Genomic DNA, 57,268 nt, shown 5'->3' with positions numbered 1-57,268 from the left:
AATTGGTGAGATGAGCATAGTTGTACCCTAGCAAAGCCTAAAAATATATTTAAGCTTAACTAGAGTACGAATGTGTTTTTATGTATGGTCTAGCCTCGGATCGAGTCGGAGCCTGCTTCACATGCTATATCGTCGGTGTTGTTGTCTCAACACGCTTAAAACACTCTTAAAATCCACCCTAAGAGTATTGTTTTAAGCTACCAGTCTAAATCAGACCTGGATTACCGCCCCCACCAGTTCAAATCGGTCGTGGTCACCATTCAGAACAATAGAGGATATAGCGACCCTATTTGATTGTTCCTAGCATTCCTTATTGCAGCGGCGTATGCTTAACCTGTCTACTTAAATGCTGTCACGCACACAGCTTGGCTTCCTGTGTTGGTAAAAAAGCCAATTGCCATTTGTCCAGGTGCTTGGTATAATGACAATACATAAATCAGAATAATTTGTTGTCCTACGAACGCCAATTCGTGGGGCTTTTTTTTTATTTAATTTTAGTGTTATATCGAGCCTAACGCACTTAAAATGTGAAGTAAATGCTTTTTTCTATTAACAAACTATACAACAGTATACTAGTATACTGTATGAAAATAACGTTAGTATACCAGTATACTAACGCGTAGTTTGTGTAGCGGTTTTTACATGCTAAAAAAAAAATATACAACGGTATACTGGTATACTAACGTATAGTTTTCATTAGGTATAAACGAAAACAATTTATAGGGAACTGTTACTATGTCAGTGATTTAAATGAATTATAAGGATAACGCACAAGTACTCTGGTATACTTATACGTTGGTATACCAGTATACTTGTGCGTAGTATACTGGTATACTAGTATACTTTTTAACTTAAGCATAAGTATACTGGTATACTTATGCTTATATTTCATTTTTGTTACATCTACACATAAGTAACTTTCGCAGTAGTATACCGTTGCATATTATGTTTTTAAATGTTAAAATTTATACATAAGTATACTTATGTATAAATTAGGAGGTAAACAAATGAACGGAAAAGTTTATGTTGTTGGAAACTTTAAGGGCGGGGTTGGCAAAACAAAAACCGTAACTATGCTGGCATATGAAGCAGCTACATATTTAAAGGAACGTATCTTAGTTATTGATATGGACCCTCAAGGCAATGCTACTAGAGTGCTTGCTAAAACTGGAAATCTTGATAACATATCAAAATCAATTACTGATGGTTTTCGAAACGGAAACCTTACCGATGAAATCGTTCATGTCATGGATAATTTAGATATGATACCAGCAAATACATCCTTTAGAAATTTATCAAAGATTCTTTTTGATAAATACCCAGATAATGAAATAGCTCAAATTTCTTATTTAAAAGAATTAATTGAGCCTTTCAAAAATAGTTATGATCGTATTTATATAGATGTTCCTCCCACGATATCTGATTACTCAGACAATGCTATGATAGCTGCCGATTATTGTATTATTGTTCTTCAAACCCAAGAACTCTCATTAGATGGTGCCCAAACATATATTGCTTACATGCAATTTTTATCAGAAAACTATAATGCCCACTTACAAGTTGTTGGAATTATTCCTATGATGTTAAGACAAGGTGGACGAGTGGATACTAGAGTTTTAGATCAAGCAAGAGAAATGTATGGCAGCAATGTTATTGATACTATTGTAAATTACCAAGAACGTTTAAAAGTATATGATGTAGAAGGTGTTCACATGAACACTAATGCAAATGGAAAAGTAGAAATGTGGGATGGAAAAGCTCATCAAATTTTCATAGATGTTTTAAATGAATTGAATGACCATGAAGCGTATTTAGAAAATATTTAACTGCTTAGAATGGGAGAAGGGAGTATTTTATGAGTAAGTCATTTGAACCAATTATCAAAAGACAAAAAAGTAGTCTCCAAGAAAAAAATGTATCCATAAAAGGAACTAATGACTTTGGTAGATCACCTATCCATTCACCAAATGATCTTCCAATTGAAAACAAAAAAACACAAATTCAAAAACAATTTAAAGTACAAGAGAAGAAGGTACCCGAAAACTTTTTTAAAGCTACAAAAACAGCTAAATTATCTCCTGATGTATTACTAAGACTAAATACATTAAAACCTTTTATTGAAGAATTAGAAGAAATGGATAAATCAACTGTAAACGATATGATGCAAATGCTAATTGAAAGTTATGTAAACGCACGCTTAACTAACCGTCAAAGAGAGGGTTACAATCAAATGTACGAACATCTTTACGAGCATTCAAAAAAATAAGTTTGCAGAAAATAAGTTAACTATACAAAAGTATACTAGTATACTTTTGTATAGTTAACTTTAAAGATGCGTAGATGCCAAAAGACTTTTTAAGCTCATAATTTTAAGAATACTCACACAGACACTGTTGAATAGCTTGCGTAAGTATACTTTTGTGTAGATATTAAATGTAGGAGGCCTTCAAGTGAATAAATTTTTCAAATCCATAACTAGCGACTACTTTGAAGATATTTTAGTACGATTAGCTCATCATTCGGCAGGGATTGAGGGAAATACTATTTCTTTACCTGCTACCGTTTCTATCATTGTAAATGGTACTTTACCCATTAGTTCCGGTGCTACAGTTAGAGAATTTTATGAGATTGAGAACCACAAGCAAGCTTTTGATCATATGATAAATCATTTAATAAATGAAGAGACCCTTTCTACCACCATTATTAAAGAGATACACGCTGATTTAACAGATCGATTACAATACGATAAAGGTCAATTTAAAAAGAATGAAAATATGATTTTAGGTGCTGAATTTCAAACAGCTTCACCATCAGAAACACCTTTGTTAGTTTCTCAATTAATTGATAATTTAAATTATCGTTTAAGTATATCTACAGATAGGGAAGCTAAGTTAATGGCTATTTTGGATACTCATATTCAGTTTGAACGGATTCATCCATTCTCAGATGGGAATGGCCGAACTGGTCGGATGATGATGAACTATTCTTTATTACAGGAGAGATTTCCTCCATTAATTATTGAAAAGGATACAAAAGCACAGTATGTTGAAATTTTAGCAACTCAAGACGTAGATTCTTTTGTAACTTTTGCTAAATCAATCCTAGATAAAGAAACTAAACGAATGATAGCATTTCAAAATATGGATCAAGAAAAAATCAAAGAAATTGAAGAATAAGCTTCTTAGGCTTTTATTCTTCAATTTCTTTGATTTTAAGTGTCTCTCAGGAGCATTTTAAGAACATTTTAATTTGTTTGTATGTATCTATATCTATATAGTTGCTTGAGTTACATTCATTTCTACCTATAGAATGTAGTTCAATTTTTTTTGCTATTTGTTATACCGATAGTATATTGTTGTTTCTTAACTTGTGGGGGTTTCTACTTAATCTAAATAAAGAGTTCCTGAAAATAATCATTAGTGTATGAGCCAAAAACTAGACACTCGAAAAGTGTCCTTTATAGATAAGCTATTCTATAGTGAGTCATCTGTTATAATTATGAGTAGGAGGGATTTTTATGAGCCAAAAAAAAATTTTTACTTTAAAAGAAAATTTACTTGAAACGTATGACGTTTCACTTGATTACAATGGTGTCTCCGGTAAGCGATTAGCTGAACGGTTAGGAGCTTTGTCAAAAATTGGATTAACAGAACAGAATGGTTCTTATCGTACTGGTTTTTCATTTGAAGAAAAAGAAGCAAAAGAACTGGTCATGAAATGGATGAAAGAAGCCGGACTTTCTGTACATCAGGATGGAGCAGGCAATGTATTTGGTCGGCTGGAAGGCAAACGCCCAGGTGTACCTGCCGTATTAAGCGGTTCTCATGTCGACAGTGTCCCAAATGGTGGACACTTCGATGGTCCATTGGGAGTATTATCTGCTTTGGAAGTTGCAGAAGCTTGGAGAGAGACAGAATTCACACCAGAAAAACCTTTTGAAGTCGTTATTTTTTCTGATGAAGAAGGATCGAGATTCCATGGTGGTTTGAATGGAAGTGAAGCTTTTATGGGATCAGGCGACTTAGACGAGAAGATAAAAAAGAAAGACACTAATGGAGAAAGTTTTGAAGAAGTATTGCAAGATGTGGGGTTAAGTCTAGAAAGTTACTCTAATGCCAAACGGGATTTGGATGATATCGAAACCTTTATTGAAATACATATCGAGCAAGGAAAACGGTTAGAAAAAGAAGAACTTCCTTGTGGAATTGTGACAGGAATTGCCGGACCTCACTGGTTGGAATACACCTTTCAAGGAGAAGCGGGTCATGCAGGAAATACACCGATGAATGACCGGAAAGATGCCTTACTTGCTGCCAGTGAGTTTATAGTCAAACTCAATCAAATTCCACAGCAAATTAATGATACCGCTGTAGCCACAGTAGGAAAACTTCATGTAGAACCTAATGGAGTTAATGTCATCCCTGGGAAAGTTACCTTGTATGTCGATAGTAGAGATATCTATGAAGAATCAAGAAATACCTTAGTCAACCGCATTATTCAGCTTGGAGAAGAAATTGGAGTATCACACAAATTGTCTGTTACGTATAAAGAAACCTTAAAGAGCCCACCTGTGCCAATTTCTGAAGACCGGCAAGAGCTACTTGAAGAGGCTATGAAAGTAAACAGCATTCGTCCTTATCGTTTGCCAAGCGGAGCAGGACACGATGCAATGGTTCTCGGAGAACAAATTCCGATAGTCATGCTGTTTGTTAAGAGTAAAGATGGCATCAGCCATAACCCGGCAGAATGGTCAGACTTAAATGACTGCATCCAGACCATACACGTACTCAAAACCTATATAGAAAAATTGCAGTACTAAATTCCAAATAAAAAATATAACCTTGTAGTGCAAAAAAAGAACACAAAAAACGGTGTAGTTCATACTACTTCGTTTTTTGTGCTCTCGACTCTTATTCTGCTTTACATGACAGTATTAACTTATTTATATCCAATTCAACTTTTCTTACTTTGGGTTACTATTGTAGTAAGCGGCACACCTAGCCTATACCTAATTAAGCATTCCTATAGAAAAATAGTTTATAGCGTTTTATTTTGTACTTAAATCATCTAGTGTTTCTTTTAGTAGTTCATATTCTGATATCGATATAGTGGTTTCTTCCATATTTTTTTCTAGTAGTCTATTTAGAGATTCCATGCGGCCTTGCAAAGTACCATTATTGTAGTGGTTAATTATTATTTCTTTTATCACACCAAACATAATAATCATCTCCTTAAATCTATAATGAATAAATTGGATTTTACTCTATTAATAATATCATAACTTGACGTCTTCCATTTTATTAAAATTTTCGCAATACCGTTCCCAAAAACAAGTGTTTTTGGTAACTGTTTTCCTAAGTAAATAATTCACTAGAAAACCCTATAAAATAGAGGTTAGCAACATTACCAAAAATTATTATCAAATACCAGTATAAATAAGAAAAAAAATAATAAAAAACAACTTAAAATAATCTTTAAGTTGTTTTTTATTATTTTTTGCTTATTAATTATTTATTTGTTTGAGAGCTTTCTCTTATAATTAACTTTACCGGAACCAAACGTTTTGCTTCTGTTTTAATATAATTATTCTCCATTAGTTGCTTTAGTGAATCACACGCTAATGTTGCAATTTCTTGAATATTTTGTTCAATAGATGATAATTTTGGTGTAGTAAAACGACTATATGGAGTATTATCGAAACCAATTATTTTTACATCAGCAGGAACTTTTTTACCTTCTTTTCTTAAAACATCTAAGGCGTATACACCTAGCAAATCATTAACAGCAAAAATACCATCAATTTTCTGTTCTTTAGTTAAGAAATTTCTAAATGATTCATCTTCTTTATCAAGATTTACAAAATCAAAACTAGATGGAAACGTGAAAATATTTTCTTCTAAACTTGAGAAGATATGATTTTCTTTCAACGCATCGAGAAAACCACTTAATCTTTTTTCTGACGAAGATGACGCACGATCGTAGAGTAATAGCACCGGGTGTTTACAACCTTGTCTAATCAAATGAGAAGTAGCAGTATACGCTGCTTGGTAATGATCAGAAGAAATAAATATACTATTTACAGAATCATTTGGCTCTCTATCTATATAGACTATAGGAATTAAACTAATCCCAATATCAGTTGGTTCAAATTTCTTTACGCCAGAAATGATTACCAATCCATCAACCATCTTACTTTCTAGCATTTTCAAATAAGTTTTTTCTTTTTTAGGATCTCTATCTGTATTACAAATAATAGTCGAGTAACCTATGTCAAAAAAATGTTTTTCAATTTTTTGTACAACATTTGAAAAGAAAAAATTTGTTATATCTGGTACTACAATACCTATCGACTGTGTTTTTTGTGTACGTAGACTTTTAGCAATCCTGTTAGTTCTATAACCTGTTGATTCAATGATATCCCTAACTTTTTTTCCTGTTTCTTCAGAAAAACGACCATTATTATTGATTACTCTTGATACAGTAGCAACTGAAACACCACTTAGTTTTGCAATATCCTTTATGGAAACATTCTCCATCTAGATACCCCCTTTTTTGTTACATCATCAATCTTGCCATAATAATGAAATACTTACAATAATATTCTATTTTATTAATTGACAGCTATTAAAAAAAATGCTAATCTAAATCTAGGTAAACGATTACTCAATTTCATTCTAACTTAAATAATCTATTTTGTCTTATATTTTTTGCTAAATGAGTAAACGATTACTCATTCGCTTAGTAAATTGTAATTTTTAAAAAATTTAAAGGAGGAGTAATATGAAAAACTTATTATGTCCATCGATGATGTGTGCTAGTTTTGGAAATCTTGAACAAGAAGTTAAATCTTTAGATGAGGCAGGTACAGATATTTTCCATATTGATATCATGGATGGTTCATTCGTGCCTAACTTTGGTATGGGATTACAAGATTTTGAATTTATTCGTAATGCTACTAAAAAAATGGTCGATGTCCATTTAATGATTGTAAATCCTGATAAATATGTAGATCTTTTTGCTGATATGGGAGCAGATATTATTTATATTCATCCAGAAGCTGATCTTCATCCCGCAAGAACTTTACAAAAAATCAAACTTAAAGGAAAAAAAGCTGGGATTGCAATTAACCCTGGAACCTCATTGGAATCAATAAGTGAATTGTTACCTTTGATTGATTACTTAATGATTATGACTGTAAATCCTGGTTTTGCTGGTCAGAAATACTTACCTTATGTAGATGAAAAAATAAAAAAAGCAGTATCTTTAGGTGAGAATTATAATTATGACATCATGGTAGATGGTGCTATCTCTGAAGAAGTTATTGAAAGATTATCTAAAATCGGTGTAAAAGGTTTCATTTTAGGAACTTCTACACTTTTTGGTAAAGAGAAAAGTTACAAAGAAATATTGAATTCAAATAGATAAGAGAAGGAGAATATATTAATATGAAAATTGCAATAGGCAGCGATCATGTAGGTTATGAATTAAAACCAGCTATTATAGATTATTTAGAAGAATTAGGCCATGAGGTTAATGATTTTGGTCCTTACACCACAGAGCGTACAGATTATCCTATCTTTTCAAAAAAAGTAGCAGAAAATGTTGCGAACCATAATTTCGATTTAGGTATTTTGATCTGTGGAACCGGCGTAGGGATTTCAATTGCTGCAAATAAAGTAGAAGGTATACGTGCAGTCGTCTGTAGCGAACCATATTCTGCTAAGCTTTCGAGAGAACACAATAATACAAATATACTAGCATTTGGATCACGAGTTATAGGTACAGAATTAGCTAAGATGATTGTTAAAGAATGGTTAGATGCTGAATATGAAGGCGGGCGCCATGAAAATAGAGTTAATATGATCAGCGAAATAGAAAAAAATAAACGTTAGAGGCATTTGCCTTAAACGTTTGCACTAAATGTAAAGGCTTTATATCTTAGAAAAGTGAGGAGAAAACAATGAACTATAAAAATTTAGCTCAAATAGTATTAGATAATGTAGGTGGACCAGCTAATATATCAGGTATGACACATTGTGCAACCAGATTAAGACTAAACTTAAAAGATAGGTCTAAAACTAATACAGATATTCTCAATAATACTGAAGGTATTATTTCAATTATTGAGAAAGGTGGACAATATCAAATTATTATTGGAACTGAAGTTAATAAAGTATATGCAGAATTAGAAACTATTATGTCAAATAATAATAGTTTCGCTAATGATAATAATAATAATAATGAAGATAGTAATGACAGTAAGAATATACTGAGTAATATATTCTCTACAATTTCTGGCATTTTCACACCTCTTTTACCTGCATTTGCAGGATCTGGTATTTTAAGAGGATTAGTATTACTTGCGACACAAGCAGGTATTTTATCCGAAGACAGTGGAACTTATGCTATTTTAACAGTAACAGCTATGAGTGTTTTTTACTTTCTTCCAGTTGAACTTGCTTATACTGCAGCTTTAAAATTTAAAGTAAGCCCTTATATAGCAGTACTTATTGGTGGTTCTCTCATTAATCCAGACTTTATCGCTCTTATGGGAAATCAAGGTAACGGTGCATTAACTTCCTTTTTAGGCATTCCCGTTGTCTTAATGAGTTATGCATATACTGTTATTCCTATTATTTTATCAATCTGGGTATATAGTTACTTGGAACGTTTTCTACGTCGGGTAATTCCATCTGGTTTGGAGCTAGTTTTTGTTCCTCTTATTTCTCTAGTCATAATGGTTCCTCTGACAATTATCGCAATTGGACCAATTGGAGTTTACGGCGGAGAGTTCATTGCTTCAGTAGTGAATACCTTGATTGAGTCAAGTGGTTTATTGGCCGGAGTAGTAGTCGGTGGTGGTTGGAACGTTCTCGTTATGTTTGGCTTACATTGGGCTGTTAATCCCATCATGATTAATAATATTGCTACATTAGGATATGATTATATTGTTCCTCTAACTTTTGCAACAAACTTTGCAATGATGGGTGCTGTTTTCGGAGTATTTTTAAAAACGCGTAATAAGAAAATGAAGAGCTACGCTCTTTCATCCGTTTTAACTATTGCTTTTGCTGGAATTACAGAACCAGCTATCTACGGTGTAGCTGTTAAACTAAAGAAGCCTTTTATAGCAGCAATTATTGGTGGAGCAATCGGTGGTGGTTTTATGGGGTGGGCTCACGTTTCTTCTAACGCATTTGTATTCGGTGGATTAACTACTCTTAGTGCTTTTGTAGGCGGAGAATTTATGTACGCTATTATTGGACTTGCACTAAGTTTTGCAATTTCTGCAGTACTTGCATATGTTCTTGGTTTCAAAGATCCTATCACAGAAACATCTGTATCTGCTTAAAAACATAATATTATCTAATACGAATATATTAACTTTAAAAAGTATTTAGTTTTAGGTGCGCTCTCTATTCTTAATTAAATAATAAATAAATCAAAAAGATACTTACCGCAAAAAAAATTGCGATAGGTATCTTTTTGATTCTTGTTAAATGAAATATAAGTAAAAAAAATTTTTTTTATTCTCCAACCATACCATCACCATCGTTATCACGCATATAGATGTATAACCAATGGTCTTTTGTAATGGGCATGGAGAACCCAGCATCTTTGGCTTCTTTGATTGTTACCATTCCGTTATTATTTGTATCGATTGAAGAAATGTCTCCACTAGGTTTTTCTGGTTCTACAATAGAACTTTCTGGTGAGGGTTCACTTTCAGTTGACTCACTTGTTGTTAACCCTTGCTCTTTATTGTATTCATCAGGATTTCCGTTCTGAAATTCGTCAACAACATCATTTCCGAGAATCGTATACGTAAACCTATACTTACTTGGAATCTGTGTTTCAGTATCAGGATAAGTAATAATAGCTTCAAAATTGGTTGCTCCGCCTGCTTGACGAATATTTCGTTCCATATAAGCCTGATCACCATGTCTATTCAATATACTATCTTGTGGAGTGATATTGTAGGCGTTAGATACTCCACCTAGAGAGTCTGCAATCACATGTCCTTCATCAAAGTTTGAATTTTCAACACCTGGAACTTTCGCTTCATCATGGTAATATCTGCCATTCGATTTAATAGGTTCCGTTGTATCATCTTGAAGGACAATAGCGTCTGCTGTTACACGAACAAGTTGTCCATATTCATTGGTAAATCCCCAATACTCTCGATCATCAAAACCAATATTAACACGTACATTTGGTTCTCTATGCCCTGATAAGTCGCCACCGTCAACACTAATCGTTTTGTAGTCATCTATCGGTTCCTCTGATGCTACTTCTTCAGTCTGGCTTTCCTTAACGGATTGTTCTTTTGTATCTTCTGTTTGATTGGAAGAAGCTACTTCAGAACTGTCCTCTTCTTTGACCTCTGTACTCTCAGTTGTTGTTTCTGTGCCTAAGTAACTTTCTGTTGCTCCACTTTCATCTGCATCTGCTGAGGGACTACAAGCCCCTAGCAAAAGAGAAGTAGCAATCAAAAAGGAAAGCATGTGTTTTTTGACGATCATTTCATTGCTCCTAAACGTTGTATATGTTTCATTTTTAAACGCTCGTTAATTAACGAACGTTTATTTTATTCATTTTTTATAGATTTACGTCGTTAAACTAAGGTTTGCGTAAAGGTAAAATCGTTTCGTTAATCATATCTGCAACAGCGTTCTTTATTTCTCTCCAGTACGTTAACCGTTTTACAGGGTTTTCTGTCGTAGCTTTATATGCCTCATAATCACTTGTTCGTTTTAATTCAGATTCCCCGTTTTGTCTTTCTTTTTTAGGGTTATAATGATTGACGTAAAAAGTTAAGACGCTCTCTTTCATCGCCCATTCTTTTGAAAGATGATTTACTTGGTAAGCGATCGCTTCTTGAATCATTTCTTCCAATAGACTAGAGACTTGCTTGCCACGGTACTGTTCTGGTTCTTCTTGAATATCTTTCCATAATTGTTCCATTAACTCTGCAAGTTTTGGATTCGTTCGTTTCAAATCGTTGATATAGCTATCAATTTCTTCTGAATCAGACTCTAGTTCAGAGCTCATTTCAGATTCTATATAGGTTGGAACCAATGCTTGAATCAGTTGTAAAATATACTCGTAATTAATATCTTCTGTCTTAACAGACTCTAGCTCATATTCCATATCCATATCTATTGGCTCGTCTATTTCTTCAGGATCTGGTTTTATTTCTTCTAGGACATTTTCATACTTTCCATGGTACTGTTCTATTTCTTCTACAGTGACATGATACTCTTTTTCTAGTTCTGCTTCTTCGTATTCCGTATACACTTGAATGGCCGCAAAAGCTTTGTCTACCTCTTGGAAAGCTTTCGCATACTTTTTCTTTTGTCCTAAACTTAATGCATCAACAGATTCTGGTGAAGGAGCGATTTTTCTTAAGCCTGCTAAAGCATCTTTAAAGGCCTGATGGGCTTCTTTGAATACCGGTGCTAATAACTCGTTCTCTCCCCCATTTGAATACAACACGAGAGCATCCTTTACTTTTTGCGTATATAAAGCAGGAGTCTGGAACGTAACAACTTGTCCAAAGTGTTTAGAACGATCAAATAACCGATTGGTTCGTGAAAAAGCTTGAATCAAGTCATGTGGCTGCATCGGTGCTCGATCGATAAAGAGTGTTGATAAACAAGGTGCATCAAAGCCCGTTAACAAACGATCCACTACAATCACTAAATCCAATTGTTCTTTTCTAAATAAGTATTTTTCTTGTTTTCGTGCTAAGCGATCATTGACGTTTTTATTATACGCCCGCATGGTCTCAATAGAAAAAGAGGTGCCAAACATCTCATTGTAATCTTTAATTGCTTCTGCCATTTTTTCCTGATTGTTAACAGACGTTGCCTCGTTTTCAGAAATCGAATAAGTAATGGCCACTCTTGGAAAAGTGGGCAAAACACTTTTGGTTTTGTCATGAATCGTTACTGGTGTTTCTTCAGCAACCACTTTTTTAAACAACTCATAGTAACGTTGGGCTTGTGCAATAGAAGATGTCGTTAACACAGCATTGTACGTTTTACCTGGACCATTTTGAAAGCCTAATTTTCGTCGAGATTTGTTTACAATTGAATGAATGACTTCTAACATATGCTTTTCGTCTTCATAAACGGATTTTGGAATCATGCGTTCCTTTTCTTGTTCAGACATACTTGCTAATTCTATACTTGGATCTAGCTTTACTATCAAATCGTCTAACTCATCATCTGAAAAAGTACTTTTGTATTCAATTTGAAAGCCTAAGACAGCTTTGTCGTGAATCGCTTCTTTAACGGTGTATTCATGTAGGCTGCTGCCATATTGTTCTTTTGTTGTGCGCGCTAAGTTTCCTAAAGCTTGTTTGGCGTTTTCAGCAAAAATAGGCGTACCGGTAAACCCATACCAAAGAGACTGATAGAAAAATTGTTCGATCTCTTTCTTCTTTTGTGGGGAGACTGCCCGGTGGCATTCATCAACTACAAAAGCGATATGCAAGTGTTTTAATTTTTTATACCGTGGAGTCAATTCTTTTCCTTCAAATCGTTTCATAACATGGTTTAATTTTTGAATCGTCGTCACAATGACCGAGCGATCAGCTGAGAGTAATTTTTTAATTAAATCACTGACATTATCCGTCTCGTCGATCTGGACCACATCATTTTCTGCATAAGAAGTAAAAGATGAAGTGGTTTGTTGGTCTAAATCGACACGGTCAACGATAAAAATGGTTTTATCTAATGAGGGAATTTGCAACAAGTTACGAGCTGCTTTGTAAGACGTCAACGTCTTACCTGAACCTGTTGTATGCCAGACATACCCTGATTCTTGTCTTTTTGAGGCTTGTTTAATGGCTTCAATAGCATGTATTTGATATGGTCTTAATAAAATTAATGCTTTTTTATCGCTATCGATAACCGTGTATTGGGTTACCATTTTATGGGCTTGCGGAATCGATAAAACGTGTTCGGCAAAGTCTAAATAACTCGTAATGGGATCATTTTTTGAATCCACCCAAGTCGATAGAAATTGCTCATTCAATTTTGTGTCTTGTGCAGCAGCTATGTAGCGTGTATCGCTGCCATTCGATACGATAAACATTTGAAGAGCTGAAAATATCCCGTTAAACTTGCCTTGTATTAAGTATTTTTTAATCTGTCTAAAAGCATCCATATAAGAATGGGCTCTATTTTTTAGTTCAATATGAATCAGTGGCAAACCATTAATCAATAACGTGACGTCAAAACGTCGATCTCGATCGTCTGCGCTTTGTTTAAAACTCTGAAATTGATTGATTACTTCATAAGAAGACATGCCACCCGCTATATCTGCTCGGTTTAATACTTTCAAACGAACCGTTCCAAGAGACGCATCTTCGCGTTGGACTTGTACTTTCGCCACACCATTTTCACCAGCCAACCATTTAGCTGCGTCATAGAAGTTCGCAAAGGTTAATTGGTTTTGAACCTGACGGAATTCTTGTTCCGTCAGGTTTACTCCATTTAAAATATCTTTATTGTTTCGTTCTAGTTTTTCTCTAAGGTTTACCCATAATTTTTCTTCTGTGTTTAAGTCTTTCCGATAGGTCCATTGCGAATCTCCACTAATCAATTGGTTAACGAGATTTTGTTCCAACTCTGATTCAGAAGTAAACGTAATTGCCATCCACTCGCCTCATTTCCTCATTCTTAAACAAACATCTTTTGTAGCATAGCTTTTTTCAGTTCTTGGTAGGTTTCTAATTTTTGTTCATGAAGATCAATGGTTTCATCTAATTGTTTGAAGAAGTTTCCTATTTTTTCTTGTTCTTTTAAACTTGGAGTTTTAATAGGTACTCTATCAAGTACATTTCTTGTTAATTGAGGTTGTGCTCCCCCAGTAACAAATCTTTTTAATGATAATGATAAAAGATTTTGATACAAAAAATACTTATCCATTTCAGCGTTCTCATCAACATTTATAACCATTGAATTTCCAGTTATCCAAACAGGACCTCTAACATAGCTTGGGTTTCCAGCTTTTTCTCCACGCGCAGATATCGTCACTTGATCATTCTTATGATTTTCTGCGCTATAATATCCAATATATCCATTAGCTCCAAAAACAGGAATACCACTATCTAACAAGTCACTTTGTCCAATAGTTGTTGGTTGATACATATTAGAGATTTCACCTAGTGTTCTTACTGCCCAATCAACGTTAAACCCCGCAAACCTAACTCTTGGAACACTTTCTCCTTTTTGTGGAAACATCTTTTGTAGCATAGCTTTTTTCAGTTGCTTATGGTCGTTAACAAGTTGCTGCTGTAGAGTAATAGTCTTATCTAGTTTATTAAAAAATGAACCAATTTTTTCTTGTTCCTCTTTTTCTGGAAATATAATTGATACTTCCTTTAAATTGGAATTATACAAATGAACAACTGAATTACCTTGTGCACGTTTACTTAATTCTTTTTGTTGTCTTCCATTTGAAATCGTTAGTGCCAAAAAGATAGAATTAATCTTTTTAGTAGGTTTTATAACGTTCAAATCACCACCAATAATTATTCCTGATTCTCCAATTACAGAGGCTCTTGATATATCTTCTGACGTTTCCCCTGAACCTGGAACGATAACTTCATCTCCTTCACTTAAAACAGAATTATCTTTTAAATGAGCAAATGTATCAACAGAGTTAATGACTGCTTCATATTTAGTATAAAGACGCCCATATAAAATAATTGGTTGTCCTTGTTCAGTTAAGTCACTTTTTGTATAGCCTTTACCTTTAGAAAAACTAGCAAGGTTTTTCAATTTATTTTTGTCCCAGTCTCCAAAATAATTATTAAAACGAACTACTGGCAATAATTTATTCATCGTTATCACCATCATTCATCAACTGTGAGATAAAACCTTTTAATTCTTTATCGCTTTCTTCCGTTGTTCCGCGCAATGCATTCAACATCCCAAACAATTCATCTTCCGCTTGAGAGAGGTTTTTTTTAGTTTGTTGAATTGTTGCAGATATCGTTTCTAATGGAATATCTTCCTCTTCTTCAAAGGTATCTACGTAACGAGGAATATTTAAGTTGTAATCATTTTCTACAATCTCTTCAAATTCTGCTACATAAGCATACTTCTCTTTATTTTCTCTTTTAGCATACGATTCTAAGATCGTATCTATATGTTCGTCCGTTAAGGTATTTTGATTCTTCGCTTTTTCAAATCCTTGAGAAGCGTCAATAAATAGAACATCTTTAGTTGGACGGTCTTTCTTCAAGATAATAACAGTCGTTGGAATAGACGTATTAAAGAAGATATTAGCGGGTAAGCCAATCACTGTGTCGATTGCACCATTCCCTAATAACACTTTACGAATTTTCCCTTCTCCACCACCCCTAAAGAGCACCCCATGTGGCAAGACAATTGCCATAACGCCAGAATCTTTTAAGTGATAATACCCATGCAATAAGAAAGCAAAGTCTGCTTTTGATTTTGGTGCTAAAACGCCATAAGTCGAAAAGCGAACGTCTTCTAAGAACCCCTTATCCGCTGACCAGCTTGCTGAATAAGGTGGATTCATAAGTACGGCATCGAAGTTTGTTGGTTCTTCTGTTGGCCAGTCTTGGTCCAACGTGTCCGCATTATGAAGGTCTTGGTTTGCTGTCGATACACCATGAAGAATCATGTTCATTCTTGCTAAGTTGTAGGTTGAGGTATTGAGTTCTTGTCCAAAATAAGAAATCGTTCCAGGTTCATTCGAATATTTCTTAGCGTTTAGCAACAAGGAACCTGATCCCATTGTCGGGTCATAAACAGAAAAACCTTTTTGATTTTCTTTTCCTTGTAAAACAATTTGAGTCATTAATTTTGCAACGGGTTGAGGCGTGTAAAATTCTCCTGCTTTTTTACCGGATTCAGAAGCAAATTGACCGATTAAGTACTCATAAGCGTCTCCTAATACATCTCCTGCATGACCAGCCATATTAAGAACGGATAATTCTTTCATGACATCCGCAATTGTTTTATTTTGTTTTTGTGGCGATACTCCTAGTTTTTTAGAATATAAATCAATGTCTTCAAAAAGATTTTCAAATATTTCACTAGATTGTTCGATATCACGAAATCCTTGTACTAAATCTTCTAATTGAAAAGAACCTTCATGAATAGCGTTAACTTGTGCTGTAAATGTTAGCTGAGGTTCAATCGTATAGGAAAATTCATCTTGTAATTCTTCTAATAGATCTTCTTTAATCTCACTATCTTCACATGCTTTTACATATAAATTTTGAGCTACTTGTAAATCTTCTGTTTCTTCTTCTAGTAAGACTGAGACATAACGAAGCATGTTATCTGAAAGGTATTTATAAAAAACCAATCCTAATAAATAACTTTTATATTCGTTTGCATCCATTTTTGAACGCAAGATATCCGCTGAATTCCATAAAGCTTGATACAAGGTTGTTGAATTTTTTTCTATTTTCTCTGACATTGTGTACATTGCTCCTTTTAATTCTATTTTCTAATTCAGAATACTTTTTTTTAGATGAATCATTAGTAATCCATCTAAATGAACGGAGGGTGCTTTTATTTCTATCTAAACAAAATAATCTTTAATAATAAGGTTCATTAACTTTTTCAATTACTATTTTTTTCAAAATCAATAGACATAAATACTTTTTCTATATCTTATTGCAAGTCGAAAGATTGTTGTATTAAACCAAAAACATAGTCCATGTCATTTCTATTATCTAGAAGAACCTCCACGTCTCCATTCCCCCAACGTCCTACATTAGTAACATCTCTGCATATTCCTTTAGAATCATTTGTTTTTTCATACTTTATATTCAAGAAAATTTTAAGTTTATCTTTTTGAGGTACAATATCTACAAAGTTTATCCCTTTTTTTGTTTTATAAGCAACATACAACTTTGTGAAATCCTCTTTAATAGAATCATCTATACGATTAATTCTTTCTCTAATTTCTTCGAATAGATCAAGAGTTTTTCCTTCAGATAGATATTTGAAATCAGTTATATCAAATTTCCTTTTACTTTTTTTTACTTTTTGTTCTTTATATTTTTCTAATAATTCTGATGATAGTTCAGGATAGTCCCAAATTTCAGTAGCTTTTTCAGATAATATTTTTGTTCTTTCTTGAATAAGCTTTTCATTCCATGTTTCCAATTTACTTAATCCTCTATTTAACTTAAGTGGACTATCTGAAAATCCTCCTTCTAAGTTACGCTTCTCAATAAATGGTCGATCGCTTAATTCAGAGTTATAAGCCGTTAAGGTAAGGTTGCCTATTGTGTGTAAATATTTTTCTTGTATTTCTTTCCAATTCGGTCCTAAGTCTTGTTGCCATTCTTTTGATAATTTTTCATTTTGAGGCAAAATATGTTCAATCGTAAAAGCTTCTATATTAACGACTTCTTTACGTTTAAAATTTTCTAATTTCCTTAATAGATAATTTCGATTTCTAAAACTATAAACATCTTTTATTGAGAGAGACAATTTAAATTCTTCATCATTGGGTAAACGTTTATAGGATCCCTTTCTTACTAAAGTTGCTTGTAGACTCTCTAAATAACTATTTACATCTATTTCACTTTTCAGAGAAGCAAATGTTTTATTTAATGAGTTTGTCGGAATACTAACAATTGAACGTCGAAAAACATAAGTCTCTACAATTCGTAAGACCTTAATAAAGTCTTCTCGAGAAAGCTTTTGTTTAGTATAATCATCGTAAACAGTCAGTAAAAAGGGGTACGAAACATCTACTTTCAGTTCGTTTATATCTCTTAAAACTTCATTAATTTTTTCATCTGGTTCTTGACTAAATGTCAGGTAGACAAAATAATTTGAGTATCGGGAAATTTCTTGTAGTATAGCTTCAATACCTATTTCAGAATTAGTATTTATGTATGTCTTGAAATCTTTATATACCTCACTTATCCTTGGAATGTTACCTGTTTTGAGGGTCAAATAATCTCTCATAAATCGATCGAATATAGAAGACTCATTTAAATTTCCAAAACTTTTCTCCATCGGATACCAGTAATTTTGGTATAAATGCGTTTGCTCTTTAGGTTCTAAACGCATGAGAATATAATTACGAATTAAGTCTGCTTGAGAAAGGTCTAAGCCTGTTGAATTCAAGCTTTCAAATATCAGTTGAGGATCATCATTTTCCCTATCTAAAGCGATATCTACGATGATTAATTTCTGTAGACCATGGAGAATTTGCTCTAGGCTAAGATCACTATTTTGAATATTTTTTAAAAAGTACTCGTAGTTAGTCAATAGCTTAGGAGACTTGTTTCCTTTCACTTCATTCTTATCTACCAATGCAAACAATGTATCTTTATCACTTTTAGTTAAAATTAATTTATGATACAGTTCGTTCTCCTCATCATTATTTACAAGATAATAGTTCTTTATTTGTCTATCATTTAATGCGACTTTTTCTTCACTGTTCTCTAATACTTGTCTAAAAGCTAAAATTAAGAGCGTTAGAGTAGTTAGTCTTTGTTGCCCATCTATGACAAGTAGTTGTGGAACAGAAGAAATTTGATATAAGCCTTTTTCTATATAGACAATAGAGCCCATAAAATGGCCTTTATTTTGAGGATCTTTTGCTGCTCGTTCCAAATCGTCCCACAGTTGTTGGCATTGAGCATAAGTCCAGCTATATTTACGTTGGTAGATAGGAATTATAAACTGCTTTGTTCCTTGTAAAAATTTCAATAAATTAGTTTCTGACGCTTTCATTAGTTCTCTCCTCTAATTAAGTTTTATTTGATTACATATATTGCAAACCGTTTCTCTTGTAATATTGTTTTTTTTAATTGTGTCTTGGAATCTTAATCTAGTAATAATGATTTGATAAGTCACCCAATTTTTAATTTTTTGAGCGTACAGAATATTATGATCATAGATTATTTCTAGGCTATCTATCACCATAATATTAGTATATCTCTTTCATACCATAATAAGGTGTTTTTTATTTTTTATATGCCTTTTTCGGATATTTTTTGATACACTTCAGACGACTAGCTGTTAATTAATTACTTATCCTTGTTAAGTAGAAGTTCTCTCTTTCGTTTATATCTTGTTAATGTGCTCTTACTAATCCCAGTCATTTTCTCTACCTGTGTGTAGGAGTGAGTCTCTAGTAGACTCATGGCTAGTGTGATTTGCTGTTGAGAGAACTTTTTAGGTCGACCTTCTCGGTACCCTGGTCGTTGCTTAGCTATTTCTTTTCCTTCTTGAGTTCGTTCTACGATTAAGTCTCGTTCAAAATCTGCGAAAGCACTAAAAATAGTAAAAATAAGTCTACCAGTAGATGTATTCTCAATCACACCCAAGTTTAATACATTAATTTTAACTCCTTTTTCAAAAAGTAATTTAATTGTATTTAAAGCATCTTGGGTACTTCGAGCGAATCGATCGAGTTTTGTTACGACTAATGTATCTCCAACCTGAATAGTTTGGATCAGCTTCTGAAATTCTGGACGATCTTTTTTTGTTCCAGTAATTTTTTCAAAATAAATTTTGTCACAATGTTCCTCTTCTAATTGACGCATCTGTCCTTCTAAATCCTGGTGACGAGTACTCACTCTTGCATAACCATATTTCACACTTTTCACCCACTTTTCTGATTCACTTTCGAACATAAGTTATGACACCATTGTATGTAATGATTTTACTGGATTAAGAATTCATAGTCAATACTCTTAAGTTATGACCACGAATTAACATTTCTTACTATAAGGAACTGTTCTCCATAACTTTTTCTATTTATATGTTTTCCCTACACACCTATATAAAAAGACAAGAACCAGCTAATCGGTTCCTGTCTTACTTTTGCAGTCTTGGGTACGGTAGGCCTTTTAGTGTTTCATTTATTTAGGGTTTGCATAACTTTAGATCTTTTTTGTGCATTAATATTTTCTGTTCAAAAACTATTCTCCCCATAACTTTATCAAATCTATTGTATCGCTATTAGGTCTTAAATCTTTATTTTTATTAAAATGTACCTGGACAGTTATAGGCATAGCCATTGCTGTTCCTGTAATTATACAAATACCAGGAGACAAGAGAGGTATATTTTGTCGGGAAACTCTATCTAATGTAGAAATTGTATTATTTAGTATCGCCAAGTCTTTTTCATTTACCAAACGATGTATGAAAAAGTTATGCGCTTGAGACAGGATAGTAGCTGAGATATCTGCCGGACGCTGACTAGAGATGGTCAAAAAATAGGAGAATTTCCTCCCTTCTTTTATTATCTCTTCAAATAACTCTAACCTGTAATCTTTCCAACTCTCACTTTCCCTACTCGATTGAGAAGAAAGAATGTTGTGAGCTTCATCTACAATTAGGTGAAAGGAAGAGTTATCATTAAAGTTTTTTGCATTCTCAAATGTTAATTTTGCTAATAATAATGGAACCATTTTTTTAATTTCTATATTGCATTCACGTAAAGATATAATGTGAACTAATTTATCTGTACTGTTTACTGCAAGGGTTTCTTCATCAGTAACATGCAATACTTTTTTCCATTGTTCTTTTTCTGATTCAATGCGATTAATGATGGGCGAAATATTAGTAAAATCCACTCTACGATATATGATATCACTAATAATCCTCAGCTTAGCTCTTATTTCAAGTTCATCAAAAAAATCTAATTCATGAAACTGTATTCGCAAATATTCACATATGACATCAACCTTTAAATCCTGTCGCTGTAAGTCTGTCAGACCACCAGCCTGTATAATCCATTGTCCAAGGGAGGGCGCATACGCGTACTTCTTTTCATTTTTATCAAATATATAAACTGAATTAATCTTATCTAAAAGAATAGACTCCTCCGAGGATAATGGAATTAATGTAGATAAAACCCCTCTCATAAAGTCTAACAAAACATTGCTAGGTTCACTTTGAAGTACATTTAGAATGATGCTTTTAATCCAATTAGTTAATGAATCTGAGTTATCTTCGTACTTCTTCCAGCCACTTATGACTCGCTTCATAAACGGTTTTTGAGTTTGCTCTGTTGCTCTAAAAAGCATTGATAAAATGTCGGGATCCATCAGGAAGCTCCTTTTTATAGGAAGACGACTCTGTCTGTTTTCTCGAGTTGACAATTTATAGATGTGCTTTTGTTCTGGTAATAACCCGAAACTGGCAGCACCCGTGTATTCTCCGTTGAAATCAATTACTAAAAAAGTACTCTTATTTACAATTCTACCGAAGTCTATTTTTGAAAAAAGACTGGTATATAATTGGTGTAGTGTGTTGGATTTACCGCTCCCGGTATTTCCGAATATACCAATGTGAGAGGCAAAAAAGTCATTGATAGGTAGGTTAATGCGAATATTCTCATTTACTGTATTCCCTATTGAAATACTTTCTGTTTTCTCATCAAATAAAGAAGAATAACTATTAATGTAAATTTGATTTATCACATCTGGGTCCGGTATTGTTGCTAAATTTCCAATCATGGGGATATATTTACTTCCTGATACAAAAACTTTATTTTCTATATAACCAACTATTTGAGTATCAATATTTCTGACAATGGAGTTCTTTTGATAGCGGGAATCATGGAATAGTTTTTTTGCAATATCTGTGCTTAACTGGTGATCAATAATAGACTCAGAAATCACTTTTCCAATTATTTTAGTAAAACCTTGATTTATTACTACGAATGAATTGACGGTTATATTTTTAATAACTTTACCATTATGGATAATAGTAGGATCATTCATATAGTCAAAGGCAGCAATTATACATGTTAATCCATCAACTTTAGTCACAAATCCAATCTGGGGAGCAAAATCATCAAATTTTTTCATTGATCTCTCCTATACTTCAGTATATTGTTGAAAGCCCTGAAGCTTATCACTGCGTTATAGAACAACTCAATACCTTCTTGTTCGGTGGCATATAAGTGTTGTACAATTGGATTCTCTAAAATGGTTTTCACAATTTCTGAAGCCTCAATTGCAATTTCTTCTAGAAGAGTCAACTCTTCTAAAGTATTTCGTAGTGATTGTATATCCTCTTCTAAATATTCTTCACTTAGTTCATTTTGAGATAAGAACTCAAGAATATAAGAATGGTTTCCTTTAATTTCCTCTCCATACAAGGCAGTATATTCCAAAATCCCCTTATAATCTTGAAATGACTTTATAGTAGAAGGGGAAATAAAAGATACATTAATGGGTACGGTTCCATCCGTATAATCCAAAACATTTAAGATATTATCTTTGTCTTTGTCCTTGTAACATACAATGTATACTAATAACCCAGGATTAGTAAAAGCACGTTTTAATTCTGTACGTAAATGTTCATCTGCAAAAGAGAAGCCAAAAACGACTAAAATAGAATCCTTTTTTTCTAGTGTCTCTTTCATATAACGGATCATACTATAGTAGTGATTGCTAAATACTGTATTTTTAAATTTATCTTTAGTAGGCATAACGATTTGAAGGTTATTCGCCTTATCAATGTATTTTTCATCTATTTTTATAGAATCAAATAATGTTGTTTTATTCTCTAACCTCTCAAGATATAAATGGCACTCTATCCCCGTAATGTGTCTCTTTATATAATCTCTTTGTTCTTCCTCACTATAGTCATCGTAGTTCTCATTCAAAATATCATGAGCTATTCTTTTAAAATCTTCAAAATAGTCTAAATCGTTATCTATCAGTATTTTATTGTTGCTATCCAATGACCAGTTTGCTGATCCATGTAATTTAACGAGATTAAAAGTGGGCGTTTCCATATAGTAGTTATCATATAACCCAGAATGAGCTGTAGTTTTGTTATAGTTATCAGAGTCAATGTATCTCCTAAGTACCCCTCTGCCCCATCATTCAATGAAATTCTATTATTCTTCTCTAGATACAAATCAAAGGCTTTTTCCAAAAACAAGTCATAATTTGTAGTAAATACATTTACTCGAATTGGATTTATTTTACTATTCCTTAAAAACATATAATTAGAAATAATATTTATTAACGCTGTATATTGTTCTAGTATAGTATTCATCAAAGGCGTACTCTCTTTATCTTCTTTGCGGGATATTAAAGAATAGTTATCACAGACAGATAATATTAAAAAGAATAGGATTAATAACTTTTTCAGTTTTTCTTTCTTAGTACTATCTAAATTAGAGTTTCCAATATCGGTAATCAAATTTTCCATATTATTAAGGGTGGAAAAGTATGGAGCGGAAGCTCCCGCACCTAATAAAAAATTTACGTTCTTGCTGACTAGTAAATCTTGTAGGATTTTGAGATCATGTTCAGAAAAATTCAAATCATCCATAGAGATTGCCTCCTTATTATTCCTTTACATTTTTAATTGAATTACTTCCTGAGAAAACGGAGTACCTTTTGCAGTTCCTCCCGCTCAGTCATGCTCTTTCCCGACACCTTTTCCTCGAAGATTTTCTTGGCTCCCGCCTTTTTTAAAGCCTCAATTTGCCGGTCCAGATTTTGGTCCGTGGTGGATACTCGCGCATAGCCTATTCTTATCTTTTTCGCTCTCTTTCCCAAACGATATATTTGACATTCTAAACCTACATTAAGAACGCTAGAAAATCAACATGTTGTATATATCAATTTTGGGTACGCTCTAAATAGACATTAGAGTAAAAAAGTCGAACCAATTAGAATCAAGGTTCGACTTTGAAATGGGCAGGCTGACAATTTCATCATATCAACCAATTTCATATATCAGTATACATAAGATCAATTTGTAAATAGTGAAGGTCTTTCTTTAGATTATAGTTCTGGAGGCAAAATCCATTCTTCATCTAAAAGTTGTTGTTCAGTAATTGGATAACCTGTTACTTCAGAATCAGTAAATAAAAGTATCTTTTGATTGTTTTTATATTTGATCTGAAATTCAATATGTCCGCTGGATTCGCCATCTTCTTCAGATTCAGGAGTAAAATAGTCGATTTGCAGCAAATCATCCTTTACTCTTTTATCTAGAATGTTACTTACTAAATAAGACGTTGCTGGTAACCCATCTATTAAATGAGTATCCGTAAGTAACACAACATACTGAATCGGAGATTGATAAGGCGTAGATTCGAATATAGCGTACATTCCTTTGAAATCATCGTATGTATATCCTGTTTCGGTTACTTCCTCTTTTTCTTCGACATCAACCTCTTCAGTCTCAGATACTTCTACTGGTTCCTTCACCTTCTGCTGTATATCTTTCTTAAAGACTTCTGCTTTTGTAATCATTGCATTTGACCCATTTTGACTATTAACAATTAATTCAACTTTTTGCAATGCCTCTTCGTAACTTTCTTCTTCGAAAAGTTGTAATGCATCTCCATAATTTACAGTCTGGACTAGCAATGCACTTGCCTTCTCGTCTTTAGGTTTTTCTTCTAAAGCTAATTCAAAATATAACTCTGCTTTAGAATAATCCTCCAACGCTAGTACGTCTAATCCTTTTTGAACCGAATTGTTATACGCTTCTTCACTTTCATTACCACAACCTGTCAGTAGTAAAGAAAAAAGTAGCACACTTAAAAAAGTTTTGTTTTTCATTTTTTTCTCCTGTCCTTAATGTCTTTACAGCAATAATTAATAGTTAGATTAATCATATACAAAATCTTCTACGGTCCCATCCTCATAGACGATGTAAGAGTGGCTTGCCAAAGGAGATGGGCCTCAACCATGTCGACCAGTCTTTCGTCGCTCGATAACCGACGGTAGGAATCAAATTCGAAGAGATCTTTGGATTATCAGACACCATTAAAAATACTAGCACGGTGCATGAACAAGCAGGGTTTATCAAGTTTATTTTGACAAACGAAATTTACTAAAATTCCATATTTTATATTATTTCAATTTAAGAGGTCGTTAGCTTAGAATTATTGGTAGATGAATTCAACACTTTCAATTTTATTAATTACATCACTATCGTTACCAAGATCAACATAAACTGTTTGAGCTGTATCCAATATTTCTTGTGTGAGTGCACGATAACCTTCTGGTGACTGGTCTTCCTGATGCCAATGTGATGGAACCGGGTAAATTGTAATTGTACCATCTCCATTCGAAGAATAAGTTATCGATCCAGAAGCTCCAAACTCCCCGAATAAATGTGTTACAACGTTAGGATATTCTGCAGAATCATTACTATAATAGTCTGCAATAGGTGTACCAGCCGGAGTATGTGCTACATTAATAACTGGCGAATTTGGATCTACACTACCTGTCATGAGTAAGATACGAGCGTATTCAATTTCTAAAGGATCATACTGTTCTAAAGAAGTGGAACCAGTCTCCTCTTGCACGGTTTGGACTTCCGAAATGTCAGCGAATTCCTGATCAGTGGAATCACTTTCTAATGCGACATTTTTTTTCGATTCTGCTTCCGACTGGGATTCTGTAGCAGCAATTTGATCAATCTTTTCACTAATGGATATCTTTAATTCTTCACTTAATTTTTTAATAGACAAATAGTAAGGTTCACCTAGTGTTTCATCTTCTAATAAATTATTTACTTGTTCCATAGACTCAGAATATTTACCTTCTTCGAATAATGAGTTTGCAGAATCATATGTTTCTTTATAACTTGTTTTTAAAGTATTTATTTTTTTTATATTAATAAGAATATCGTTAGATTTTGTTACTAAAGCTTCCGAGCCATTTTCTATTTTTTTAACACTCTCAGCATTTTCAATAGCTAGCTCTAAGTTTCCATCTTCTAGCGACTCTAAGGCGGTATCAAAAGCTTCAGTTTGAGATAGTAAAGCTTTAGCTCGTTTATCATCAGGTTTTTCTTCAAGAGCCATTTCAAAGAAAACAGTAGCTTTATCATAGCTTTCGGATACTAACTCATCTAATCCTTTTTGAATAGCGCTATTATATTCATCTTCTGTTTTATTCCCACAGCCTACAACCAAAGACAATGTTGCTAAAAAAAATATGTAAATAAAATTTCTTTTTAAATATGTGATTTTTTCTTTCATTCTTTATAATCCCCCTAAGCTTTATGTACAAAGTGATTATACTATTAAATAAAGAACGTTGTCATTCTTTATAGAAACTTATATGTGTAAGTTTCTATAAAGATAGATTTAACATTGAATTGTCCCCAAGATATTAAAAGTCTTCACTGATTCATAATTTGAATTGACCAATCTATTTATTTAGCAGGTGATAAAGTTAAATCTCCTACTACTTCTTTAATTTCTTCTGTTGTACCAATAAATTTATAATCGTCGCCATCTTTTTCTATATCAAATACAGTTTTTTCTCCGTCAGCTTCCTTGAGATCGCTCAACAGGAACTGGTTGTCTTTAATAGAGTAGTTTGACCCTTGCGTAATGCCAAATGCTTCTGTAGTTATTGTACTTTCTCCAAATTCCATAGTGTAAGACTGGCCTTGAGTAGTAACTACGTTCCATTTTTTTGATTGTAAATCTTCTTGTGTGTTAGTAGTGCCAGAACAGCCAACCAATACAAGTAAAACTATTATTGTTATTAAGCTTAATACTGTTTTTTTCATTTTTAATAACACTCCTTTTCTTGTTCATACATGCATGAAACAGTTGAAAATCTCCTTACCTTAACTATATTTATGATTAATTTAGCTTAATCAACAAATTATAACTCATTTAAATTAATCTGCGTATAGTAAAAGTATCACATTTAAAGGAGACTACATATGAATATTTTATTTCTGTACTACAATGAAGGTTTCGTTTTAAAGGCGTATGAACAAAAGCAATACTATTTTGTCGAATTTAACTTTCTTGAATTATATAAAATATATCCTTGCCCAGATAAGTTTTTTGCTATTGAATTATCGAAAACTTTAGCTGATTTTTACACTAAAAATTTGCAGAATTTAAAAAATGTCCTCAGATTTAATGACGATTTAAATCCCCCTTTTTTCTAAAAAATTTACTTACTATTACATTTTTTGAAAGAGTAATGAAAATGGATTTTCTTACCAGTAAGGAAATAACTCATAGTTATATTTTACATAAAACACAATCTTTACTAGTTGAATGGTCTTTTATAGTTCACTGTTCCGTTTAAAAACAACCGGTCAAGCTTTAAACCTATTCGAAAAAATGGGGGGGTGATACCTAAAACGACTTTAAATAAAATAATTAGCTAAAATTACCTTCGAGCTATTTAACGTTTCTTAAAACACAATTTTTAGACTTTTAGAGCGTGTTCATTAATTTTTTAGTTCAGTTCAGCAAATTCTTTTTCAAACTAAAAAAATTATCAGAAAGTATTTTTAATTTTAATAATGATCAAAAGCTTTTTTTACTTGGTTTTTTTCAATATCTCTTTTTACTTTTTCTCTCGATTGATTGACTAAACTATCTTTAGTATCTATTTCATTAATTGTCGTAATAGAAAGAAAGTCAGCCATAGTTTCATTTAAATAAAGTAGTGTAGCTAATTCTTTTTTCACTAAATTAATATCTTTTTTGATACTATCCGAACTCTTTTTTTGATTTTTAAAAGCGGTCGTTTTATTTTCTTTATACGCCACAATTAATAACTCCATTAAATTATTTAGTGAACGGATATCATCTTCTTCTACAATTTTATTTAGTTCATTCATGACTGTATCGGTTAATCGAATGGATCTATTTTTTGACGGTTCTTTTGCCATATCATTTACCTACCTTTATATTTTTTTATTTAATGACTGATTTTTTTTATTATTCTGTTAAAATATCGATTAGTTTTGCATTACTTTCAATATATTTTTCTAAAATTTCAGTGTTCTTGTTCATAGCGATTGCTACATGATTCATTGCATTAGTAAATTGTTTTTCACTTTCAAAGCTATATCTATGTTTTGTATAATCCTCAAATATTTCTGTTGTTAGTTTATTAAGTGGTATATTTCTTTCAGCTGCTTCATTTTCCAATAAATGTTTTAAGGAATCTGATATGTTTTTTATATCAATTCTAGCCATAGTATCCTCCTAATTTAATTTATTTTATCTGTTCCTCTTGCTCTTATTCATTAGTCAAAACGATCAAAAAGGTGCAAGTTCAGAAATAGTTGTTTTTTACATTGGAGTTAGTTGGGTATCTTTACTGTTTCTTAGAAAGAGCATAAAGAGATTCAGGCGCCTACCGTTTTTTCGCGTTGCTCCAAAACGTTGACGTGTCAGGCTGTGCCTGACGAATCTCAAAGAAAAAAACAGGCGCCTAACAGGCTGTTTTTAGCACTTTTTCCAAAAACACCTTTAACCCCTACCTATCAACGTTTCTAAAAAATCGTGTAATATGCTTGTCCTATGGAGGTATTGCGAATGTATTGCATTACGCAACGCAAGTATAACACATATGTGCTGCAAAAGTAGTGCGTTTTTCACTCTTTTTTAAAAGAAATTTTATCAAAATTTTTTAAAATAAAAAAATAAAATTGGAATTGTACACATGAATAAAAAATAACTATTTATTCTTCATGTGTACTTTATTTTTACTCTTTTTTCTTTTTTATCAGCAAAAAAAAGAAACTTTCTGTCACATAAATTTATAAAATCAGCTTCATTTTTTTAAATAATCAGCCAATAAGATAAACAAATGACTTAGAAAAATAGATAATATTTTAAAAAAATCACTATGATCTTTTAACATGAGTGAAACGAATTTTTAAAATTGCGAAGCTATTTTTCACACAAAAGGTCGTACTTATACACGATTTTTATCGTGTATAAGTACGACCTTTTATTTGATTTGGATTTTAGCTTATACTCCAAAAGTTTTTATTGGAGTATAAGTGCGCCCTTTAGAAAAAAGAATTTAGAAATGAAAAAATTATATGTGAACAAGAAATGACATTACGAAAAGAAAAACTATTTCATAATTTAAAAAAAGTAGCTATACAAACTAAATGATTTATAATTAATAGCAGGAACTTAACAAGGGGGGAATAATTCTTTGATAAGAACAGTTGGAGATTTCCAAGCTAATTATAAAGCGGTTATTCTTTCGGAAAAATTAAGTGAGTGCAGAAAGAATACCTTACTTAGAAATCTATTAAATGATATTGAAAATATCTTTTTTGGCACATGCAATAAAGAACAATCAATTATTGAACAACAAGAAGAAGCTAAACAGCTTTATAATGACATTAGTATGAATTTTCTTGCTTGTTAAGATTAAAAAAAGTCGACAGTGAACCTAAACTGTCGGCTTTTTTCTATTTTAAAAGTACTAAAAACCTAGTCTGAAATTCAATAAAGTCTCACTGATTTCATCTTCATTAATCCCAATATAGCGTTTCGTAATTTTTTCGCTGCTATGGCCGAATATTTCCATCAGTGTCGCCACGTCTTTGGTTTTCTGGTAATAGTGGTAACCAAACGTCTTCCGCAGCGTGTGCGTGCCGATATCGTCTCTTCCTAACAGCTTCGCGACCTTTTGAAACATCTGATAGACCGTATTCACTTCCACATGGCCACCTTTGGTGCTAGGAAACAAATAATCCTCTGGTGCTAAGTCTTTCGTGTACTCTAAAATCAAGTCCTGCAGACTACTCAAATACAAAATACGGGTTTTCCCTGTTTTTTTCTCGACGATTCGAGGATTTTTTGAGGAAATTAGATCTTGTTTCTTCAATTTGACGATATCCGACATGCGCAAACCGCTATTAATGCCGATCAAAAAGAGAAAAACATCCCGATCTGCGTTTTTATTGCGCCTTAAACAGAATGAAAAGTCGTTTATTTCTTGTTGCGTTCTTAATGGTTGGACGTTGTAAGGCATTTAAAAGCCCTCTCCTCTCACAAAAGCGATACATGATTTTGTTTAGTATACCATATAATCATGTATTGGAGGGCGATATAAAAAAAGAACCCTATTGGAATAGGATTCCGGATACACGTTTTTATATCAATTAGTGTATTAAAAAGAATAAACTCAGTTCATTTCAAACTTAGCGTTTATTTTTTTTTGTAAATACAATAACAATAAAAAGTAAAAAAATAATGAACAAACCATACCCCACTAAAAAAACCTCCTTATCTATTTATGAATCATTAAAATTTATATCTAAGTACTTAATTTAATTTGAATGATCAAAAACTCTATAAGACTGTTCTTAATGATTGTCTTGTAGAGTTTTTAGTATGGATGTTATTCCCATTAATATTAAAAGGAGAGCTAACAAAAACACGATAATGATTGTTCCGAAGAATAAGAGTGTTGCACTAAGTTCACCTGGGCTGATGAAATAAAAAAGAGTTAATGCAATGAATACGCTACTTAAAATCAATACACCAATAAAATAATGTCCTCTTTTTATTTTTTTATCTAATTGTTTGACCATTTTAGGAGCTCCTTTAATAAGTTCGTCTAAAGAAACGGCATATACCTCACTAATTAAAATTAGGCTACTGAGATCAGGGAGGTTACGTCCATTTTCCCAGTTGGAAATTGTTTGTCGTGAAACATGAATTTTTTCTGCAACATTTTCCTGTGTTAGTTGAAGTTCATTTCTTTTTTTTTTAATATTGTTTGTATTTCCATATAATCTCCTTTCATTTTTACTATAATGACTAATTATAAACTATACTATCAAAGGTATTTATAGTCATGCTATAGTTGCTCTAAAAGTATTTTACATTTCAGCTAATACATTAATATACTTGGTTATTATAAGCCTACTGTCAAAAGTAGAGGAAAACTTTTAGTCTCTTACCTATCCTATTAAAGCCCTAAAAATAAAAAAAGAACCCCGATAAATCAAGGTCCATGATACATGATTCTATGTAAAATAATGTATTTTAGACCATAAGTACACAGGATACTTGTGTACTTATGGTCTATATTTATCAATACAAATTTTTATCTAATTTCATATATTAATTATTGCTGTACAGAAGATTGTAGCGGTTCTGTTAAAAATTCTTGTGATTCTTCGACATAAATACGGTGCCAAACCATAAAAGTTAAAGCTGTCCATATTTTACGCGAATAATCTATCTTACCTATGCGATGATTAATTAAGAGGTCTTCAATATAACCTTTATTTAATAAATGCTCTGTTTGAGATTCCCGTATAATCGTCAATGCCCAATCATACATTTCATCTTTTAACCAATGACGGATTGGAACTGGAAAACCTAATTTTTTACGGTAAATAACATTTTCTGGAACAATGCCTTCTACGGCTTTTCTTAAAATATATTTAGTAGTCCCATGAGCAAGCCTTAAATGTGCAGGTATTTCTCTAGCAACATTAAATACTTCTTTATCTAAAAATGGTGTTCTTAATTCTAATGAATGGGCCATTGTAGTTCTATCTGCATTTAAAAGTAGATCTCCATTTAGCCAAGTATTAATATCAATTAATTGCATGCGATCCACTGGATTACGCCCTACTGTTTGCTGATAAAATGAATCAGTCACATTTTTGAACGGGTAGTTAGCATTATAATTGGTTAACAATTTTTTCTTTTCAAGCTCTTCAAAAATCTTTGCATTTCCAACGTACCGATGTTCTAAAGGAACGGTTCCTCTAAGAAGAAAACTCTTCCCTTTTACTCCATCAGGCATCAGCTGAGCTAACTGATGGATAGCTTGGTTGGTATACTTACCAGTAAGATTAAACATTCTCAACGCATGTGGTTCATTATAAATACCATACCCTCCAAATAATTCATCAGCTCCTTCACCAGATAACGCAACTTTTACATGCTTTCGAGCTAATGCTGACAAAAAGAATTGCGGCATTGCTGCAGGGTCAGCTAAAGGATCGTCCATATGCCAAACAAAACGTGGAAATTCAGCCATGAATTCTTCTACAGTAATCGTATGACTAAAGTTTTCTACTTTTAACTCTTCTGCCGTCTCTTCAGCTAAATTAATTTCATTGTATCCGTCTCTTTCAAATCCAACGGATAATGTCTTAAGCTTAGGATTAAACTCGCGTGCCATTGCTACAATGATTGACGAATCAACTCCTCCTGATAAGAAGGAACCAACTGTAACGTCTGACCTCATATGTTTTTCAACGGAATCCCATAAGCTTGTTCGAATTTCTTTTGTAAAAAAATCTTCTGATTTGTTAATGGGTGAAAAATCAGCCTGCCAATATCTCGTAATTTTTACTGTCTCATTTAATTTCTTTGTCATAAAATGACCAGGAAGTAGTTCCTTAATTGATTGGTGCATCGTTTCTGATCCTGGAACATATTGAAAAGTTAAATAATTTTGTAAAGCAATTTGATCTAATTGTCGGTCTTGAACCACTTTTAGAATAGCTTTCTTTTCAGAAGCCACATATAGGCCTTGTTCTTCTACTGCATAATAAAAAGGTTTAATCCCAAAATGATCACGAGCTCCAAAGAATGTTTTTTCTACTTTGTCCCAAATCACAAATGCAAACATTCCTCTTAATTTATCCACTACTTCTTCTTTATAGGCTGAATAAGCTGCAATGATAACTTCGGTATCACTATCCGTTTTAAATAAATACCCTTGACCACTTAGTTTTTTTCTTAACTCTATATAATTATAAATTTCCCCATTAAAAATAATCCAATACCGTTCATTTTCATAAGATAATGGTTGGTGCCCTTTTTCAATATCGATAATACTTAATCTTCTAAAACCTAAAGCAATCGTATTATCTTTATAATACCCTTCTTCATCTGGTCCTCTATGTACAATCATTTTATTCATCTCATTAATATTGTTCTCTATTGTTTTTTGTATTGCATTTTCCACATTGGAAATATACCCAACAAATCCGCACATATCAATTCTCCTCTTTTTGAGTTCCTTTTTATTGATTAGTTCTTCTAGTTAAAATTTTTTAAAGACTTTTAAACTAGCGACATTTTCGAATTTATGTATTTTTATTTTGATTAGTGAAAAATAGATTTTAATTAAGCACTATTAAAAGTCTAGTATTTTTAAATTCCACAATTGATAGTAAAGCTATTATCTTCGAATAGCAATCACTTTAAGCGATTGCAGATTGATATTTTAAGTCCTAATTTTTTGTTAAAGAACCAAAAATTAGGCATTTGTCTCATCTTTAAACCACCAACAGATAATCAGATAGAAATTATTGAGATTGTTACCATTGGTAAAAGAGAAGAAAAAAAGTATTTTTAACCGCTAAAAAAAGTATCTCTGAAATTGAAATAAAAAATCTTTTACAGATCTAATTTTAAGAGAGTCGCTCGCTTGTTTTTAGCAGCTACCTATTTTCTTCAATATATGATTTTATAGAATCTCATGTATTCATAACATGAAATTGGATGTCTAACTCTTAAACACAAGTTTAAATCATTACTATCCTCCTTAACTTAATAACTATATTCTCTCAATTTCCGCTTAAAAAGTAACGCACCTATTCGTTTACAGTTAGCAACCACTGGTTTACATACACTAAAAATCAAATAAAAAAGTACTTCAGTTATAAATTTTTAAATGAAACTGTAGTTTTATCAATACACGTTTTCAAACAATTTTATGTATTCTCATAAAATCAATAGTACCTAGTATTCGATTTCCTAAATAAGATTGTTTACACATTATCACTTATAAGTTATAATAAAAGTATGAAAAAATATAATTTCGATGTCTATGAAAAAGAAAACGGTGAAGCTCCCTTTTTGGAGTATTTAGATAGTTTAGATGTAAAATCTAGAGCTAAAGTATTAAGAGCAATAACTATTGTGGAAGATTTTGGAGTCCATTCTCCACCAGGATATATCGATCACTTAGATGATGGCATTTATGAACTTCGAGTAAAATTCTCAAGCAACATTTTTAGGTGTTTATATTTTCATTTTAGTCATAATAAATATATTATCACACATGGGTTCACGAAAAAAACACAAAAAACTCCTTCAAGAGAAATTACTAAATCCAAAGAGTATCGTAAAGACTATCTAGAAAGAAAGGGTGAAAATGATGGAAAATAAACTAAAAAGTTACTTCGACACCCAAATGGAAACACCAGAGTTTGCTGAAGCGTGGAAAGAAACTGAAGCTAGCTATCAAGCTGCAAACATTCTTTTAAGAATTAGAGAAGAAAAACATCTAACTCAATCTGAATTAGCTACTCTAACTGGAAAAAAACAATCTTATATTTCTCGAGTAGAAAAAGGGTCACAAAACATTAGTGTACAAACATTAAGTGACATCGTGGAATCTGTAGGCGGAAAACTAAAAATGGAAGTAGTCGTTTAACTTTGTCACGATTCCTAAAATAACACCTACAAAAAGTTTAATCTGATATGTAATTAAATAAGACTAGTAGTAGATAAACACAATAAAAAGGGTCACAAAACTCACATATGTTTTATGTGAGTTTTGTGACCCTTTCCTTTTCGATACACGATTATATGCAATTCCATGTATTGATAAGTCATAATACTTAGAATAAGATACTTATAACACTGAACACAATTTAAAAAAATTGGAGGAATAATTATGTTTCTAGTATTAGGAATTATTGCTATAGTAGCAACTGTTTTAAATCTTTATTTATATAAAGTAGGCAAAGATTATAAAGTAGCAATGTCAATGGGATTGTCATTCACAGCACTGACGCTTGTTGCAGAGCACAGCATAATATCCGATTGGGTAAAGGTAAAAGATTGGGCTGCTTTATTAGATGTAGTACCTACTATGACAACAGTCCTATGGGTTTTAACGATTATATCAATCTTATTAAATACAATTCCGATACTTTTAGAACTAAAAAAACATGATTAAAAATAATCAAATGTCTGATAATAATCACCCAAAATCGACAGTTAGTAGGCATGAATTTGGTTGCTTTTTCTATGTCGTTTATAAGTGTTGATTGTCTAATCATCTCGTTCGTTTCAAAAAGACCCTATAAACATAGATAGCTATGCTTATAGAAGATGAAATTAACTTTATCCGTTTGGGGAAAAATAGTTAAAATAATTTTGTTTATATGATACCTAAAAAAAATACATAGGGGGTTCGTTATGAAAAAAAATTAATTAAGTTTGCAACAGTTTTTATTTTGGTAAGTGGACTAGGATTGTTATTCAGTTCTATAAATGTAGAAGCTGCAACGGCTTATCCAAATGGTGTTTATTGTAATAAAACCAAATGTTGGGTAGACTGGAATAAAGCACAGAGTGAAATTGGCAAAATCATAGTTAATGGTTGGGTTCAAAGTGGTCCATGGTCTTAAAACTAGAAAGGAACTAATTTATGAATAATAATGAAGGAAAAATTATAGATGCCATTAGCAAAGCCTATTCAGATCCAGAAATAAAAAAAGACAGTGAATTTTCTCAATCATTATTTGACTATGCTAAAAAGATTTCTGATGGTGATGATTATAGACTTGTTTGTGTAAAGTTAAGTAGAAAAATCAACTCTTACTTAATGGCTAACGAATTTAAATCTCCTCAGACATTAACTGATTTAAACGCGATTGTTGGCAAAGAAGTTGCGAATTACAGAGGAGCTTCTTCTGTTAGTATGTGGGGTTCTAACCTCTTCTAATAAAGTTTGACTGTCCTAATTTATCAGAAAAAAAATACAATGGTATGAATTAAAATCCCAAACGGAAATTTAATAATGTCTCACTAATTTCATCTTCATTAATCCCAATATAGCGCTTCGCGATTTTCTCGCTGCTAAGACCAAAGACGTAGCCACGTCTTTGGTCTTTTTGTAAAGTGGTAACCAAACGTCTTACGCAGCGTGTGCGTGCCAATATCGTCTCTTCCCAATAGCTTAGCGACCATTTGAAACATCTGATAGACCGTATTGACTTCTACATGTCCACCTTTGGTACTGGGAAACAAATAACCCTCCGGTTATAGGTCTTTTGTATAATTATTTTAAAAAAACAACTTTGATCTGATAAGGTTATAGATACACTATTCTAAGCAATTTCATGTATCGTTAAATATTATATTGTATGAGCGTTCTTTTATAAATGGTCTCAAAAAGGTTACTTAAACCTTATTTTTATCGCATTCATACTAATATCAAAATTAGTACTCTCAAGCTTAGATAAGTTAGCGAAAGATGTTTGGCTTTCATAGGCTTTGTACAATTTAAAAGCTAATTTTATCATTATTCTTAAACTATCACTGAAATAGTCTTCTTTTAATCCATCGCTTTTGATTGATTGTTCTTCAAAATTATAAATACGCTGTATATGCTCATATAATTCTGTTATTGCTAAAATATAGAATAATGCTGTTCGTTCTACATCTAATTCTCCTATGTTTTCTTTAATCATTAAACTAATAAATTCAGCTTCATGTGCTTTTAAATCAATGTTTTAACCCCTCTTGTTTTAGTAATGACTTCACTTAAAAAAAAGTTCTACTTTTAAATAAATAAGTGTTTCAAACATATTTCTCTATTTCGAACAAAATGCGCTTATTGTTTCTCGTTAAATTAAGTTTTTGGTTATTTTATGAGCTAAATAATCTATTTTTGGTGTCATTAGATCATCATTAATAAGATTTAGTTTATCCGGTTTAAGTAATTGTATTTTTTAATCGTATAATAATCTGAAAGGACATCTTTAACCGTTAAATTATTTTCCATTAAGAATGCAACATTTAACATATTTCGTAAGACTTCATCCTGCTTAATAGAAATTACCCCGTTAATATTATTAAAAATACCATGCCTAATCTCCCCAATATGAACACTTAAAATTTCAGTATTGCGTTTTTTCAGCGCTTCATTAAGATCCACAAATTTTTCTGGGTAAACAAGTTTAACTTCTGTTATAAAGATCTCTGTCATGTATTCAATTACTAAGATAGATTGTTCAAATAGTTGCTGGAAGTGTATGGTTAAATCATAAATAGTGGTTATTTCTGTGGTTTCATGAATAAACTCAATAAAATTATCTACGATAAAACCAATAATCATTTCTTTAGTTGGAAAATATTTATATAAGGTCGCTCTACTGACTCCCATTAACTTAGTAGAGAGTTCATCCATTGTTAGAGATTGAAATCTATTTTTCCTTACTTGAGGTAGTATTTTAGAGTTGAGTTCAATTCTTTTTTCGTCTATTTTTTTTATCCATTTGAATTCCCCTTTATTTTAGTATTGAAAAACACCTAAATGTACTTTTTATACAAAAAAACCTTTTTTGTATGATTTTTTTTTTTTTTACTATAATTCAAGAAGTTAATTCTAACGAGAGTTTCTTCTAACTATATAAACCACTATTTGGCTTTGAAGGGAGCTTGTAAAATGAAGAAAATATCTTTAGGTCGACAAGGTTTAAGTATTTCTCAAATTGGGTTAGGATGTATGGGTATGTCAGTGGCATACGGTTCTTCGACGGCATTAATGTTATCCGTGCAGCATATGAATTGGGAGTCAATTTTTTTGATACCGATGAAGTATACGGCGATAATGAACAATTAGTCGGAAAAGCCGTTAAAGCATTTCGTGATGAAATTGTATTAGCGACAAAATTTGGATTTGATATGGACTCTAATACTCCAGGTTCAGGATTTAACAGCTATCCTGATAATATCCGTAAAGTTGCTGAAAATAGTCTGCTCCGCCTTAGTACAGATCATATTGACTTATTTTATCAACACATCCCAGATCCAAACATTCCAATTGAAGAAGTGGCAGGAGTTGTTGGCGAGTTAATTAAAGAAGGCAAAGTTAAATACTTTGGTTTAAGTAACTCGGGTTCAGATTCAATTCGGCGCACACAAAGTAACTCCCGTTTCAGTACTACAGAGTGAATATTCGATTTTTGAACGTGTACTTGAAGATAGAGGAATTATAAAAACACTTAAAGAGTTAGATATCGGCTTGGTGCCATATGCTCCATTATGTAGAGGATTCTTAACTGATTCTGTTAATCCATCACACGAATACGTTGAGGATGATATGCGACGAGGAGATGAACGCTGGAACGAAGAGAATTTTACCTACAACTTTAAATGCTGTAAACCAGCTGAAAGAATTAGCTACTGTTCCAATTCCAGGTACACATAGTATTAAACGACTTAAAGAAAACGTAGGAGCAACTCAAGTAAAACTGTCACCAAAAGAATTAAAAACTATTCTTGAAATTATTTCCCACGGTTCAGCAGGAAGTCGCTATCCAGCTGAAGTGTTAGAGATTTTCACGAGAGACTAATAAAATAAAAAAAGGTACAAATAACCTTGTTAATACAGGGTTATTTGTACCTTTTCTCATCTATTCTCGTATATTAATTTATCGAATATATTTATTAAAACTATTATGAGCGATAAGATGAATAATTTCCAAGAATTTTTATGATATATAACTTAATCCATTTATGAACCAAAGCAACTGAAAATAGAATTTATACAAAATAGCGTGTGCGTTTTTATGGTTCACTATTGTTTAAAGAAGTGCTAATAAAAAACGAAGCTTTAGTATTTATTAAAAATCTTAAAGTGCTTTGAAAAAAGAAATTTGTTTCTAATCGTATAATCTGACTAATTACTATTCATCTAATGGTTTTGCTTCACCACGAGATTGAGTTAAGCCTTCATGAATTTTTTCAATGTTCCATTTCAACATATTATAGTAAGAATCGCCTGGTTCTCCCTCTTCAGAAATAGAGTCTGTGTAAATTTTAGTATAGATTGGAAGACCTGTTTCTTGCGAGACACGTTCCATACTGCGCGAATCCACACTTGTTTCAACAAAGAGCACCGGTACTTCAGATTCTTTGACGCTATCAATAATTTGAGCCATTTGATCAGGTGTCCCTTGACTTTCAGTATTAATCTCCCAAATATAACCTCCCTCTAATCCATAGGCTTTGGCAAAATATTTAAAAGCACCTTCACTCGTAACAAGCAGTTTCTTAGCTTCTGGAATATCATCGAAAGTAGATTTTGCTTGCGTATCAAGTTCAGTTAATTTCTGAACATAAGCATCTGTATTCTCCGCAAAGGTATCTTCATTTGCAGGATCTTTACTAATAAGTATTCTTTCGATTTCACGGACATATTTAATTCCATTTTGTAAATCTAACCATGCATGTGGGTCAGCTTCATCAGTTTGCCCTTCACTCGTTAAATATAAAGGCTCAACATCTTTGCTTAACGGAAAGTAATCTTCATTCTCAGTTTTATTTGTTGTCTCCATTAAATCATCAAACCAGCCATTCCCGGTTTCTAGATTTAAAGCATTGTATAAAATGACATCTGACTCCTCAGATTTTTGAATATCTTCAGGTAGTACTTCATGTTCATGTGGATCAGTTCCTACTGGAACAATACTATGGATATTGATTAGGTCTCCACCAACTTGTTTCGCCATATCAGCAATAATAGAGTTCGTTGCGACAACATTTAACTTTCCTTCTTCCTTTCCACCAATATCATCTTTACTTTCTTGATTACCACAGGCTGCTAGTGTCATTAAACTAATCCCAGCAATGAATAATTTACTCAAACTTTTCATTTTTTTCCCTCTTTCCATTAATTATACTATTTTTAAATACTTTGTTCCTTTTTTCTACGAATCAATAAACCTTTTTGTGGTGCAAATAGGAAAGCAATCACAAAAAATACTGCTGCAGTTAACACTATTGTTGCTCCTGAAGCTAAATTATAGGAATAACTAAAGAAAAGACCTATAAATGCACTAATCATTCCAAAAAGTGCTGATAAGCACGTCATAATTTTCAAATTATTAGTTAATAAATAGGCAGTGGCTGCTGGTGTCACCAGCATAGAAATCACTAAAATCGTACCAACAGTTTGCAAAGAAACAACTGCTACTAATGTCAGTAAAAACATTAAAGCATAATGAAAAAATTTAACGGGTAACCCAGCTGCTTTTGCCATAACAGGATCAAATGAAGTTAGTTTCAATTCTTTAAAAAACAATAAAATAAATATGACCGAGATAACTGTTACAATAGCCGTTAACATCATGTCTGAATCACGAACTGCAAGTACATTACCAAATAAAATATGATATAAGTTAGTAGCACTTTCTGCAAATGAAATTAAAATGATCCCTAATGCAAAGAAACTGCTAAAAACAATCCCAATTACGGTGTCATTTTTTAAAGAACTTTTCTCTGTAACGTAACCAATAAGAACGGCAGTTAAAATACCAAATAAAGAGGCGCCTATCACATAATTAAAACTAAACATATATGAAATTGCTACACCAGGTAGAACTGCATGAGAAATCGCATCTCCCATTAAAGACATCCCACGTAAAATAATAAATGAACCGATAATACCTGACACAAATCCAACTAATAAGGATGTAATTAAAGCATTTTGCAAGAATTGATAATTCATTAAACCGTCAATAAAATTTGAGATCATTTTATTTACCTCCTATAGCTAAATCAAAAAAACTATTACCATAAATACTACTTAAGTTATCTTGCTTAAATACTTGGTCAACAGGACCATCAGCGATTACTGATTTATTAAGCATTATTAAATGATCAAAGTACTTTGTTACTTTGCTTAAATCATGGTGAACAATGACCATTGATTTGCCTTCATCACGTAGTTTTTTCAATACTTTTACAATAACTTCTTCACTAACAAGATCAATTCCAACAAATGGTTCGTCAAGAAAGAACCAATCAGGTTGTTGAGCAATAGCCCGTGCAATAAAGACACGCTGCAATTGACCTCCAGATAGTTCACTAATTTGACGTTGACTAAAGGCCAGCATGTCTACCGTTTCTAATGCTTCTTTAGCTAATTTTTTTTCTTTCTTACCAGGGCGTTTTATTAATCCCAACTTTGGATAGGTTCCTAATAAAACAGTATCAAATACACTAATTGGAAAGCTAAGATCAAGATCTTGACGTTGTTCAACATAAGCAATATCCTTTTGAACATATTTTAGTTTGTTACCCCAAAAAGTGACAGTTCCTTGATAATTTATAAGACCTAACATACTTTTTAATAAAGTTGATTTCCCTGCACCATTGGGTCCGATAATTCCTGTAATTTGAGCAGCAGGAATAGTCAGTTCAACCTCTTTTACAGCTATTTCACCCGCATAATTAACAGTAAGATTATCTATTTGAATTGTTTTATTGTTCATTTTATAATCCTCCACTTTTCAAATTTACGTCTTGTCTAAACTTATTTTTAAGTATAGCTTATTTTTTTAGAAAAACAAGACTAACTTTATGAAATTGCTAAAAACCTCTTCGTTTTTCAAAGAATCAATTGTTCGCTCTAGATAAAGTCTGTCAAAATATATCAAAAAAATAAGATTCATAGTCGTTTTTTTGTTTTTATTTTGGCATACAAAATAAGCCAATACTTGAAATCATTTCAGGTATTGGCTTGTTTTTTTTAATGAGGTATAATAAACACAAATCATAATCAAAGGAGTACTCCGATGACGCCAAGTAAAGAAAATTATCTAAAAACCATCGTTGAATTAGGTGGAGAAAAAAAAATAGTAAACAATAAACAATTATTAACAACGCTTAATGTATCCGCTGCATCTGTGACAGATATGAATACAAAATTGTTGAAAGAAAATCTTATTATCCATATTCCTTATAAAGGTGTCAGAGTTACTGAAAAAGGATTACATTTAGCTAATCAGGTTATTCGAAAACATCGTATATGGGAAGTCTTTTTGTTGGAAAAATTAGAGTATGATTGGAAAGAGGTACATGCAGAAGCTGATCTTCTTGAACATGCTTCTTCTGACGAGCTTATTGAACGATTATATCGTTTTTTAGGAGAACCAGAATTTGATCCTCATGGTGGTTATATTCCAGCTAAAGATAGTACAACTTCTACTATTCAATATTCTAAATTGATTGACCTATCTCCAGGAGAATTTTTTGCTATCAAAGAAGTGAAAGATGATCAAGAATTTTTGGAATACTTAACATCTAAAGAAATTAAATTAAGAGCTCGTTATACTCTACTTTCGAAAGAAGCATATGAAGGGGATCTCACTTTAAAAGATACCGATGGAAGCATCATTATGATCAGCAATAAAGCTGCTTTTAAAATTTATGTAGAAAAAATATATATCTAAAAAAGAGACTGAAACGGGCATATTTCAGATCTCTTTTTTTCTCAATACCCCCACTCCTTGATCAATAATTTGGAAATTCCAATTTTCTCATTCAACCATTTCTTTAACTTTAACAATGGAACTATAAATAAAATAAATAAACCAATAGAGTTGAAGTGTGTATTTAAAATAAAATAGCTATGGAATTCTATGAAAATAATGGCTGGAAAAAAGTTGTCGAAGAAGGTAATCCGAATGAAAAGTATTGGGTTATGGTATATGAATAAATTATTTAATTTATAGTCTGTTTTATATAGTTCTTACAGTTATCTAAAATCTAATTTTTCTGTCTAATAATTAAGCGTAAATTTCATATCTAAAAAGAGAAAATTTAATTTACTGAATAAATTAATCATGCAGATATAAAGTTACCGTTACTATATCTCCACCGCTTTTCCCTATTGCGTCTCTAATTTATTTATTGATTGAAATAATCTTATCTTCACCTTTCCTTGGAGCCAAATAAATGTTTTTAACTTCAAAATCGTCTATTGTACCAGATACTTTTAAATGTCCCCATTTTCCTTTAATGTCAGCTGTTCCTGGAAGTCTAAGGTGATATGTCCATGATCCAAATCCTTCTTTGTATTGTAATTCGAGTTTCTGATTGTCAATTATTTTTATCATTTAAATAACCCCTTTTCTTATTCGCTTTATATATAGTTATGATACATGAAACTATATATAATAGTGTATCTACTTGTTCCAACCATATAAATAAATACCAGTATCATTTTAACCATGTTACTCAATTTCGAACAACGTGAGTTTTATTAATTTTCGTCAAATCAAGTTTTTTCGGTATTTTATGAGCAAAATAATCTATTAATAGTGGCAACACGTCACAAATAATAAGACTTAGTTTATTTGGTTTGAATAATTGAATTTTTTTAAGTTAATGGTAATCATATTTATCACTTAAAACAAAAATTAATCGAATAAATCAGTAAAATTAGCGGTAATTTCTTTTGAAGTAATCTATTTAGAAAAATTTCAGGGGGATTTTTAAACTAATCTATATGAGTTTGTATCTTATAATTTATTTTGTGACTTCTGATCAACAAAAGAGTCATATTCATCTTTGAAAACTTGAAGAAATTCTTCTAATAGCTGTTCATCTTGCTTTTGCACAGCTACATTTGACCAAAAAGATACTTCACTTGATTCATCCTCGGTCTCATCAAAAATGTCTGACCAGTCTTCAATAACAGAATCCGTCAGTGGTTGGAAGTGGTCAATTATTGATATGCGTTTATCAGTTGAACATTCTTCTTTAAAAAAGACAATGAACGCTTTAACATCAGCCATTGATTTTTGAACTTCATCAGATTCTTGAATTCTATTTTCTAACTCCCTGCGACTTTCAGTCTTACTTTCCTCAGTAAACCCCTCGAAAGTAATCTCCCATAGCAATTCGCTTAAAAAATCGATTTTAGGTATATCCAATGGAAATATAACGTTATAATGGAGCATCTCTTTAAAAGAAAGATAATCAATTGAGTAGTGCTTTCCATCTTCATTAAAGGTACAAAAAATATCCATCACTATTTCGTCTGTAAAAACATCTTCAATCCATTTAGCGGTAAAACTATATCCACCAGTAGAAGCAGCATCCGTTGTGTCTACTCTATCCAATTCTTCTCTCAACTGAACTAACTTTTCTTCGATATTACCAACAGTAACCTCTTCCTCTTGGTAATAGTGTTTCTTCCAGTAGTTAGAGATAGTCTGTATTATTTCATCGTTAAATAAATAGTTTGTTACAACCTCTTTTAAGATCATCCTTTGTCTTCCTCCTTTTTTCTATTTCAAGCCCAATCCATCAAATAAATACAATGTACTTATTTCACTTCACGTTCCAATGTATTTAGGATCGAAAATAGACTGTCTTTATTCTCATCAGGAACAGGAAAATATATTGTTCCTCCTCGTGTCACAGAGAAAACTGACTGTGAAAGAAATTGTGAATCAGCTTCTACAATCTCTTTCACAGTTTCTTTGGTCGCTTCAAAATGAAATTGTAATCCTATCGCATTGAACAGGCGAAACCCTTGGTTTTCCCACTTTTCAGTAGAATATAAAGGCATAGCATGGCAAGTTTTTGTAAATCCTTCACCATGCCAATGAAGGACAGTGTACTCTTTACTCGGATGAAAGTTTTGCGTTAAAGAGGTCACCGAGTGCCAACCAACTTCTTTAGGAGTAGAAATAATATCACTTCCATAGGCTTTAGCTAATTGTTGTGCACCTAAACAAATTCCTAACATCGGTTTCCCACTAACGACGACTTCTTTTATCAGTTGTCGTTCATCTTGTATCCATTGTTCTGTGTCATTCGCACTCATCGGTCCACCTAAAACAATTAAGAAAGAAACTTCTTCCGATTTGGGAAAGTCTCTCCGTTAAATAATTTAATCATTTCAACTGTATGATTATTCTCTTGTATCCAGTCCATAATCCGGCCAGGATTTTCAAATGAAACATGTTGAATAATATGTATATTCATACTACCCTCCTTACTAAATATAGTAGTTCATTTTTCCGTAAAGCTTTTTTATTAAGCAATTATATTTATTTGTATTTTATGTTTCTCAGTGATCTATTTTAACTATTCTTAAAAAATTATCTAAGCTATAAGCAAACTCAATTTCCATACCTTATTCTTTTACTCATTGATTCGTTACAATCATAAGATATCTATCCTTTTATTTACTACATAACTTAAATAAAAGGGGTTGACCTAAGGTTTCTCATTTGCTAGCCGAGGTGAGAGAAATTGGTGAGATGAGCATAGTTGTACCCTAGCAAAGCCTAAAAATATATTTAAGCTTAACTAGAGTACGAATGTGTTTTTATGTATGGTCTAGCCTCGGATCGAGTCGGAGCCTGCTTCACATGCTATATCGTCGGTGTTGTTGTCTCAACACGCTTAAAACACTCTTAAAATCCACCCTAAGAGTATTGTTTTAAGCTACCAGTCTAAATCAGACCTGGATTACCGCCCCCACCAGTTCAAATCGGTCGTGGTCACCATTCAGAACAATAGAGGATATAGCGACCCTATTTGATTGTTCCTAGCATTCCTTATTGCAGCGGCGTATGCTTAACCTGTCTACTTAAATGCTGTCACGCACACAGCTTGGCTCCTGTGTTGGTAAAAAAGCCAATTGCCATTTGTCCAGGTGCTTGGTATAATGACAATACATAAATCAGAATAATTTGTTGTCCTACGAACGCCAATTCGTGGGGCTTTTTTTTTATTTAATTTTAGTGTTATATCGAGCCTAACGCACTTAAAATGTGAAGTAAATGCTTTTTTCTATTAACAAACTATACAACAGTATACTAGTATACTGTATGAAAATAACGTTAGTATACCAGTATACTAACGCGTAGTTTGTGTAGCGGTTTTTACATGCTAAAAAAAAATATACAACGGTATACTGGTATACTAACGTATAGTTTTCATTAGGTATAAACGAAAACAATTTATAGGGAACTGTTACTATGTCAGTGATTTAAATGAATTATAAGGATAACGCACAAGTACTCTGGTATACTTATACGTTGGTATACCAGTATACTTGTGCGTAGTATACTGGTATACTAGTATACTTTTTAACTTAAGCATAAGTATACTGGTATACTTATGCTTATATTTCATTTTTGTTACATCTACACATAAGTAACTTTCGCAGTAGTATACCGTTGCATATTATGTTTTTAAATGTTAAAATTTATACATAAGTATACTTATGTATAAATTAGGAGGTAAACAAATGAACGGAAAAGTTTATGTTGTTGGAAACTTTAAGGGCGGGGTTGGCAAAACAAAAACCGTAACTATGCTGGCATATGAAGCAGCTACATATTTAAAGGAACGTATCTTAGTTATTGATATGGACCCTCAAGGCAATGCTACTAGAGTGCTTGCTAAAACTGGAAATCTTGATAACATATCAAAATCAATTACTGATGGTTTTCGAAACGGAAACCTTACCGATGAAATCGTTCATGTCATGGATAATTTAGATATGATACCAGCAAATACATCCTTTAGAAATTTATCAAAGATTCTTTTTGATAAATACCCAGATAATGAAATAGCTCAAATTTCTTATTTAAAAGAATTAATTGAGCCTTTCAAAAATAGTTATGATCGTATTTATATAGATGTTCCTCCCACGATATCTGATTACTCAGACAATGCTATGATAGCTGCCGATTATTGTATTATTGTTCTTCAAACCCAAGAACTCTCATTAGATGGTGCCCAAACATATATTGCTTACATGCAATTTTTATCAGAAAACTATAATGCCCACTTACAAGTTGTTGGAATTATTCCTATGATGTTAAGACAAGGTGGACGAGTGGATACTAGAGTTTTAGATCAAGCAAGAGAAATGTATGGCAGCAATGTTATTGATACTATTGTAAATTACCAAGAACGTTTAAAAGTATATGATGTAGAAGGTGTTCACATGAACACTAATGCAAATGGAAAAGTAGAAATGTGGGATGGAAAAGCTCATCAAATTTTCATAGATGTTTTAAATGAATTGAATGACCATGAAGCGTATTTAGAAAATATTTAACTGCTTAGAATGGGAGAAGGGAGTATTTTATGAGTAAGTCATTTGAACCAATTATCAAAAGACAAAAAAGTAGTCTCCAAGAAAAAAATGTATCCATAAAAGGAACTAATGACTTTGGTAGATCACCTATCCATTCACCAAATGATCTTCCAATTGAAAACAAAAAAACACAAATTCAAAAACAATTTAAAGTACAAGAGAAGAAGGTACCCGAAAACTTTTTTAAAGCTACAAAAACAGCTAAATTATCTCCTGATGTATTACTAAGACTAAATACATTAAAACCTTTTATTGAAGAATTAGAAGAAATGGATAAATCAACTGTAAACGATATGATGCAAATGCTAATTGAAAGTTATGTAAACGCACGCTTAACTAACCGTCAAAGAGAGGGTTACAATCAAATGTACGAACATCTTTACGAGCATTCAAAAAAATAAGTTTGCAGAAAATAAGTTAACTATACAAAAGTATACTAGTATACTTTTGTATAGTTAACTTTAAAGATGCGTAGATGCCAAAAGACTTTTTAAGCTCATAATTTTAAGAATACTCACACAGACACTGTTGAATAGCTTGCGTAAGTATACTTTTGTGTAGATATTAAATGTAGGAGGCCTTCAAGTGAATAAATTTTTCAAATCCATAACTAGCGACTACTTTGAAGATATTTTAGTACGATTAGCTCATCATTCGGCAGGGATTGAGGGAAATACTATTTCTTTACCTGCTACCGTTTCTATCATTGTAAATGGTACTTTACCCATTAGTTCCGGTGCTACAGTTAGAGAATTTTATGAGATTGAGAACCACAAGCAAGCTTTTGATCATATGATAAATCATTTAATAAATGAAGAGACCCTTTCTACCACCATTATTAAAGAGATACACGCTGATTTAACAGATCGATTACAATACGATAAAGGTCAATTTAAAAAGAATGAAAATATGATTTTAGGTGCTGAATTTCAAACAGCTTCACCATCAGAAACACCTTTGTTAGTTTCTCAATTAATTGATAATTTAAATTATCGTTTAAGTATATCTACAGATAGGGAAGCTAAGTTAATGGCTATTTTGGATACTCATATTCAGTTTGAACGGATTCATCCATTCTCAGATGGGAATGGCCGAACTGGTCGGATGATGATGAACTATTCTTTATTACAGGAGAGATTTCCTCCATTAATTATTGAAAAGGATACAAAAGCACAGTATGTTGAAATTTTAGCAACTCAAGACGTAGATTCTTTTGTAACTTTTGCTAAATCAATCCTAGATAAAGAAACTAAACGAATGATAGCATTTCAAAATATGGATCAAGAAAAAATCAAAGAAATTGAAGAATAAGCTTCTTAGGCTTTTATTCTTCAATTTCTTTGATTTTAAGTGTCTCTCAGGAGCATTTTAAGAACATTTTAATTTGTTTGTATGTATCTATATCTATATAGTTGCTTGAGTTACATTCATTTCTACCTATAGAATGTAGTTCAATTTTTTTTGCTATTTGTTATACCGATAGTATATTGTTGTTTCTTAACTTGTGGGGGTTTCTACTTAATCTAAATAAAGAGTTCCTGAAAATAATCATTAGTGTATGAGCCAAAAACTAGACACTCGAAAAGTGTCCTTTATAGATAAGCTATTCTATAGTGAGTCATCTGTTATAATTATGAGTAGGAGGGATTTTTATGAGCCAAAAAAAAATTTTTACTTTAAAAGAAAATTTACTTGAAACGTATGACGTTTCACTTGATTACAATGGTGTCTCCGGTAAGCGATTAGCTGAACGGTTAGGAGCTTTGTCAAAAATTGGATTAACAGAACAGAATGGTTCTTATCGTACTGGTTTTTCATTTGAAGAAAAAGAAGCAAAAGAACTGGTCATGAAATGGATGAAAGAAGCCGGACTTTCTGTACATCAGGATGGAGCAGGCAATGTATTTGGTCGGCTGGAAGGCAAACGCCCAGGTGTACCTGCCGTATTAAGCGGTTCTCATGTCGACAGTGTCCCAAATGGTGGACACTTCGATGGTCCATTGGGAGTATTATCTGCTTTGGAAGTTGCAGAAGCTTGGAGAGAGACAGAATTCACACCAGAAAAACCTTTTGAAGTCGTTATTTTTTCTGATGAAGAAGGATCGAGATTCCATGGTGGTTTGAATGGAAGTGAAGCTTTTATGGGATCAGGCGACTTAGACGAGAAGATAAAAAAGAAAGACACTAATGGAGAAAGTTTTGAAGAAGTATTGCAAGATGTGGGGTTAAGTCTAGAAAGTTACTCTAATGCCAAACGGGATTTGGATGATATCGAAACCTTTATTGAAATACATATCGAGCAAGGAAAACGGTTAGAAAAAGAAGAACTTCCTTGTGGAATTGTGACAGGAATTGCCGGACCTCACTGGTTGGAATACACCTTTCAAGGAGAAGCGGGTCATGCAGGAAATACACCGATGAATGACCGGAAAGATGCCTTACTTGCTGCCAGTGAGTTTATAGTCAAACTCAATCAAATTCCACAGCAAATTAATGATACCGCTGTAGCCACAGTAGGAAAACTTCATGTAGAACCTAATGGAGTTAATGTCATCCCTGGGAAAGTTACCTTGTATGTCGATAGTAGAGATATCTATGAAGAATCAAGAAATACCTTAGTCAACCGCATTATTCAGCTTGGAGAAGAAATTGGAGTATCACACAAATTGTCTGTTACGTATAAAGAAACCTTAAAGAGCCCACCTGTGCCAATTTCTGAAGACCGGCAAGAGCTACTTGAAGAGGCTATGAAAGTAAACAGCATTCGTCCTTATCGTTTGCCAAGCGGAGCAGGACACGATGCAATGGTTCTCGGAGAACAAATTCCGATAGTCATGCTGTTTGTTAAGAGTAAAGATGGCATCAGCCATAACCCGGCAGAATGGTCAGACTTAAATGACTGCATCCAGACCATACACGTACTCAAAACCTATATAGAAAAATTGCAGTACTAAATTCCAAATAAAAAATATAACCTTGTAGTGCAAAAAAAGAACACAAAAAACGGTGTAGTTCATACTACTTCGTTTTTTGTGCTCTCGACTCTTATTCTGCTTTACATGACAGTATTAACTTATTTATATCCAATTCAACTTTTCTTACTTTGGGTTACTATTGTAGTAAGCGGCACACCTAGCCTATACCTAATTAAGCATTCCTATAGAAAAATAGTTTATAGCGTTTTATTTTGTACTTAAATCATCTAGTGTTTCTTTTAGTAGTTCATATTCTGATATCGATATAGTGGTTTCTTCCATATTTTTTTCTAGTAGTCTATTTAGAGATTCCATGCGGCCTTGCAAAGTACCATTATTGTAGTGGTTAATTATTATTTCTTTTATCACACCAAACATAATAATCATCTCCTTAAATCTATAATGAATAAATTGGATTTTACTCTATTAATAATATCATAACTTGACGTCTTCCATTTTATTAAAATTTTCGCAATACCGTTCCCAAAAACAAGTGTTTTTGGTAACTGTTTTCCTAAGTAAATAATTCACTAGAAAACCCTATAAAATAGAGGTTAGCAACATTACCAAAAATTATTATCAAATACCAGTATAAATAAGAAAAAAAATAATAAAAAACAACTTAAAATAATCTTTAAGTTGTTTTTTATTATTTTTTGCTTATTAATTATTTATTTGTTTGAGAGCTTTCTCTTATAATTAACTTTACCGGAACCAAACGTTTTGCTTCTGTTTTAATATAATTATTCTCCATTAGTTGCTTTAGTGAATCACACGCTAATGTTGCAATTTCTTGAATATTTTGTTCAATAGATGATAATTTTGGTGTAGTAAAACGACTATATGGAGTATTATCGAAACCAATTATTTTTACATCAGCAGGAACTTTTTTACCTTCTTTTCTTAAAACATCTAAGGCGTATACACCTAGCAAATCATTAACAGCAAAAATACCATCAATTTTCTGTTCTTTAGTTAAGAAATTTCTAAATGATTCATCTTCTTTATCAAGATTTACAAAATCAAAACTAGATGGAAACGTGAAAATATTTTCTTCTAAACTTGAGAAGATATGATTTTCTTTCAACGCATCGAGAAAACCACTTAATCTTTTTTCTGACGAAGATGACGCACGATCGTAGAGTAATAGCACCGGGTGTTTACAACCTTGTCTAATCAAATGAGAAGTAGCAGTATACGCTGCTTGGTAATGATCAGAAGAAATAAATATACTATTTACAGAATCATTTGGCTCTCTATCTATATAGACTATAGGAATTAAACTAATCCCAATATCAGTTGGTTCAAATTTCTTTACGCCAGAAATGATTACCAATCCATCAACCATCTTACTTTCTAGCATTTTCAAATAAGTTTTTTCTTTTTTAGGATCTCTATCTGTATTACAAATAATAGTCGAGTAACCTATGTCAAAAAAATGTTTTTCAATTTTTTGTACAACATTTGAAAAGAAAAAATTTGTTATATCTGGTACTACAATACCTATCGACTGTGTTTTTTGTGTACGTAGACTTTTAGCAATCCTGTTAGTTCTATAACCTGTTGATTCAATGATATCCCTAACTTTTTTTCCTGTTTCTTCAGAAAAACGACCATTATTATTGATTACTCTTGATACAGTAGCAACTGAAACACCACTTAGTTTTGCAATATCCTTTATGGAAACATTCTCCATCTAGATACCCCCTTTTTTGTTACATCATCAATCTTGCCATAATAATGAAATACTTACAATAATATTCTATTTTATTAATTGACAGCTATTAAAAAAAATGCTAATCTAAATCTAGGTAAACGATTACTCAATTTCATTCTAACTTAAATAATCTATTTTGTCTTATATTTTTTGCTAAATGAGTAAACGATTACTCATTCGCTTAGTAAATTGTAATTTTTAAAAAATTTAAAGGAGGAGTAATATGAAAAACTTATTATGTCCATCGATGATGTGTGCTAGTTTTGGAAATCTTGAACAAGAAGTTAAATCTTTAGATGAGGCAGGTACAGATATTTTCCATATTGATATCATGGATGGTTCATTCGTGCCTAACTTTGGTATGGGATTACAAGATTTTGAATTTATTCGTAATGCTACTAAAAAAATGGTCGATGTCCATTTAATGATTGTAAATCCTGATAAATATGTAGATCTTTTTGCTGATATGGGAGCAGATATTATTTATATTCATCCAGAAGCTGATCTTCATCCCGCAAGAACTTTACAAAAAATCAAACTTAAAGGAAAAAAAGCTGGGATTGCAATTAACCCTGGAACCTCATTGGAATCAATAAGTGAATTGTTACCTTTGATTGATTACTTAATGATTATGACTGTAAATCCTGGTTTTGCTGGTCAGAAATACTTACCTTATGTAGATGAAAAAATAAAAAAAGCAGTATCTTTAGGTGAGAATTATAATTATGACATCATGGTAGATGGTGCTATCTCTGAAGAAGTTATTGAAAGATTATCTAAAATCGGTGTAAAAGGTTTCATTTTAGGAACTTCTACACTTTTTGGTAAAGAGAAAAGTTACAAAGAAATATTGAATTCAAATAGATAAGAGAAGGAGAATATATTAATATGAAAATTGCAATAGGCAGCGATCATGTAGGTTATGAATTAAAACCAGCTATTATAGATTATTTAGAAGAATTAGGCCATGAGGTTAATGATTTTGGTCCTTACACCACAGAGCGTACAGATTATCCTATCTTTTCAAAAAAAGTAGCAGAAAATGTTGCGAACCATAATTTCGATTTAGGTATTTTGATCTGTGGAACCGGCGTAGGGATTTCAATTGCTGCAAATAAAGTAGAAGGTATACGTGCAGTCGTCTGTAGCGAACCATATTCTGCTAAGCTTTCGAGAGAACACAATAATACAAATATACTAGCATTTGGATCACGAGTTATAGGTACAGAATTAGCTAAGATGATTGTTAAAGAATGGTTAGATGCTGAATATGAAGGCGGGCGCCATGAAAATAGAGTTAATATGATCAGCGAAATAGAAAAAAATAAACGTTAGAGGCATTTGCCTTAAACGTTTGCACTAAATGTAAAGGCTTTATATCTTAGAAAAGTGAGGAGAAAACAATGAACTATAAAAATTTAGCTCAAATAGTATTAGATAATGTAGGTGGACCAGCTAATATATCAGGTATGACACATTGTGCAACCAGATTAAGACTAAACTTAAAAGATAGGTCTAAAACTAATACAGATATTCTCAATAATACTGAAGGTATTATTTCAATTATTGAGAAAGGTGGACAATATCAAATTATTATTGGAACTGAAGTTAATAAAGTATATGCAGAATTAGAAACTATTATGTCAAATAATAATAGTTTCGCTAATGATAATAATAATAATAATGAAGATAGTAATGACAGTAAGAATATACTGAGTAATATATTCTCTACAATTTCTGGCATTTTCACACCTCTTTTACCTGCATTTGCAGGATCTGGTATTTTAAGAGGATTAGTATTACTTGCGACACAAGCAGGTATTTTATCCGAAGACAGTGGAACTTATGCTATTTTAACAGTAACAGCTATGAGTGTTTTTTACTTTCTTCCAGTTGAACTTGCTTATACTGCAGCTTTAAAATTTAAAGTAAGCCCTTATATAGCAGTACTTATTGGTGGTTCTCTCATTAATCCAGACTTTATCGCTCTTATGGGAAATCAAGGTAACGGTGCATTAACTTCCTTTTTAGGCATTCCCGTTGTCTTAATGAGTTATGCATATACTGTTATTCCTATTATTTTATCAATCTGGGTATATAGTTACTTGGAACGTTTTCTACGTCGGGTAATTCCATCTGGTTTGGAGCTAGTTTTTGTTCCTCTTATTTCTCTAGTCATAATGGTTCCTCTGACAATTATCGCAATTGGACCAATTGGAGTTTACGGCGGAGAGTTCATTGCTTCAGTAGTGAATACCTTGATTGAGTCAAGTGGTTTATTGGCCGGAGTAGTAGTCGGTGGTGGTTGGAACGTTCTCGTTATGTTTGGCTTACATTGGGCTGTTAATCCCATCATGATTAATAATATTGCTACATTAGGATATGATTATATTGTTCCTCTAACTTTTGCAACAAACTTTGCAATGATGGGTGCTGTTTTCGGAGTATTTTTAAAAACGCGTAATAAGAAAATGAAGAGCTACGCTCTTTCATCCGTTTTAACTATTGCTTTTGCTGGAATTACAGAACCAGCTATCTACGGTGTAGCTGTTAAACTAAAGAAGCCTTTTATAGCAGCAATTATTGGTGGAGCAATCGGTGGTGGTTTTATGGGGTGGGCTCACGTTTCTTCTAACGCATTTGTATTCGGTGGATTAACTACTCTTAGTGCTTTTGTAGGCGGAGAATTTATGTACGCTATTATTGGACTTGCACTAAGTTTTGCAATTTCTGCAGTACTTGCATATGTTCTTGGTTTCAAAGATCCTATCACAGAAACATCTGTATCTGCTTAAAAACATAATATTATCTAATACGAATATATTAACTTTAAAAAGTATTTAGTTTTAGGTGCGCTCTCTATTCTTAATTAAATAATAAATAAATCAAAAAGATACTTACCGCAAAAAAAATTGCGATAGGTATCTTTTTGATTCTTGTTAAATGAAATATAAGTAAAAAAAATTTTTTTTATTCTCCAACCATACCATCACCATCGTTATCACGCATATAGATGTATAACCAATGGTCTTTTGTAATGGGCATGGAGAACCCAGCATCTTTGGCTTCTTTGATTGTTACCATTCCGTTATTATTTGTATCGATTGAAGAAATGTCTCCACTAGGTTTTTCTGGTTCTACAATAGAACTTTCTGGTGAGGGTTCACTTTCAGTTGACTCACTTGTTGTTAACCCTTGCTCTTTATTGTATTCATCAGGATTTCCGTTCTGAAATTCGTCAACAACATCATTTCCGAGAATCGTATACGTAAACCTATACTTACTTGGAATCTGTGTTTCAGTATCAGGATAAGTAATAATAGCTTCAAAATTGGTTGCTCCGCCTGCTTGACGAATATTTCGTTCCATATAAGCCTGATCACCATGTCTATTCAATATACTATCTTGTGGAGTGATATTGTAGGCGTTAGATACTCCACCTAGAGAGTCTGCAATCACATGTCCTTCATCAAAGTTTGAATTTTCAACACCTGGAACTTTCGCTTCATCATGGTAATATCTGCCATTCGATTTAATAGGTTCCGTTGTATCATCTTGAAGGACAATAGCGTCTGCTGTTACACGAACAAGTTGTCCATATTCATTGGTAAATCCCCAATACTCTCGATCATCAAAACCAATATTAACACGTACATTTGGTTCTCTATGCCCTGATAAGTCGCCACCGTCAACACTAATCGTTTTGTAGTCATCTATCGGTTCCTCTGATGCTACTTCTTCAGTCTGGCTTTCCTTAACGGATTGTTCTTTTGTATCTTCTGTTTGATTGGAAGAAGCTACTTCAGAACTGTCCTCTTCTTTGACCTCTGTACTCTCAGTTGTTGTTTCTGTGCCTAAGTAACTTTCTGTTGCTCCACTTTCATCTGCATCTGCTGAGGGACTACAAGCCCCTAGCAAAAGAGAAGTAGCAATCAAAAAGGAAAGCATGTGTTTTTTGACGATCATTTCATTGCTCCTAAACGTTGTATATGTTTCATTTTTAAACGCTCGTTAATTAACGAACGTTTATTTTATTCATTTTTTATAGATTTACGTCGTTAAACTAAGGTTTGCGTAAAGGTAAAATCGTTTCGTTAATCATATCTGCAACAGCGTTCTTTATTTCTCTCCAGTACGTTAACCGTTTTACAGGGTTTTCTGTCGTAGCTTTATATGCCTCATAATCACTTGTTCGTTTTAATTCAGATTCCCCGTTTTGTCTTTCTTTTTTAGGGTTATAATGATTGACGTAAAAAGTTAAGACGCTCTCTTTCATCGCCCATTCTTTTGAAAGATGATTTACTTGGTAAGCGATCGCTTCTTGAATCATTTCTTCCAATAGACTAGAGACTTGCTTGCCACGGTACTGTTCTGGTTCTTCTTGAATATCTTTCCATAATTGTTCCATTAACTCTGCAAGTTTTGGATTCGTTCGTTTCAAATCGTTGATATAGCTATCAATTTCTTCTGAATCAGACTCTAGTTCAGAGCTCATTTCAGATTCTATATAGGTTGGAACCAATGCTTGAATCAGTTGTAAAATATACTCGTAATTAATATCTTCTGTCTTAACAGACTCTAGCTCATATTCCATATCCATATCTATTGGCTCGTCTATTTCTTCAGGATCTGGTTTTATTTCTTCTAGGACATTTTCATACTTTCCATGGTACTGTTCTATTTCTTCTACAGTGACATGATACTCTTTTTCTAGTTCTGCTTCTTCGTATTCCGTATACACTTGAATGGCCGCAAAAGCTTTGTCTACCTCTTGGAAAGCTTTCGCATACTTTTTCTTTTGTCCTAAACTTAATGCATCAACAGATTCTGGTGAAGGAGCGATTTTTCTTAAGCCTGCTAAAGCATCTTTAAAGGCCTGATGGGCTTCTTTGAATACCGGTGCTAATAACTCGTTCTCTCCCCCATTTGAATACAACACGAGAGCATCCTTTACTTTTTGCGTATATAAAGCAGGAGTCTGGAACGTAACAACTTGTCCAAAGTGTTTAGAACGATCAAATAACCGATTGGTTCGTGAAAAAGCTTGAATCAAGTCATGTGGCTGCATCGGTGCTCGATCGATAAAGAGTGTTGATAAACAAGGTGCATCAAAGCCCGTTAACAAACGATCCACTACAATCACTAAATCCAATTGTTCTTTTCTAAATAAGTATTTTTCTTGTTTTCGTGCTAAGCGATCATTGACGTTTTTATTATACGCCCGCATGGTCTCAATAGAAAAAGAGGTGCCAAACATCTCATTGTAATCTTTAATTGCTTCTGCCATTTTTTCCTGATTGTTAACAGACGTTGCCTCGTTTTCAGAAATCGAATAAGTAATGGCCACTCTTGGAAAAGTGGGCAAAACACTTTTGGTTTTGTCATGAATCGTTACTGGTGTTTCTTCAGCAACCACTTTTTTAAACAACTCATAGTAACGTTGGGCTTGTGCAATAGAAGATGTCGTTAACACAGCATTGTACGTTTTACCTGGACCATTTTGAAAGCCTAATTTTCGTCGAGATTTGTTTACAATTGAATGAATGACTTCTAACATATGCTTTTCGTCTTCATAAACGGATTTTGGAATCATGCGTTCCTTTTCTTGTTCAGACATACTTGCTAATTCTATACTTGGATCTAGCTTTACTATCAAATCGTCTAACTCATCATCTGAAAAAAGTACTTTTGTATTCAATTTGAAAGCCTAAGACAGCTTTGTCGTGAATCGCTTCTTTAACGGTGTATTCATGTAGGCTGCTGCCATATTGTTCTTTTTGTTGTGCGCGCTAAGTTTCCTAAAGCTTGTTTGGCGTTTTCAGCAAAAATAGGCGTACCGGTAACCCATACCAAAGAGACTGATAGAAAAAT

General features: G+C 32.6%; 54 protein-coding genes and 4 pseudogenes. 23 read left to right on the top strand and 35 right to left on the bottom strand.

The annotated features are described in order from the left end of the window. The first annotated feature begins 1,007 nt into the window (after positions 1-1,007). The 4 genes from BLT48_RS00295 to BLT48_RS00280 all read left to right on the top strand — a co-directional run bounded on the left by BLT48_RS00295 (position 1,008) and on the right by BLT48_RS00280 (position 4,819). A complete protein-coding gene (locus BLT48_RS00295) occupies positions 1,008-1,826 on the top strand; it encodes a ParA family protein (protein WP_007723335.1) in 819 nt (272 codons plus the stop codon). A gap of 29 nt (positions 1,827-1,855) precedes the next feature. Then, on the top strand, positions 1,856-2,266 hold the full coding sequence (locus tag BLT48_RS00290; protein ID WP_007723333.1) for a hypothetical protein: 411 nt from the start codon (positions 1,856-1,858) through the stop codon (positions 2,264-2,266). Positions 2,267-2,450: 184 nt separating this feature from the next. Further along, entirely contained in the window at positions 2,451-3,176 is a 726-nt protein-coding gene (locus BLT48_RS00285; protein WP_089974262.1) for a Fic family protein, read from the top strand. Positions 3,177-3,517: 341 nt separating this feature from the next. Next, positions 3,518-4,819 (top strand): M20 family metallo-hydrolase, encoded by a 1,302-nt coding sequence (locus BLT48_RS00280; protein WP_089974260.1) that lies wholly within the window; start codon positions 3,518-3,520, stop codon positions 4,817-4,819. Between the two features lie 228 nt (positions 4,820-5,047). Here BLT48_RS00280 and BLT48_RS13685 read toward each other — a convergent pair whose 3' ends face one another. Beyond that, positions 5,048-5,218 (bottom strand): hypothetical protein, encoded by a 171-nt coding sequence (locus BLT48_RS13685; RefSeq protein WP_176944015.1) that lies wholly within the window; start codon positions 5,216-5,218, stop codon positions 5,048-5,050. 289 nt (positions 5,219-5,507) lie between these two features. Further along, complete coding sequence (locus BLT48_RS00275; RefSeq protein ID WP_089974258.1) at positions 5,508-6,536, bottom strand: LacI family DNA-binding transcriptional regulator; 1,029 nt, start codon at positions 6,534-6,536, stop codon at positions 5,508-5,510. Between the two features lie 244 nt (positions 6,537-6,780). Here BLT48_RS00275 and rpe (BLT48_RS00270) point away from each other — a divergent pair, with 244 nt between their 5' ends. The 3 genes from rpe (BLT48_RS00270) (at position 6,781) to BLT48_RS00260 (ending at position 9,352) form a co-directional block, all read left to right on the top strand. After that, on the top strand, positions 6,781-7,425 hold the full coding sequence (rpe, locus tag BLT48_RS00270; RefSeq protein WP_089974256.1) for a ribulose-phosphate 3-epimerase: 645 nt from the start codon (positions 6,781-6,783) through the stop codon (positions 7,423-7,425). A 20-nt stretch (positions 7,426-7,445) separates the two neighbouring features. Continuing rightward, positions 7,446-7,892 (top strand): ribose 5-phosphate isomerase B, encoded by a 447-nt coding sequence (gene rpiB / locus BLT48_RS00265; protein WP_089974254.1) that lies wholly within the window; start codon positions 7,446-7,448, stop codon positions 7,890-7,892. 68 nt (positions 7,893-7,960) lie between these two features. Further along, on the top strand, positions 7,961-9,352 hold the full coding sequence (locus tag BLT48_RS00260) for a PTS transporter subunit EIIC (protein ID WP_089974252.1): 1,392 nt from the start codon (positions 7,961-7,963) through the stop codon (positions 9,350-9,352). A gap of 175 nt (positions 9,353-9,527) precedes the next feature. Here the strand turns inward: BLT48_RS00260 and BLT48_RS00255 are convergent, their stop codons facing one another. From BLT48_RS00255 to BLT48_RS00175, 15 genes and pseudogenes are all read right to left on the bottom strand, one after another. Beyond that, positions 9,528-10,523, bottom strand: a complete 996-nt coding sequence (locus tag BLT48_RS00255; RefSeq protein WP_089974250.1) for a DNA/RNA non-specific endonuclease — start codon at positions 10,521-10,523, stop codon at positions 9,528-9,530. A 97-nt stretch (positions 10,524-10,620) separates the two neighbouring features. After that, positions 10,621-13,665 (bottom strand): type I restriction endonuclease subunit R, encoded by a 3,045-nt coding sequence (locus BLT48_RS00250; RefSeq protein ID WP_089974303.1) that lies wholly within the window; start codon positions 13,663-13,665, stop codon positions 10,621-10,623. 23 nt (positions 13,666-13,688) lie between these two features. Then, the gene (locus BLT48_RS00245; protein ID WP_244885779.1) at positions 13,689-14,855 is read right to left on the bottom strand and encodes a restriction endonuclease subunit S; all 1,167 of its coding nucleotides are present in this window, start codon (positions 14,853-14,855) and stop codon (positions 13,689-13,691) included. After that, positions 14,848-16,470: a type I restriction-modification system subunit M gene (locus BLT48_RS00240; RefSeq protein ID WP_089974302.1), complete on the bottom strand. Its 1,623-nt coding sequence runs from the start codon at positions 16,468-16,470 to the stop codon at positions 14,848-14,850. Before BLT48_RS00240 ends, BLT48_RS00245 begins: the two co-directional genes overlap by 8 nt. A gap of 197 nt (positions 16,471-16,667) precedes the next feature. Then, positions 16,668-18,752 carry a DUF262 and DUF1524 domain-containing protein gene (locus BLT48_RS00235; RefSeq protein WP_089974300.1) on the bottom strand — a complete coding sequence of 695 codons (2,085 nt, stop codon included), beginning with the start codon at positions 18,750-18,752 and terminating at the stop codon, positions 16,668-16,670. A gap of 296 nt (positions 18,753-19,048) precedes the next feature. Continuing rightward, positions 19,049-19,621 carry a recombinase family protein gene (locus BLT48_RS00225; RefSeq protein WP_089974309.1) on the bottom strand — a complete coding sequence of 191 codons (573 nt, stop codon included), beginning with the start codon at positions 19,619-19,621 and terminating at the stop codon, positions 19,049-19,051. Positions 19,622-19,945: 324 nt separating this feature from the next. Next, positions 19,946-21,841 (bottom strand): ATP-binding protein, encoded by a 1,896-nt coding sequence (locus BLT48_RS00220; RefSeq protein WP_089974296.1) that lies wholly within the window; start codon positions 21,839-21,841, stop codon positions 19,946-19,948. Next, positions 21,838-22,776, bottom strand: a complete 939-nt coding sequence (locus BLT48_RS00215; RefSeq protein WP_143019081.1) for a hypothetical protein — start codon at positions 22,774-22,776, stop codon at positions 21,838-21,840. Before BLT48_RS00215 ends, BLT48_RS00220 begins: the two co-directional genes overlap by 4 nt. Further along, a complete protein-coding gene (locus tag BLT48_RS00210) occupies positions 22,698-23,321 on the bottom strand; it encodes a hypothetical protein (protein WP_089974292.1) in 624 nt (207 codons plus the stop codon). The genes BLT48_RS00215 and BLT48_RS00210 overlap by 79 nt, the downstream gene beginning before the upstream one ends. 44 nt (positions 23,322-23,365) lie before the next feature. Beyond that, positions 23,366-23,530, bottom strand: a pseudogene (locus BLT48_RS00205) (recombinase family protein); the annotation flags it as partial. Positions 23,531-23,779: 249 nt separating this feature from the next. After that, a complete protein-coding gene (locus BLT48_RS00200; RefSeq protein WP_089974290.1) occupies positions 23,780-24,565 on the bottom strand; it encodes a hypothetical protein in 786 nt (261 codons plus the stop codon). 326 nt (positions 24,566-24,891) lie between these two features. Then, positions 24,892-25,995: a YdeJ family lipoprotein gene (locus BLT48_RS00195; RefSeq protein ID WP_089974288.1), complete on the bottom strand. Its 1,104-nt coding sequence runs from the start codon at positions 25,993-25,995 to the stop codon at positions 24,892-24,894. A gap of 176 nt (positions 25,996-26,171) precedes the next feature. Next, positions 26,172-26,534, bottom strand: a complete 363-nt coding sequence (locus BLT48_RS00190; protein WP_089974287.1) for a hypothetical protein — start codon at positions 26,532-26,534, stop codon at positions 26,172-26,174. A 750-nt stretch (positions 26,535-27,284) separates the two neighbouring features. Then, a complete protein-coding gene (locus BLT48_RS00180; RefSeq protein WP_007725791.1) occupies positions 27,285-27,662 on the bottom strand; it encodes a hypothetical protein in 378 nt (125 codons plus the stop codon). A gap of 49 nt (positions 27,663-27,711) precedes the next feature. Then, on the bottom strand, positions 27,712-27,972 hold the full coding sequence (locus tag BLT48_RS00175; RefSeq protein ID WP_007725789.1) for a hypothetical protein: 261 nt from the start codon (positions 27,970-27,972) through the stop codon (positions 27,712-27,714). A 973-nt stretch (positions 27,973-28,945) separates the two neighbouring features. Between BLT48_RS00175 and BLT48_RS00170 the strand changes: the two genes are divergently transcribed. Continuing rightward, positions 28,946-29,164, top strand: coding sequence for a hypothetical protein (locus tag BLT48_RS00170; RefSeq protein WP_089974283.1), 219 nt, complete (start codon positions 28,946-28,948; stop codon positions 29,162-29,164). A gap of 57 nt (positions 29,165-29,221) precedes the next feature. Here the strand turns inward: BLT48_RS00170 and BLT48_RS00165 are convergent, their stop codons facing one another. From BLT48_RS00165 to asnB, 4 genes and pseudogenes are all read right to left on the bottom strand, one after another. Continuing rightward, a complete protein-coding gene (locus BLT48_RS00165) occupies positions 29,222-29,773 on the bottom strand; it encodes a tyrosine-type recombinase/integrase (RefSeq protein WP_089974281.1) in 552 nt (183 codons plus the stop codon). A 334-nt stretch (positions 29,774-30,107) separates the two neighbouring features. Continuing rightward, on the bottom strand, positions 30,108-30,335 hold the full coding sequence (locus tag BLT48_RS14090; protein WP_244885778.1) for a hypothetical protein: 228 nt from the start codon (positions 30,333-30,335) through the stop codon (positions 30,108-30,110). A gap of 66 nt (positions 30,336-30,401) precedes the next feature. Then, a pseudogene (locus tag BLT48_RS14570) lies at positions 30,402-30,464 on the bottom strand (helix-turn-helix domain-containing protein); the annotation flags it as partial. Between the two features lie 410 nt (positions 30,465-30,874). After that, the gene (gene asnB, locus BLT48_RS00155; RefSeq protein ID WP_089974277.1) at positions 30,875-32,767 is read right to left on the bottom strand and encodes an asparagine synthase (glutamine-hydrolyzing); all 1,893 of its coding nucleotides are present in this window, start codon (positions 32,765-32,767) and stop codon (positions 30,875-30,877) included. 812 nt (positions 32,768-33,579) lie between these two features. On the opposite strand from asnB, the gene BLT48_RS00150 reads away from it, so the two are divergent. The 5 genes from BLT48_RS00150 (at position 33,580) to BLT48_RS00130 (ending at position 35,512) form a co-directional block, all read left to right on the top strand. Beyond that, positions 33,580-33,945, top strand: a complete 366-nt coding sequence (locus tag BLT48_RS00150; protein WP_029277014.1) for a type II toxin-antitoxin system RelE/ParE family toxin — start codon at positions 33,580-33,582, stop codon at positions 33,943-33,945. Continuing rightward, positions 33,935-34,213: a helix-turn-helix domain-containing protein gene (locus BLT48_RS00145; RefSeq protein WP_029277012.1), complete on the top strand. Its 279-nt coding sequence runs from the start codon at positions 33,935-33,937 to the stop codon at positions 34,211-34,213. Before BLT48_RS00150 ends, BLT48_RS00145 begins: the two co-directional genes overlap by 11 nt. 243 nt (positions 34,214-34,456) lie before the next feature. Continuing rightward, positions 34,457-34,741, top strand: a complete 285-nt coding sequence (locus BLT48_RS00140; protein WP_034536161.1) for a hypothetical protein — start codon at positions 34,457-34,459, stop codon at positions 34,739-34,741. 280 nt (positions 34,742-35,021) lie between these two features. Then, positions 35,022-35,195, top strand: a complete 174-nt coding sequence (locus BLT48_RS00135; protein WP_081901336.1) for a class II bacteriocin — start codon at positions 35,022-35,024, stop codon at positions 35,193-35,195. Between the two features lie 20 nt (positions 35,196-35,215). Then, positions 35,216-35,512 (top strand): bacteriocin immunity protein, encoded by a 297-nt coding sequence (locus tag BLT48_RS00130; RefSeq protein WP_034536157.1) that lies wholly within the window; start codon positions 35,216-35,218, stop codon positions 35,510-35,512. Between the two features lie 49 nt (positions 35,513-35,561). Here the strand turns inward: BLT48_RS00130 and BLT48_RS14080 are convergent. From BLT48_RS14080 to BLT48_RS00115, 3 genes and pseudogenes are all read right to left on the bottom strand, one after another. Further along, positions 35,562-35,829, bottom strand: a pseudogene (locus tag BLT48_RS14080) (tyrosine-type recombinase/integrase); the annotation flags it as partial. Between the two features lie 137 nt (positions 35,830-35,966). Then, the gene (locus BLT48_RS00120; protein ID WP_280513116.1) at positions 35,967-36,299 is read right to left on the bottom strand and encodes a DUF6075 family protein; all 333 of its coding nucleotides are present in this window, start codon (positions 36,297-36,299) and stop codon (positions 35,967-35,969) included. Positions 36,300-36,490: 191 nt separating this feature from the next. Next, positions 36,491-36,955, bottom strand: a complete 465-nt coding sequence (locus BLT48_RS00115; protein WP_176944017.1) for a TetR/AcrR family transcriptional regulator — start codon at positions 36,953-36,955, stop codon at positions 36,491-36,493. 338 nt (positions 36,956-37,293) lie between these two features. Here BLT48_RS00115 and BLT48_RS14395 point away from each other — a divergent pair. Together BLT48_RS14395 and BLT48_RS14005 are read left to right on the top strand one after the other, a co-directional pair. Next, positions 37,294-38,002 (top strand): annotated as a pseudogene (locus tag BLT48_RS14395) (aldo/keto reductase). After that, a complete protein-coding gene (locus BLT48_RS14005) occupies positions 37,890-38,147 on the top strand; it encodes a hypothetical protein (RefSeq protein ID WP_218123342.1) in 258 nt (85 codons plus the stop codon). The pseudogene BLT48_RS14395 and the gene BLT48_RS14005 overlap by 113 nt, the downstream one beginning before the upstream one ends. Before the next feature lie 333 nt (positions 38,148-38,480). Here BLT48_RS14005 and efaA read toward each other — a convergent pair whose 3' ends face one another. Genes efaA through BLT48_RS00095 form a run of 3 tightly spaced genes read right to left on the bottom strand, consistent with a single transcriptional unit; the run spans position 38,481 to position 41,069 of the window. Then, complete coding sequence (gene efaA, locus BLT48_RS00105) at positions 38,481-39,449, bottom strand: Mn/Fe ABC transporter substrate-binding lipoprotein EfaA (RefSeq protein ID WP_089974272.1); 969 nt, start codon at positions 39,447-39,449, stop codon at positions 38,481-38,483. Positions 39,450-39,481: 32 nt separating this feature from the next. Continuing rightward, positions 39,482-40,330, bottom strand: coding sequence for a metal ABC transporter permease (locus BLT48_RS00100; RefSeq protein WP_089974270.1), 849 nt, complete (start codon positions 40,328-40,330; stop codon positions 39,482-39,484). A 1-nt stretch (position 40,331) separates the two neighbouring features. Further along, a complete protein-coding gene (locus BLT48_RS00095; protein WP_218123341.1) occupies positions 40,332-41,069 on the bottom strand; it encodes a metal ABC transporter ATP-binding protein in 738 nt (245 codons plus the stop codon). Between the two features lie 303 nt (positions 41,070-41,372). Between BLT48_RS00095 and BLT48_RS00090 the strand changes: the two genes are divergently transcribed. After that, the gene (locus BLT48_RS00090) at positions 41,373-42,029 is read left to right on the top strand and encodes a metal-dependent transcriptional regulator (RefSeq protein WP_089974268.1); all 657 of its coding nucleotides are present in this window, start codon (positions 41,373-41,375) and stop codon (positions 42,027-42,029) included. A 453-nt stretch (positions 42,030-42,482) separates the two neighbouring features. Here BLT48_RS00090 and BLT48_RS00080 read toward each other — a convergent pair whose 3' ends face one another. The 4 genes from BLT48_RS00080 to BLT48_RS13675 all read right to left on the bottom strand — a co-directional run bounded on the left by BLT48_RS00080 (position 42,483) and on the right by BLT48_RS13675 (position 44,574). Further along, positions 42,483-42,695, bottom strand: a complete 213-nt coding sequence (locus BLT48_RS00080) for a DUF1905 domain-containing protein (RefSeq protein WP_244885777.1) — start codon at positions 42,693-42,695, stop codon at positions 42,483-42,485. A gap of 405 nt (positions 42,696-43,100) precedes the next feature. Further along, complete coding sequence (locus tag BLT48_RS00075) at positions 43,101-43,850, bottom strand: DUF6557 family protein (RefSeq protein ID WP_089974266.1); 750 nt, start codon at positions 43,848-43,850, stop codon at positions 43,101-43,103. Positions 43,851-43,909: 59 nt separating this feature from the next. Next, entirely contained in the window at positions 43,910-44,413 is a 504-nt protein-coding gene (locus tag BLT48_RS00070) for a type 1 glutamine amidotransferase (RefSeq protein WP_089974264.1), read from the bottom strand. Between the two features lie 17 nt (positions 44,414-44,430). Next, positions 44,431-44,574 carry a hypothetical protein gene (locus BLT48_RS13675; protein WP_176944016.1) on the bottom strand — a complete coding sequence of 48 codons (144 nt, stop codon included), beginning with the start codon at positions 44,572-44,574 and terminating at the stop codon, positions 44,431-44,433. A 1,273-nt stretch (positions 44,575-45,847) separates the two neighbouring features. On the opposite strand from BLT48_RS13675, the gene BLT48_RS00065 reads away from it, so the two are divergent. From BLT48_RS00065 to BLT48_RS00050, 4 genes are all read left to right on the top strand, one after another. Further along, positions 45,848-46,666 carry a ParA family protein gene (locus BLT48_RS00065; protein ID WP_007723335.1) on the top strand — a complete coding sequence of 273 codons (819 nt, stop codon included), beginning with the start codon at positions 45,848-45,850 and terminating at the stop codon, positions 46,664-46,666. Positions 46,667-46,695: 29 nt separating this feature from the next. Continuing rightward, positions 46,696-47,106, top strand: coding sequence for a hypothetical protein (locus tag BLT48_RS00060; RefSeq protein WP_007723333.1), 411 nt, complete (start codon positions 46,696-46,698; stop codon positions 47,104-47,106). Between the two features lie 184 nt (positions 47,107-47,290). Beyond that, positions 47,291-48,016: a Fic family protein gene (locus BLT48_RS00055; protein ID WP_089974262.1), complete on the top strand. Its 726-nt coding sequence runs from the start codon at positions 47,291-47,293 to the stop codon at positions 48,014-48,016. A 341-nt stretch (positions 48,017-48,357) separates the two neighbouring features. Continuing rightward, positions 48,358-49,659 (top strand): M20 family metallo-hydrolase, encoded by a 1,302-nt coding sequence (locus BLT48_RS00050; protein WP_089974260.1) that lies wholly within the window; start codon positions 48,358-48,360, stop codon positions 49,657-49,659. A 228-nt stretch (positions 49,660-49,887) separates the two neighbouring features. Here the strand turns inward: BLT48_RS00050 and BLT48_RS13670 are convergent, their stop codons facing one another. Then, positions 49,888-50,058, bottom strand: coding sequence for a hypothetical protein (locus tag BLT48_RS13670; protein WP_176944015.1), 171 nt, complete (start codon positions 50,056-50,058; stop codon positions 49,888-49,890). Between the two features lie 289 nt (positions 50,059-50,347). Beyond that, complete coding sequence (locus tag BLT48_RS00045) at positions 50,348-51,376, bottom strand: LacI family DNA-binding transcriptional regulator (protein WP_089974258.1); 1,029 nt, start codon at positions 51,374-51,376, stop codon at positions 50,348-50,350. Between the two features lie 244 nt (positions 51,377-51,620). Here BLT48_RS00045 and rpe (BLT48_RS00040) point away from each other — a divergent pair, with 244 nt between their 5' ends. From rpe (BLT48_RS00040) to BLT48_RS00030, 3 genes are all read left to right on the top strand, one after another. After that, entirely contained in the window at positions 51,621-52,265 is a 645-nt protein-coding gene (gene rpe / locus BLT48_RS00040; protein WP_089974256.1) for a ribulose-phosphate 3-epimerase, read from the top strand. A 20-nt stretch (positions 52,266-52,285) separates the two neighbouring features. Then, positions 52,286-52,732: a ribose 5-phosphate isomerase B gene (gene rpiB / locus BLT48_RS00035; protein ID WP_089974254.1), complete on the top strand. Its 447-nt coding sequence runs from the start codon at positions 52,286-52,288 to the stop codon at positions 52,730-52,732. 68 nt (positions 52,733-52,800) lie between these two features. Beyond that, positions 52,801-54,192 carry a PTS transporter subunit EIIC gene (locus BLT48_RS00030; protein ID WP_089974252.1) on the top strand — a complete coding sequence of 464 codons (1,392 nt, stop codon included), beginning with the start codon at positions 52,801-52,803 and terminating at the stop codon, positions 54,190-54,192. 175 nt (positions 54,193-54,367) lie between these two features. Here the strand turns inward: BLT48_RS00030 and BLT48_RS00025 are convergent, their stop codons facing one another. Both BLT48_RS00025 and BLT48_RS00020 read right to left on the bottom strand, forming a co-directional pair. Beyond that, positions 54,368-55,363, bottom strand: coding sequence for a DNA/RNA non-specific endonuclease (locus BLT48_RS00025; protein ID WP_089974250.1), 996 nt, complete (start codon positions 55,361-55,363; stop codon positions 54,368-54,370). A gap of 97 nt (positions 55,364-55,460) precedes the next feature. Next, positions 55,461-57,095 carry a type I restriction endonuclease subunit R, EcoR124 family gene (locus BLT48_RS00020; RefSeq protein ID WP_244885776.1) on the bottom strand — a complete coding sequence of 545 codons (1,635 nt, stop codon included), beginning with the start codon at positions 57,093-57,095 and terminating at the stop codon, positions 55,461-55,463. Positions 57,096-57,268 lie beyond the last annotated feature (173 nt).

The organism is Carnobacterium viridans, from assembly GCF_900102725.1.
Lineage (GTDB): Bacteria > Bacillota > Bacilli > Lactobacillales > Carnobacteriaceae > Carnobacterium_B > Carnobacterium_B viridans.
The sequence above is the reverse complement of the archived record's forward strand: the minus strand, read 5'-3'. Positions and strand labels throughout refer to the sequence as shown.

Excerpts from the sequence above, each read along its gene's own strand:
- BLT48_RS00295 (WP_007723335.1), top strand. The coding sequence starts at position 1,008 with ATGAACGGAAAAGTTTATGTTGTTGGAAACTTTAAGGGCGGGGTTGGC.
- BLT48_RS00290 (WP_007723333.1), top strand. The coding sequence starts at position 1,856 with ATGAGTAAGTCATTTGAACCAATTATCAAAAGACAAAAAAGTAGTCTC.
- BLT48_RS00280 (WP_089974260.1), top strand. The coding sequence starts at position 3,518 with ATGAGCCAAAAAAAAATTTTTACTTTAAAAGAAAATTTACTTGAAACG.
- BLT48_RS13685 (WP_176944015.1), bottom strand. The coding sequence starts at position 5,218 with ATGTTTGGTGTGATAAAAGAAATAATAATTAACCACTACAATAATGGT.
- BLT48_RS00275 (WP_089974258.1), bottom strand. The coding sequence starts at position 6,536 with ATGGAGAATGTTTCCATAAAGGATATTGCAAAACTAAGTGGTGTTTCA.
- rpe (WP_089974256.1), top strand. The coding sequence starts at position 6,781 with ATGAAAAACTTATTATGTCCATCGATGATGTGTGCTAGTTTTGGAAAT.
- rpiB (WP_089974254.1), top strand. The coding sequence starts at position 7,446 with ATGAAAATTGCAATAGGCAGCGATCATGTAGGTTATGAATTAAAACCA.
- BLT48_RS00260 (WP_089974252.1), top strand. The coding sequence starts at position 7,961 with ATGAACTATAAAAATTTAGCTCAAATAGTATTAGATAATGTAGGTGGA.
- BLT48_RS00255 (WP_089974250.1), bottom strand. The coding sequence starts at position 10,523 with ATGATCGTCAAAAAACACATGCTTTCCTTTTTGATTGCTACTTCTCTT.
- BLT48_RS00250 (WP_089974303.1), bottom strand. The coding sequence starts at position 13,665 with ATGGCAATTACGTTTACTTCTGAATCAGAGTTGGAACAAAATCTCGTT.
- BLT48_RS00245 (WP_244885779.1), bottom strand. The coding sequence starts at position 14,855 with ATGAATAAATTATTGCCAGTAGTTCGTTTTAATAATTATTTTGGAGAC.
- BLT48_RS00240 (WP_089974302.1), bottom strand. The coding sequence starts at position 16,470 with ATGTCAGAGAAAATAGAAAAAAATTCAACAACCTTGTATCAAGCTTTA.
- BLT48_RS00235 (WP_089974300.1), bottom strand. The coding sequence starts at position 18,752 with ATGAAAGCGTCAGAAACTAATTTATTGAAATTTTTACAAGGAACAAAG.
- BLT48_RS00220 (WP_089974296.1), bottom strand. The coding sequence starts at position 21,841 with ATGAAAAAATTTGATGATTTTGCTCCCCAGATTGGATTTGTGACTAAA.
- BLT48_RS00215 (WP_143019081.1), bottom strand. The coding sequence starts at position 22,776 with ATGGAAACGCCCACTTTTAATCTCGTTAAATTACATGGATCAGCAAAC.
- BLT48_RS00210 (WP_089974292.1), bottom strand. The coding sequence starts at position 23,321 with ATGGATGATTTGAATTTTTCTGAACATGATCTCAAAATCCTACAAGAT.
- BLT48_RS00200 (WP_089974290.1), bottom strand. The coding sequence starts at position 24,565 with ATGAAAAACAAAACTTTTTTAAGTGTGCTACTTTTTTCTTTACTACTG.
- BLT48_RS00195 (WP_089974288.1), bottom strand. The coding sequence starts at position 25,995 with ATGAAAGAAAAAATCACATATTTAAAAAGAAATTTTATTTACATATTT.
- BLT48_RS00190 (WP_089974287.1), bottom strand. The coding sequence starts at position 26,534 with ATGAAAAAAACAGTATTAAGCTTAATAACAATAATAGTTTTACTTGTA.
- BLT48_RS00180 (WP_007725791.1), bottom strand. The coding sequence starts at position 27,662 with ATGGCAAAAGAACCGTCAAAAAATAGATCCATTCGATTAACCGATACA.
- BLT48_RS00175 (WP_007725789.1), bottom strand. The coding sequence starts at position 27,972 with ATGGCTAGAATTGATATAAAAAACATATCAGATTCCTTAAAACATTTA.
- BLT48_RS00165 (WP_089974281.1), bottom strand. The coding sequence starts at position 29,773 with ATGCCTTACAACGTCCAACCATTAAGAACGCAACAAGAAATAAACGAC.
- BLT48_RS14090 (WP_244885778.1), bottom strand. The coding sequence starts at position 30,335 with ATGGTCAAACAATTAGATAAAAAAATAAAAAGAGGACATTATTTTATT.
- asnB (WP_089974277.1), bottom strand. The coding sequence starts at position 32,767 with ATGTGCGGATTTGTTGGGTATATTTCCAATGTGGAAAATGCAATACAA.
- BLT48_RS00150 (WP_029277014.1), top strand. The coding sequence starts at position 33,580 with ATGAAAAAATATAATTTCGATGTCTATGAAAAAGAAAACGGTGAAGCT.
- BLT48_RS00145 (WP_029277012.1), top strand. The coding sequence starts at position 33,935 with ATGGAAAATAAACTAAAAAGTTACTTCGACACCCAAATGGAAACACCA.
- BLT48_RS00140 (WP_034536161.1), top strand. The coding sequence starts at position 34,457 with ATGTTTCTAGTATTAGGAATTATTGCTATAGTAGCAACTGTTTTAAAT.
- BLT48_RS00130 (WP_034536157.1), top strand. The coding sequence starts at position 35,216 with ATGAATAATAATGAAGGAAAAATTATAGATGCCATTAGCAAAGCCTAT.
- BLT48_RS00115 (WP_176944017.1), bottom strand. The coding sequence starts at position 36,955 with ATGGGAGTCAGTAGAGCGACCTTATATAAATATTTTCCAACTAAAGAA.
- BLT48_RS14005 (WP_218123342.1), top strand. The coding sequence starts at position 37,890 with ATGATATGCGACGAGGAGATGAACGCTGGAACGAAGAGAATTTTACCT.
- efaA (WP_089974272.1), bottom strand. The coding sequence starts at position 39,449 with ATGAAAAGTTTGAGTAAATTATTCATTGCTGGGATTAGTTTAATGACA.
- BLT48_RS00100 (WP_089974270.1), bottom strand. The coding sequence starts at position 40,330 with ATGATCTCAAATTTTATTGACGGTTTAATGAATTATCAATTCTTGCAA.
- BLT48_RS00095 (WP_218123341.1), bottom strand. The coding sequence starts at position 41,069 with ATGAACAATAAAACAATTCAAATAGATAATCTTACTGTTAATTATGCG.
- BLT48_RS00090 (WP_089974268.1), top strand. The coding sequence starts at position 41,373 with ATGACGCCAAGTAAAGAAAATTATCTAAAAACCATCGTTGAATTAGGT.
- BLT48_RS00080 (WP_244885777.1), bottom strand. The coding sequence starts at position 42,695 with ATGATAAAAATAATTGACAATCAGAAACTCGAATTACAATACAAAGAA.
- BLT48_RS00075 (WP_089974266.1), bottom strand. The coding sequence starts at position 43,850 with ATGATCTTAAAAGAGGTTGTAACAAACTATTTATTTAACGATGAAATA.
- BLT48_RS00070 (WP_089974264.1), bottom strand. The coding sequence starts at position 44,413 with ATGAGTGCGAATGACACAGAACAATGGATACAAGATGAACGACAACTG.
- BLT48_RS13675 (WP_176944016.1), bottom strand. The coding sequence starts at position 44,574 with ATGAATATACATATTATTCAACATGTTTCATTTGAAAATCCTGGCCGG.
- BLT48_RS00065 (WP_007723335.1), top strand. The coding sequence starts at position 45,848 with ATGAACGGAAAAGTTTATGTTGTTGGAAACTTTAAGGGCGGGGTTGGC.
- BLT48_RS00060 (WP_007723333.1), top strand. The coding sequence starts at position 46,696 with ATGAGTAAGTCATTTGAACCAATTATCAAAAGACAAAAAAGTAGTCTC.
- BLT48_RS00050 (WP_089974260.1), top strand. The coding sequence starts at position 48,358 with ATGAGCCAAAAAAAAATTTTTACTTTAAAAGAAAATTTACTTGAAACG.
- BLT48_RS13670 (WP_176944015.1), bottom strand. The coding sequence starts at position 50,058 with ATGTTTGGTGTGATAAAAGAAATAATAATTAACCACTACAATAATGGT.
- BLT48_RS00045 (WP_089974258.1), bottom strand. The coding sequence starts at position 51,376 with ATGGAGAATGTTTCCATAAAGGATATTGCAAAACTAAGTGGTGTTTCA.
- rpe (WP_089974256.1), top strand. The coding sequence starts at position 51,621 with ATGAAAAACTTATTATGTCCATCGATGATGTGTGCTAGTTTTGGAAAT.
- rpiB (WP_089974254.1), top strand. The coding sequence starts at position 52,286 with ATGAAAATTGCAATAGGCAGCGATCATGTAGGTTATGAATTAAAACCA.
- BLT48_RS00030 (WP_089974252.1), top strand. The coding sequence starts at position 52,801 with ATGAACTATAAAAATTTAGCTCAAATAGTATTAGATAATGTAGGTGGA.
- BLT48_RS00025 (WP_089974250.1), bottom strand. The coding sequence starts at position 55,363 with ATGATCGTCAAAAAACACATGCTTTCCTTTTTGATTGCTACTTCTCTT.